At 60.3% G+C, this 52,227-nt stretch carries 45 protein-coding genes and 12 pseudogenes; 28 read left to right on the plus strand and 29 right to left on the minus strand.

Annotation, left to right across the window (positions count from 1 at the left end):
- Positions 1-325 precede the first annotated feature (325 nt).
- A complete protein-coding gene (locus NKJ84_RS25205) occupies positions 326-1,156 on the plus strand; it encodes a universal stress protein (protein WP_023680201.1) in 831 nt (276 codons plus the stop codon).
- A gap of 241 nt (positions 1,157-1,397) precedes the next feature.
- On the opposite strand, the pseudogene NKJ84_RS25210 reads toward NKJ84_RS25205, so the two are convergent.
- A pseudogene (locus NKJ84_RS25210) lies at positions 1,398-1,924 on the minus strand (DedA family protein).
- A gap of 230 nt (positions 1,925-2,154) precedes the next feature.
- Between NKJ84_RS25210 and NKJ84_RS25215 the strand changes: the two are divergent.
- On the plus strand, positions 2,155-2,775 hold the full coding sequence (locus NKJ84_RS25215) for a transglutaminase-like cysteine peptidase (RefSeq protein WP_031213004.1): 621 nt from the start codon (positions 2,155-2,157) through the stop codon (positions 2,773-2,775).
- 679 nt (positions 2,776-3,454) lie between these two features.
- Here the strand turns inward: NKJ84_RS25215 and NKJ84_RS25220 are convergent.
- Positions 3,455-4,837 carry a multicopper oxidase family protein gene (locus NKJ84_RS25220; protein ID WP_352508707.1) on the minus strand — a complete coding sequence of 461 codons (1,383 nt, stop codon included), beginning with the start codon at positions 4,835-4,837 and terminating at the stop codon, positions 3,455-3,457.
- A 509-nt stretch (positions 4,838-5,346) separates the two neighbouring features.
- Here NKJ84_RS25220 and NKJ84_RS25225 point away from each other — a divergent pair.
- Positions 5,347-5,949 (plus strand): inorganic diphosphatase, encoded by a 603-nt coding sequence (locus NKJ84_RS25225; RefSeq protein WP_352508708.1) that lies wholly within the window; start codon positions 5,347-5,349, stop codon positions 5,947-5,949.
- Positions 5,950-6,683: 734 nt separating this feature from the next.
- On the opposite strand, the gene NKJ84_RS25230 is transcribed toward NKJ84_RS25225, so the two are convergent.
- Positions 6,684-7,250: a hypothetical protein gene (locus NKJ84_RS25230; protein ID WP_352508709.1), complete on the minus strand. Its 567-nt coding sequence runs from the start codon at positions 7,248-7,250 to the stop codon at positions 6,684-6,686.
- A 226-nt stretch (positions 7,251-7,476) separates the two neighbouring features.
- Here NKJ84_RS25230 and tatB point away from each other — a divergent pair, with 226 nt between their 5' ends.
- From tatB to NKJ84_RS25265, 7 genes and pseudogenes are all read left to right on the plus strand, one after another.
- Positions 7,477-7,845 (plus strand): Sec-independent protein translocase protein TatB, encoded by a 369-nt coding sequence (gene tatB, locus NKJ84_RS25235; protein ID WP_023680209.1) that lies wholly within the window; start codon positions 7,477-7,479, stop codon positions 7,843-7,845.
- On the plus strand, positions 7,820-8,752 hold the full coding sequence (locus NKJ84_RS25240) for a CDP-diacylglycerol diphosphatase (RefSeq protein WP_198023650.1): 933 nt from the start codon (positions 7,820-7,822) through the stop codon (positions 8,750-8,752). The genes tatB and NKJ84_RS25240 overlap by 26 nt, the downstream gene beginning before the upstream one ends.
- A gap of 429 nt (positions 8,753-9,181) precedes the next feature.
- Positions 9,182-10,925: pseudogene (locus tag NKJ84_RS25245) on the plus strand (alkaline phosphatase).
- A gap of 160 nt (positions 10,926-11,085) precedes the next feature.
- Positions 11,086-11,508 (plus strand): hypothetical protein, encoded by a 423-nt coding sequence (locus NKJ84_RS25250; protein WP_352508732.1) that lies wholly within the window; start codon positions 11,086-11,088, stop codon positions 11,506-11,508.
- 6 nt (positions 11,509-11,514) lie between these two features.
- Positions 11,515-12,222 (plus strand): ABC transporter ATP-binding protein, encoded by a 708-nt coding sequence (locus tag NKJ84_RS25255; protein ID WP_023680214.1) that lies wholly within the window; start codon positions 11,515-11,517, stop codon positions 12,220-12,222.
- A gap of 88 nt (positions 12,223-12,310) precedes the next feature.
- Positions 12,311-13,552, plus strand: coding sequence for an ABC transporter permease (locus NKJ84_RS25260; RefSeq protein ID WP_352508710.1), 1,242 nt, complete (start codon positions 12,311-12,313; stop codon positions 13,550-13,552).
- A 187-nt stretch (positions 13,553-13,739) separates the two neighbouring features.
- Positions 13,740-14,566: pseudogene (locus NKJ84_RS25265) on the plus strand (undecaprenyl-diphosphate phosphatase).
- A gap of 2 nt (positions 14,567-14,568) precedes the next feature.
- Here the strand turns inward: NKJ84_RS25265 and NKJ84_RS25270 are convergent.
- From NKJ84_RS25270 to NKJ84_RS25280, 3 genes are read right to left on the minus strand one after another with little or no spacing between them, the layout of a single operon-like run.
- Positions 14,569-14,742: a transglutaminase-like cysteine peptidase gene (locus NKJ84_RS25270; protein ID WP_352451998.1), complete on the minus strand. Its 174-nt coding sequence runs from the start codon at positions 14,740-14,742 to the stop codon at positions 14,569-14,571.
- Complete coding sequence (locus tag NKJ84_RS25275; RefSeq protein WP_352495720.1) at positions 14,714-14,902, minus strand: transglutaminase-like cysteine peptidase; 189 nt, start codon at positions 14,900-14,902, stop codon at positions 14,714-14,716. The genes NKJ84_RS25270 and NKJ84_RS25275 overlap by 29 nt, the downstream gene beginning before the upstream one ends.
- Positions 14,865-15,116 carry a transglutaminase-like cysteine peptidase gene (locus NKJ84_RS25280; protein ID WP_352508733.1) on the minus strand — a complete coding sequence of 84 codons (252 nt, stop codon included), beginning with the start codon at positions 15,114-15,116 and terminating at the stop codon, positions 14,865-14,867. Before NKJ84_RS25280 ends, NKJ84_RS25275 begins: the two co-directional genes overlap by 38 nt.
- A 72-nt stretch (positions 15,117-15,188) precedes the next feature.
- Between NKJ84_RS25280 and NKJ84_RS25285 the strand changes: the two are divergent.
- The 8 genes and pseudogenes from NKJ84_RS25285 (at position 15,189) to NKJ84_RS25320 (ending at position 22,311) form a co-directional block, all read left to right on the plus strand.
- A pseudogene (locus NKJ84_RS25285) lies at positions 15,189-15,526 on the plus strand (transglutaminase-like cysteine peptidase).
- Between the two features lie 198 nt (positions 15,527-15,724).
- Positions 15,725-16,675: a DUF1402 family protein gene (locus NKJ84_RS25290; protein WP_031213457.1), complete on the plus strand. Its 951-nt coding sequence runs from the start codon at positions 15,725-15,727 to the stop codon at positions 16,673-16,675.
- A 340-nt stretch (positions 16,676-17,015) separates the two neighbouring features.
- Positions 17,016-18,140, plus strand: a complete 1,125-nt coding sequence (locus NKJ84_RS25295; protein ID WP_352508711.1) for a DUF2333 family protein — start codon at positions 17,016-17,018, stop codon at positions 18,138-18,140.
- A gap of 134 nt (positions 18,141-18,274) precedes the next feature.
- On the plus strand, positions 18,275-18,433 hold the full coding sequence (locus tag NKJ84_RS25300; protein ID WP_023680935.1) for a hypothetical protein: 159 nt from the start codon (positions 18,275-18,277) through the stop codon (positions 18,431-18,433).
- Between the two features lie 172 nt (positions 18,434-18,605).
- A pseudogene (locus NKJ84_RS25305) lies at positions 18,606-19,744 on the plus strand (Tn3 family transposase).
- The gene (locus NKJ84_RS25310) at positions 19,708-19,854 is read left to right on the plus strand and encodes a hypothetical protein (RefSeq protein ID WP_280952151.1); all 147 of its coding nucleotides are present in this window, start codon (positions 19,708-19,710) and stop codon (positions 19,852-19,854) included. The pseudogene NKJ84_RS25305 and the gene NKJ84_RS25310 overlap by 37 nt, the downstream one beginning before the upstream one ends.
- A 58-nt stretch (positions 19,855-19,912) precedes the next feature.
- Positions 19,913-20,203, plus strand: a pseudogene (locus NKJ84_RS25315) (ABC transporter permease subunit); the annotation flags it as partial.
- Between the two features lie 281 nt (positions 20,204-20,484).
- The gene (locus tag NKJ84_RS25320) at positions 20,485-22,311 is read left to right on the plus strand and encodes a heavy metal translocating P-type ATPase (protein ID WP_352508712.1); all 1,827 of its coding nucleotides are present in this window, start codon (positions 20,485-20,487) and stop codon (positions 22,309-22,311) included.
- Between the two features lie 165 nt (positions 22,312-22,476).
- Here NKJ84_RS25320 and NKJ84_RS25325 read toward each other — a convergent pair whose 3' ends face one another.
- Together NKJ84_RS25325 and NKJ84_RS25330 are read right to left on the minus strand one after the other, a co-directional pair.
- On the minus strand, positions 22,477-23,079 hold the full coding sequence (locus NKJ84_RS25325) for a sulfotransferase family protein (RefSeq protein WP_084641948.1): 603 nt from the start codon (positions 23,077-23,079) through the stop codon (positions 22,477-22,479).
- Positions 23,080-23,256: 177 nt separating this feature from the next.
- Positions 23,257-23,403 carry a hypothetical protein gene (locus NKJ84_RS25330; protein WP_352453916.1) on the minus strand — a complete coding sequence of 49 codons (147 nt, stop codon included), beginning with the start codon at positions 23,401-23,403 and terminating at the stop codon, positions 23,257-23,259.
- 35 nt (positions 23,404-23,438) lie between these two features.
- Here NKJ84_RS25330 and NKJ84_RS25335 point away from each other — a divergent pair.
- A pseudogene (locus NKJ84_RS25335) lies at positions 23,439-23,690 on the plus strand (GNAT family N-acetyltransferase); the annotation flags it as partial.
- Between the two features lie 11 nt (positions 23,691-23,701).
- On the opposite strand, the gene NKJ84_RS25340 reads toward NKJ84_RS25335, so the two are convergent.
- The 8 genes and pseudogenes from NKJ84_RS25340 to NKJ84_RS25375 form a co-directional block, all read right to left on the minus strand.
- The gene (locus NKJ84_RS25340; protein WP_352508713.1) at positions 23,702-24,742 is read right to left on the minus strand and encodes a sulfate/molybdate ABC transporter ATP-binding protein; all 1,041 of its coding nucleotides are present in this window, start codon (positions 24,740-24,742) and stop codon (positions 23,702-23,704) included.
- Between the two features lie 131 nt (positions 24,743-24,873).
- Positions 24,874-25,065, minus strand: coding sequence for a hypothetical protein (locus NKJ84_RS25345; RefSeq protein ID WP_352508714.1), 192 nt, complete (start codon positions 25,063-25,065; stop codon positions 24,874-24,876).
- A 14-nt stretch (positions 25,066-25,079) separates the two neighbouring features.
- Positions 25,080-25,826: pseudogene (gene cysT / locus NKJ84_RS25350) on the minus strand (sulfate ABC transporter permease subunit CysT); the annotation flags it as partial.
- Positions 25,823-26,850, minus strand: a pseudogene (locus NKJ84_RS25355) (sulfate ABC transporter substrate-binding protein). The pseudogenes NKJ84_RS25355 and cysT, both read right to left, overlap by 4 nt.
- Positions 26,851-27,035: 185 nt before the next feature.
- Positions 27,036-27,463 (minus strand): annotated as a pseudogene (locus tag NKJ84_RS25360) (UbiA family prenyltransferase); the annotation flags it as partial.
- A gap of 350 nt (positions 27,464-27,813) precedes the next feature.
- Positions 27,814-28,080: a hypothetical protein gene (locus NKJ84_RS25365; RefSeq protein ID WP_023680946.1), complete on the minus strand. Its 267-nt coding sequence runs from the start codon at positions 28,078-28,080 to the stop codon at positions 27,814-27,816.
- Between the two features lie 1,279 nt (positions 28,081-29,359).
- A pseudogene (locus tag NKJ84_RS25370) lies at positions 29,360-30,073 on the minus strand (IS6 family transposase).
- A gap of 362 nt (positions 30,074-30,435) precedes the next feature.
- Positions 30,436-31,332, minus strand: a complete 897-nt coding sequence (locus tag NKJ84_RS25375; protein WP_352508715.1) for a LysR family transcriptional regulator — start codon at positions 31,330-31,332, stop codon at positions 30,436-30,438.
- Positions 31,333-31,483: 151 nt separating this feature from the next.
- Here NKJ84_RS25375 and NKJ84_RS25380 point away from each other — a divergent pair.
- The 6 genes and pseudogenes from NKJ84_RS25380 to NKJ84_RS25405 all read left to right on the plus strand — a co-directional run bounded on the left by NKJ84_RS25380 (position 31,484) and on the right by NKJ84_RS25405 (position 38,748).
- Positions 31,484-32,625: pseudogene (locus tag NKJ84_RS25380) on the plus strand (trans-sulfuration enzyme family protein).
- A gap of 29 nt (positions 32,626-32,654) precedes the next feature.
- On the plus strand, positions 32,655-33,689 hold the full coding sequence (locus NKJ84_RS25385; protein WP_352508716.1) for a transporter substrate-binding domain-containing protein: 1,035 nt from the start codon (positions 32,655-32,657) through the stop codon (positions 33,687-33,689).
- Positions 33,690-33,759: 70 nt separating this feature from the next.
- Positions 33,760-34,875 carry an ABC transporter permease subunit gene (locus NKJ84_RS25390; RefSeq protein WP_352508717.1) on the plus strand — a complete coding sequence of 372 codons (1,116 nt, stop codon included), beginning with the start codon at positions 33,760-33,762 and terminating at the stop codon, positions 34,873-34,875.
- 3 nt (positions 34,876-34,878) lie between these two features.
- Complete coding sequence (locus NKJ84_RS25395; RefSeq protein ID WP_352508718.1) at positions 34,879-35,970, plus strand: amino acid ABC transporter permease; 1,092 nt, start codon at positions 34,879-34,881, stop codon at positions 35,968-35,970.
- Positions 35,971-36,014: 44 nt separating this feature from the next.
- On the plus strand, positions 36,015-36,764 hold the full coding sequence (locus NKJ84_RS25400) for an amino acid ABC transporter ATP-binding protein (protein WP_352508719.1): 750 nt from the start codon (positions 36,015-36,017) through the stop codon (positions 36,762-36,764).
- Positions 36,765-37,302: 538 nt separating this feature from the next.
- Positions 37,303-38,748, plus strand: a complete 1,446-nt coding sequence (locus NKJ84_RS25405; RefSeq protein ID WP_352508720.1) for a hypothetical protein — start codon at positions 37,303-37,305, stop codon at positions 38,746-38,748.
- A 151-nt stretch (positions 38,749-38,899) separates the two neighbouring features.
- On the opposite strand, the gene NKJ84_RS25410 is transcribed toward NKJ84_RS25405, so the two are convergent.
- The 8 genes from NKJ84_RS25410 to NKJ84_RS25445 all read right to left on the minus strand — a co-directional run bounded on the left by NKJ84_RS25410 (position 38,900) and on the right by NKJ84_RS25445 (position 46,333).
- Positions 38,900-39,094 carry a TetR-like C-terminal domain-containing protein gene (locus NKJ84_RS25410; protein ID WP_352508721.1) on the minus strand — a complete coding sequence of 65 codons (195 nt, stop codon included), beginning with the start codon at positions 39,092-39,094 and terminating at the stop codon, positions 38,900-38,902.
- A gap of 76 nt (positions 39,095-39,170) precedes the next feature.
- Positions 39,171-39,416, minus strand: a complete 246-nt coding sequence (locus NKJ84_RS25415) for a TetR/AcrR family transcriptional regulator (RefSeq protein WP_352508722.1) — start codon at positions 39,414-39,416, stop codon at positions 39,171-39,173.
- Between the two features lie 257 nt (positions 39,417-39,673).
- The gene (locus NKJ84_RS25420) at positions 39,674-40,660 is read right to left on the minus strand and encodes an ABC transporter ATP-binding protein (RefSeq protein ID WP_352508723.1); all 987 of its coding nucleotides are present in this window, start codon (positions 40,658-40,660) and stop codon (positions 39,674-39,676) included.
- Complete coding sequence (locus NKJ84_RS25425; RefSeq protein ID WP_352508724.1) at positions 40,660-41,658, minus strand: ABC transporter ATP-binding protein; 999 nt, start codon at positions 41,656-41,658, stop codon at positions 40,660-40,662. The genes NKJ84_RS25420 and NKJ84_RS25425 overlap by 1 nt, the downstream gene beginning before the upstream one ends.
- Positions 41,655-42,548: an ABC transporter permease gene (locus NKJ84_RS25430; protein ID WP_352508725.1), complete on the minus strand. Its 894-nt coding sequence runs from the start codon at positions 42,546-42,548 to the stop codon at positions 41,655-41,657. Before NKJ84_RS25430 ends, NKJ84_RS25425 begins: the two co-directional genes overlap by 4 nt.
- 2 nt (positions 42,549-42,550) lie before the next feature.
- Positions 42,551-43,486 (minus strand): ABC transporter permease, encoded by a 936-nt coding sequence (locus NKJ84_RS25435; protein ID WP_023680718.1) that lies wholly within the window; start codon positions 43,484-43,486, stop codon positions 42,551-42,553.
- Positions 43,487-43,495: 9 nt separating this feature from the next.
- Positions 43,496-45,094 (minus strand): ABC transporter substrate-binding protein, encoded by a 1,599-nt coding sequence (locus NKJ84_RS25440; protein ID WP_245274882.1) that lies wholly within the window; start codon positions 45,092-45,094, stop codon positions 43,496-43,498.
- 24 nt (positions 45,095-45,118) lie between these two features.
- On the minus strand, positions 45,119-46,333 hold the full coding sequence (locus tag NKJ84_RS25445; protein ID WP_023680716.1) for a trans-sulfuration enzyme family protein: 1,215 nt from the start codon (positions 46,331-46,333) through the stop codon (positions 45,119-45,121).
- 100 nt (positions 46,334-46,433) lie between these two features.
- On the opposite strand from NKJ84_RS25445, the gene NKJ84_RS25450 reads away from it, so the two are divergent.
- On the plus strand, positions 46,434-47,336 hold the full coding sequence (locus tag NKJ84_RS25450; RefSeq protein WP_352508726.1) for a LysR substrate-binding domain-containing protein: 903 nt from the start codon (positions 46,434-46,436) through the stop codon (positions 47,334-47,336).
- 57 nt (positions 47,337-47,393) lie between these two features.
- Here NKJ84_RS25450 and NKJ84_RS25455 read toward each other — a convergent pair whose 3' ends face one another.
- The 3 genes from NKJ84_RS25455 to NKJ84_RS25465 are packed head-to-tail and all read right to left on the minus strand — an operon-like array spanning position 47,394 to position 49,240.
- Positions 47,394-48,527, minus strand: coding sequence for a recombinase family protein (locus tag NKJ84_RS25455; protein WP_352508727.1), 1,134 nt, complete (start codon positions 48,525-48,527; stop codon positions 47,394-47,396).
- Complete coding sequence (locus NKJ84_RS25460) at positions 48,476-48,988, minus strand: recombinase family protein (protein WP_352508728.1); 513 nt, start codon at positions 48,986-48,988, stop codon at positions 48,476-48,478. The genes NKJ84_RS25455 and NKJ84_RS25460 overlap by 52 nt, the downstream gene beginning before the upstream one ends.
- A 24-nt stretch (positions 48,989-49,012) precedes the next feature.
- Positions 49,013-49,240, minus strand: a complete 228-nt coding sequence (locus tag NKJ84_RS25465) for a hypothetical protein (protein WP_352508729.1) — start codon at positions 49,238-49,240, stop codon at positions 49,013-49,015.
- Between the two features lie 140 nt (positions 49,241-49,380).
- Here NKJ84_RS25465 and NKJ84_RS25470 point away from each other — a divergent pair, with 140 nt between their 5' ends.
- Together NKJ84_RS25470 and NKJ84_RS25475 are read left to right on the plus strand one after the other, a co-directional pair.
- Positions 49,381-49,809, plus strand: coding sequence for a putative toxin-antitoxin system toxin component, PIN family (locus NKJ84_RS25470; protein WP_352508730.1), 429 nt, complete (start codon positions 49,381-49,383; stop codon positions 49,807-49,809).
- Positions 49,806-50,057, plus strand: coding sequence for a hypothetical protein (locus NKJ84_RS25475; RefSeq protein WP_023722511.1), 252 nt, complete (start codon positions 49,806-49,808; stop codon positions 50,055-50,057). Before NKJ84_RS25470 ends, NKJ84_RS25475 begins: the two co-directional genes overlap by 4 nt.
- Positions 50,058-50,249: 192 nt before the next feature.
- Here the strand turns inward: NKJ84_RS25475 and NKJ84_RS33305 are convergent, their stop codons facing one another.
- Together NKJ84_RS33305 and NKJ84_RS25480 are read right to left on the minus strand one after the other, a co-directional pair.
- Positions 50,250-50,495, minus strand: coding sequence for a Y4oE-related protein (locus tag NKJ84_RS33305; protein ID WP_502899825.1), 246 nt, complete (start codon positions 50,493-50,495; stop codon positions 50,250-50,252).
- 131 nt (positions 50,496-50,626) lie between these two features.
- Entirely contained in the window at positions 50,627-51,343 is a 717-nt protein-coding gene (locus NKJ84_RS25480) for a pentapeptide repeat-containing protein (protein WP_352508731.1), read from the minus strand.
- Positions 51,344-52,227: the final 884 nt, after the last annotated feature.

The raw sequence follows: 52,227 nt of genomic DNA on the forward strand, positions 1-52,227 counted from the left end.
CCGTCAGGCAAGCCATCCTCACCGCGCTCGCGCAGCCGCCCCCAATCCGTTGTCCCCACTGCCGCAGAACCCTCTCCGCTAAAAATCTGCCAAAGTAGTGCTAATCTTTGTTGACATTTCTCGTCATCGATGCCTGCCATTATAGCCACGACCGTTCAGGACGGAATCGATGCGGCGCAAGATCGCCTTGGAATATCGAGGTAGGCGATAGCGAACCTCGGTCGTCTGAGTTTTTTGGCGGGCTGAAGTAGGAGGCTTGAGGTGTGTAACACGCGTTGGGCCATTGGTCGCTCGACAGCGACCGAAATCATGGAGCTGAGGTTTAATGAATAAGATTGCCTTACTTCCTCTGGTGACGTATCCGGAAGCGAATTCCACCAAAATCGCCTTAAACGCAATCGCGGTGGTCAAGCACATTGGCGCGGCGCTTCACGCATTAACGATCAATGTCGATATCCCGGGTATTTCCAACCCGGTGTCGAGATACTTGATCAACCTTCCCGAAATGATCCGGGAGACAGAAGCGACCAGCCGCAAGCACGGGCTCGATTTGCTGGAGGCATTGAAAGCTGAAGCGGCACGTGTCGGATCGTCCCTGACAACCGAGGAGATTGCTGTTCAGCCGGCATCTGTCAGCGATGTTGCAGCAGTGAAGTCACGCTATTTCGATTTTGCTTTGATTGGGTTGGAGCCAAATAACCAGACTGCGCGCATGACCGTTGACGCGGTTCTGTTTGGTTCGGGCCGACCGACCATAATTCTGCCGGAAAGCGCAAATGTTGGTGCAATCGATCATGTTATCATCGCTTGGGATGGGAGTCGCGTTGCGGCCCGGGCCGTTGCCGACGCGTATGAGTTTCTGCAATGTGCGGCAAAGATAACCGTACTGACGGTGACAATCGAAAAGCCGCTGCGCGATATTGGCGAAAGCCTTGCTTTAAGCCTGAGAATGCGTGGCCTTCCCGCTGAGGGAGTCTCAATCGATGCGGAAGATCGCCCCATTGGCGTTACGCTTCAGGAGCGCGCTGTCGGCATGGGCGCCGATCTGCTTGTCATGGGTGCGTACGGCCATTCCCGGATGAGAGATTTTGTCGTGGGTGGCGCAACCAAGGGCGTTCTGGGCGATCTGCGCCTGCCTGTCCTTTTGTCGCACTAGAAATCTGCAAATCTGGCCTCGAGTAGCGGCGGCGAGCTGGCTCCTATGGTTGCGCCAGCGGCGTCAAAGGAACCAGCTACGAGTTCAAGACGAAACCGTGCCTAATTCTCTTGAGTTGCGGATTGTTTCGCCTTCGAAATTCGAACTCGAACTGAACTGGGGAGCATACCCGTTCGCGCCGCCTACGATTGATTCCTGCCCTTGCCAGAGGCAGACAATGACGGTCCGCCTTTGGTGCCCATCAAATCCACGCCTGCAGCCATTTGAGGCCGAAGGCGCCGGGAGCCAGAATACCTGTGGCCCAGACGAAGGCTGAGGTGATGTTGGCAATCTGAAACGTCAAGGCGGGCATCTTACAGATGCCCGCCGCCAATGGCACGGATGCGCGCAAAGGACCGAAGAAGCGCCCAAAGAACACCCCGGCCACCCCCCATCGCTCGAAGAACAGGTGACCGCGCGGAATGAGGTTTGGATAACGTGACAGGGGCCAATGGTGCGAAACCCCGTTTCCCAACCGCGTGCCGATCCAGAAGGACAGCCAGTCCCCCAATGCCGCCCCAATGGCGGCGGCAAGCCACAGGGGCAGAATGCGATACCGCTTTCGCCGATGAGAAAACCGACACCGATCAGGATCACGGTTGCAGGCAACAACAGAGAGATGAACGCCAGCGATTCCCCAAAGGCCAGCACGAGCACCAGCGGAACACCCCATGCTTCATGCATCCGGATAAACGCGATCGTCGCTTGCGTGACCTCATCGAGGCTCATTCATCACTTTCCAATTCGCACCAAGCGTGACCGACGGTTGACATCTCACCATATCGGTCCCTCTGGCAAAGACCTGCCGCCCAGGAAACGGAAATCGTGCAGACGTGTAGCGGCCGAGCAACGCACACGGCGCGAGTAACCATTCAGAAGGATCTTCCTCCCGCTCTGATTGACAGAACCCACGGGATCGACCTTAACTCATTCTTAACAAAGGTGGTTGGGCGGGTCGGATGAGTTCCTCACGAGTGCGGTTGTGCGTTCGGTTGGGCGGCGGTGCGGTCGTTGCAATCATTGCGATAATGTCCACGTGGTCGGCGGCGACGGCTTCACAGTCGATGCCGATCGGTGGCTTTACCTCGCAGCCGATCGGTCACTACGATTTCTGCAAATCCCATCGGGCCGAATGTGAGATCCGCTCACGCGACAATGGTCCGGAGCACATGACCGGAAAACTCTGGCGGCAGATTACGAGCGTTAACCTGACGGTCAACAACAACGTCAAGCCGATGAGCGATCTCGACCAGTACGGACAGGACGAATTCTGGGCTTATCCGGACAGTGGTTTCGGCGATTGCGAAGACTATGCGCTGGAAAAGCGTCGCCGTCTGATAAACAGCGGCATTCCTGTGTCGGATCTGCTGATGACGGTTGTTCGCAAGCCCGACGGCGAGGGTCATGCAGTGCTGACTGTTCGTACCGACACGGGCGACTTCATCCTCGACAACCTCACCGACACGGTGCGCCGCTGGGACCAGACCGGCTACCGCTTCCTGAAGAGGCAAGCCGGCACCGACACGGGGCGCTGGGTCTCCCTCGATGGCGACAACCCGCTGGTCAGCGCAATCAAGTGACGGTAGTGTAACAGTTCACCCCAAAGTTGACGCCTTGCCGAAAGAGATCTCTGTGGCTGATGCGCAGCCTGCTCTTCGTCTTAGGTCGGAGTGTTCGTCGTTGTTAAGGCTTTGTGTCCGGCTTCGCCTGATTGCTGCTCGCCCCCTTCGACGAGCACGCTCAATGGCGCTGTCGCCTCCGGGCAGCCGCTCTGAATTTTTTTCCATGACGAAATGTTGAGAACCATGTCGCATTGCGCGAGTTCCGGTCCAGACGGCAATCGCAGACAGGCGAATTCACCGTGATGGAACGTCCGGCCGTTGGCGAGGCACTGACATTCTGCCCGCGCGGGCGTTGCAACAAGCGCCACGAAAACCAGGATGCAAGAGGCATGGAACGTCCTCATGCGAAATCATAGCACGATCCGGAGCGGGCGCCAATCGCCCAGCATGAGCTACAGCGCCGTGATGATGACGAACGCAATCGCGACCGCGGTGGCATGGGAACCGGCGTTGGCGAGCGAGCCCGGGAGGCCACTCAGCAGAGGCTCGATCAGATGCACAGATAAGCACCCGTCGCCGGCCGCTCCGGCGCCCGTGAGCAGTAGCGCCATTAGTGCGGCGAGAACTCGGACGCTCCGCCTCGCCCAATTTCGACCCTCTCACGGCCTCGGCAACGCAACCCTGGATGAGGACCGCGTCATTCCACACGCAAATAACCGGTCAGGCCGCTCTTCTGATGTTCAATGACGTGGCAATGGAATGCCCAATTACCCGGATTGTCAGCGACCAACGCCACTTCCATCACTTCTTGCGATTTAAGAAGGGCCGTATCTGTTACAAGCGACGCAATTTTGCGCTTGTCGGAGCGTAGCAGACGGAAAGACATGCCGTGCAAATGGATCGGATGATCGTTCGGCGTTTCGTTGCGAAGGCGCAGAACATAGCTTTTGCCTCGTTTTAGAGCCGCGAGCGGATCAACTGGCCCCGGCGCGTCCCCTCGCCAGGCGACGCGGTTGATCGACCAGAAGGTGTAGCCGAGCGTGCCGCAAACACCCGGCGCCGGCGCATCACCATTGGGCGACCAGCCAAAGACGAAGTCCATTGTCTCGGGATCGGCAAGATCCGGCTCCGGTACGCGATTCGGCCGCAGCGGCTTGAGTTCGCCAAGCGTCCGCCCCGCGCTGGCGCCGATAGGCCGGAATCGGACGAGAACGCGAGGTCCCTTGGCTGTTCTGAGATTCAGGCTGACGATCTCGTCTTCGCCATCAGGCACGCGGAGGGCGACATCGGCGCGCTGGCCGGGCGCGATGACAATGCCCCGAGGCGCAACAGGCTGCGGCAGCGGGTTGGCATCAAGAGCGATCACTTTGGCCGTTCCGCCATCGAGGTCATAAGTGCCGATACGGGTGACATCCGTGACTGCCAAACGCAGGCGCACAAGGCTGCCCGCCGGCAGATCGTAAATCGGGGTGACTTCCCAATTTACCGTCGAGACCGTACCCAGCGTGCCGCCGCGCGCAGCGTTGCGTGCCTTGACCAATTCGATGAACTGGCCGTCTTCGCCGAGACGGAAGTCGCGTATATTGAGCGGCAAATCCTGGTCGAAACCGGCATCTTCGTCATCTTCGACAACAAGCATGCCTGTCAGACCGCGGGCCATCTGATCGAGCGTGTTGCAATGCGGATGATACCAATAGGTGCCGGCATCCGGCGGTATCAGAGTGTAACGGAAGCTTTCGCCCGCCGCGATGGGACGCTGGGTGAGATAAGGCACGCCGTCCATGGCATTGGCGATGCGCAATCCATGCCAGTGCACACTCGTCGCTTCGTCGAGATCATTGACCACGTCTATGGAAAACGGCCTACCTCGCAATAAACGCAGAGTGGGCGGCGGCCCGCCCGCACCGAAACTCATCATCCCTTTGGTGACGGTGCCGGGCAAAATCGACCGACTGATCGCTGAAACCGGCAAGGTCAGATCGGCTGCTACGGCCCTGCCGGCAATCAGCCCGCCTGCAGCGCCGACAGCTACTGCTGCCGTGCCGCCCAGCAAGAATCCCCTGCGCGACATTCCCGACATGAAGCAGCCCTTTCAGTGGAGTATAGCGGACGTGGTGTTGTTGTCTCTTCGTTCACGAATTTCGAACCCTGGCAATGATTCAAGGTCAAGGTGGCGTAGTCTCCGAAGGACTTCAACTGAAGTTGGAGTTTCACTTGCTTTTTGATGATTGCCACACAACGTCGCACTGAGCCGCGAGGCGTCTACGTGGCAGCTCTCGCCGAACGGCGTGTTGTGGGTGTAGCGTGCCCGATTGGCAGGAGTTACGACGCAAGCTATCCCCTTGCCGGAAATGGGCTCGCCTGAAATAGCACATTTGAAGCGGCCACCGTCTCTTAAACGCCCATAAACGCAAACGCCCATAGACGCTCATCACTCGTCAGCGCTCTATCTCGGCCCATTTCTGCTCGCCGCAGGATCGGTGCAAATACGGTCGTCCAATTTCAATAACGGAACCCTGTAATGCTGCCATCACATACGTGGCTAGGCGGATGCAGGGCGCCCTGCCCGTCCAACCTCTGGAGACAACCATGCGCGCTTTGCCGACTGTCATGGCGCTTGCGGCCCTGCTGGGCACGCAGCCCGCTTTCGCCGAATTCGTCACAGCTTTCGATTTTCCGCAGCCGAAAGACACCAGCGAATTTTACACGGTTATCGAGATTCCGGCGGGAAGCTTCACCAAATATGAGATCGATGCCGAGACAGGCCATGTCGTCGTCGATCGATATCAGTCCATGCCGGTCGTCTATCCGGCCAACTATGGTTCCGTTACCAGTTCGTTGGGCGGCGACGGCGACCCGTTGGATGCGCTTGTCTTCACCCGGGAACCCGTTGTGCCCGGTGCTCTGATCAAAGTCCGCGCCATCGGCGTGCTCAACATGGTCGACGGCGGCGAAGCGGATGACAAGATCATCGCTGTGCCGGCTACGGATATCGATCCGCAATATGACGGGGTCAAGACCATCGATGATCTTCCGGCCATCGAACGACAGCGCATCGAGGCATTCTTTCGAGTTTACAAGCAGCTACCTGAAGGCCGCAAGGCCGTTGAGCTGAACGGCTTTGGTGGCGCCAACGTCGCCATCGACATGGTTGGCAAAGCCATTGAAAGCTACCGGAACAAGAAGGACTGACAGGAAAGCAGAATCTCAACAGGAAGCTCATCCATAGGGCTGGTTCCTAGCGGTGTTGGAACACCGCTAGGGTATGCGTTGGGCTCGCGTCGCACTGTTGGATGCGCGCGAACTGCGCTTCGCTTTAGCTCCGGGCGTTTGCTGTTGATAAAGCCAAATCGTTGGCTTTATCTCCGCCTTCGCCTGGTTTCTGCTCGTCCCCTTTGACAGGCAAGCCAAACGGCGCCGTCGCCTCGGGGCATCCATCCTGAATTTTTTTCAATTTTTTTCCATGACGAAATGTTGAGAACCATGTCGCACTGCGCGAGTTCAGGACCTGACGGCAATTGCAGACAAGCGATTTCGCCGTGATGGAAAATGTGGCCGTTGGCGAGGCACTGGCATTCGGCCCGCGCGGGCGTTGCAGCGAGCGCCGCGAAAACCAGAATGTAAGAGGCCGTGATCGTCCTCATGCGCAAGATCATAGCACGATCCGGAACTGTCGCTAGTGTGAACGCTTCACAAGTAACTCGGCGGAGAACTCGTACCGCGGGCGCTCACGATCCTCAATCGTCGTTCGCGTCGGTTTTTGCCCTGTTGTCCGTATTTTGTGGCCCGAATCAAAGGCACGGCCAAGCGACCAAAATGACCAGCAAATCCATCGGCATGCCGCGCCCAACGACACCTGCCAAACTGCCGGCATGCATGACGAGCAGCGTTGTTCGAACCAACGGCCGCGATGATGCGCGACACGTTCAGGTTGAGGGAATGCGCGGGTCCTGAACGAGATAGAACCGCGCAGTCGGCGTGAAATCAGTCACCAGGAATGAGAACGAAACCGTGCTCAGCGGATCGACCTCGCCTTTCCGGAACAGAAGATGGTCATAAGGTTCGAATTCACGACTGAATTCGGCGAAACTATCGGACCGAATTGCATCCGTTTCGCGGCGCGCCTGGTCGAACGAAAGCCCGTCGCTGGAATCGCTTGGCTGGTTGAGAATCTCCTGCAACTCGAACTCGAATTCGACCCAGGCGTGACCGCTGTTGTTGAGGGCAACGATCCTTAGGGAAATGAACCCGGTGGCATAGTTGCCGGAGGCACCGAATGGCTGAACCGGCCGGATGGCGCGTATGGTGAGGGTTACCGGGCTTGCCGACTCGAGTTCCTCGGTGATCACGACGGGATCGGCCCTTGTTCCGGCTCCCGAAGCGGCAATGATCCGGAATCCGCCGAGTTCGTCGGAAAAGGAGTAGGCGCCTGCTTCAAATATTCTGGGCCTTGTGCCATCGGCTCCAGCGAGGAGTCCGCTTGCTGCGAGCACGGTTGCGAATATCCCTACCAGACGTGCGCCTGATATTCGGGTTGACGAGTGGTGCCACATGGCTCGAAGTATGAACGACATTCCCGCGGCCGCATACTGGAATGGCTCAGGCGAGAGGGTATGATGGTTGGATTTGGCGCCGTAGGTCGAGGCATTCAACCGGATCGGTCGCCGCAAACCGCGGAGAGGTTGTCGCTGCCGGCGATATGCGCGAGAGGACGTACCGATGTTCGGACTTGGCATGACCCACCTGTTGGTTATCTTCGTGGTGGCGCTGGTTGTTTTCGGCCCGGAGGAGCTTCCAAAAGTCATGCGATCGGCGGGGGCAATGATGAAGACATTCAATCGGATTGCGGGCGATTTTCGAAAGCAGTTTGACGACGCCGTACGTCAAGCCGAGAAGGAACTCGACCTGCAGGAAACCCGCTCGATGCTTCAGAATGCGATGGAGGACGTGCCGCGAAGCGCTGACAAGGCCATAGTAGGGAAGGACAGCAATCTCGATCCGGCCGCTGAGCGGGGCGCAGAATCTGAACTGACGTCGGTCACGGCCAAGGATGCGAGGTTTAATGCCGAAACGTCATCAAACCAGTGATCGGGCAGAAGAGCAGTCGCCCATCGGAACCATCGCGAGGCTCCCAGCCGCTCCACCTTCACCGTTTCGGTTTCGCCGACTGCGCGCCGGGACTCAAAACCTCATCTCGGGCATTCCCCTCGCTATAAAATCCCTTCACAGGTTACCATTGTTCCAGCACTGCCGTGCTGCAGCCGTGGTCTGTTTGACAATCGTGTTGCTGACTGCGGCGGTCACCGACGTCGGCTCCGCTTCAGCGCATCGCAACGCGCTCTGGCAGGTTGTGCAGACCTGCGCTCTTGCCGCAGCGCATCTTGGCAGCGCTTTCCCCTGCGAGGAAGTGATCCTGCCCAGGCAGGGCGTGCCTGGATCAGCTCTCATTAAATCACCCCGATACCGGACCGAGTTTCTGTTGACGCCACTTACGGCTGTTGCCGGCCTTGAAACCCCGTCTGTCCGTTGGCAGGGCAGTTCCCAACTCTGGAATCGGGCATGGAAAGCACGAAGCAAGGTCTCGGCGAGCCTCGGACGTCACCTTCCACGAACGGCCATCGCCATGGCTGTGAATTCCAGGACTGAGCGATCCCAGGATCAGTTCCACATCCATATCGATTGCGTTGCGGTGTCGGTGGAAAAGAAACTTGTCCTGAAGGGGCCGAAGGTGGAAGGTCCGTGGCAGCTTCTCCCTTTGGCTCTGATGGGGAAACGCTATTGGATCAAGGCAGTCGACAAGCCGGATTTGGAAACGACCAACGTAGTCGGCATCATCGCTTCCGGCCTGCCGCAGGCCCGGGGCGCCATGCATCACGTAAATGTCGTCGTCGTTGGCGCCGAACTCGCCGGCGCAAGACCGGGATTTTACATCCTGACCAATTGGGAAAGCTCAGCGGCCGAGCGCCTTTTGGATCACGACTGCACCTCGCGTTGAGCGCCCACGAGGCAACTGGCGAAGCAATAGCCGCACCCGGACATTCGACGGAAGTCTCAAAGCAGTCTTCGCGGAATGGTATCCGGGCATGGCAAACGACAATCCAAGACCCGATCAGCGCAGCAAAGCTGCGTGACCGCCCCGCAGTTCCTCATGCTCTCCTATCTGCAGGCCCGCACCGGCTAACGTCGGCTCTTCGACGATCCGATGAAGGGACAGCCCGAGACGAGCTGCGCACCATGCGCCTCGAAACGCGCAAGATGGGTCGCGGTTGTCATCGCTCGGACGCAATAATGACCGCTTGTTCGTGGTCTGTGACGTCGACACGTGGCAAATTCGTCGTTTTTGGTCGGCGCGCGTTTCCTGCCATGTCACATCGCTGACACGGACATCGCCGAACATTGTCCGTGAACCCACCCGGAGCCTGCCATGCACCGTCTTATCGCTGCACTCGCAATAACAACAAGCTTGAACACCGTTGCGGGGGCAGCGACGGTCTACCCGCTTGATCGGGCCACGATCCTGGCGCAGTCGCCTTTCGACGTGAAGGTCGAGTTCGACAAGGTCGTTAGCGCCGACCAAGTCACGGTTACGATCAACGGCCAGCCGGCGGAAACCGTGTTGGGCAAGAAATTCGAATTCCTCGAGAAGGAAGAAGATTTCGACGCTTCGGCGCTGTTGATCCGCGCAGCCAGCATTTCGCAGCCTGGTACCTACAAGCTGGAGGCGAAGGCCAGCGACGAAATGAAGTCGGTGAGCTGGCAGGTTTTCGGCACCCCGGCAACGCCCAAGGCCAAGAACGTCATCTTCTTCCTCGGCGACGGGCTTTCGGTCGCGCATCGCACCGGCGCCCGCATCATGTCGAAGGGCATGACGGAAGGCAAAGCCAACGGGCGCCTCAACATGGACGACCCTCGATCACATGGCCTTCATAGGCACGTCCGCGACCAATGCGATCTCAACCGATAGCGCCAACACGATGTCGGCTTACATGACGGGCCACAAGACGGCTGTCAACGCGCTCGGCGTCTATGCGGATCGCACCAAGGCCAGCCTTGACGACCCCAGGGTCGAGACGATCGCAGAGGCGCTGCGGCGCACCGGCAACAAGTCGATCGGCGTTGTCTCAACCGCCGAGGTGGAAGACGCCACCCCTGCGGCGGTCGTCGCCCATACCCGCCTGCGTGCCGACAAGGCTGACATTGTCGGCATGTTCTTCGTCGTCAAGCCCGAAATCGTCCTTGGCGGCGGCTCCGCCTACTTCCTGCCGCAGAGCACGCCGGGCTCGAAGCGCAAGGACGACAAGGACTACATCGCAATGTTCAGGGATGCCGGTTACACATTGGCGACCGACAAGACCGAACTCGTGGCCGCCAAGGGAACCAACACCGGCAAGATCCTCGGCCTTTTCCACACCGGCAACATGGACACGACACTCGACCGTGAATTCCTCAAGAAGGGCAGCGTCGAGAAGTTCCCGAACCAGCCCGGCCTTGTCGAGATGACGCAGACCGCACTCGATCAGCTTTCCAAGGACGAGGACGGCTTCTTCCTCATGGTCGAAGCGGCGTCCGTCGACAAGATGTCGCATCCGATGGACTGGGAGCGGTCGCTGTTCGAGACCATCGAGTTCGACAAAGCCGTCGGCATCGGGATGGAGTTCGCCAAGACGCATCCGGACACGCTGATCGTCGCCACGGGCGATCACACGCACGGCGTGTCGATCATCGGTACCATCGACGACCAGAAACCGGGCGAGGAGATGCGCGACAAGGTCGGCGTCTATGCCGATGCGGGCTTCCCGAACTACACCGACGAGAACGGCGACGGTTATCCCGACAAGGTGGACGTCACGCGGCGACTGGCTATATTCGCCAGCAACTTTCCCGACTATTACGAAACCTTCCGTCCGAAGCTGGATGGTCCGTTCGAGCCGGCCGTGCAGAACGGGGCGAAGCAGTACATCGCCAACGAGAAGTACAAGGACGTTCCGGGAGCGGTCCTGCGCGTCGGCAATCTGCCGAAGACGGCCGGCACGGCCGTCCACGCCGTTGACGATGTCGTGCTCCAGGCGACCGGCCCTGGCGCCGAGGAATTCAAGGGCTATATGGAAGAGAGCGACGTCTATCGCGTGCTTGCCGATACCCTGGCTCTTGCGCCGGCAACGAACTGATGCACTTTAGCCGATCTGGCTTGATGAACCAAGTCGCGCCATGGCTCCTGACGCTACGGCGCCTGGAGCAGAACGCCGGAAGCAAGTTTCGCTTATGAAACAGCGCCCGATCACCCGCCGCAAATTGGTGCTGCTTGGCTCGGCCGTCGCACTGGTCAAGATGACTGGCGCGAGTTCCGCTTCCACGGCAACGGCAACGGCAACGGCAACGGCAACGGCAACCCTTGGCTTCGATGAGCTCTATGGAAAGATCAGCGTTCTCGGGCTCAGCTTTTCGGACAAGGTGAAAGGGCTCGCGGAAGCGGAAGTCTCCATGCAAGGCTTCATGGCGCCGCCGCTCAAGGCCGAGGCGAATTTCTTCGTGCTCACGGAAATCCCGATGGCGCTTTGCCCGTTCTGTTCCTCCGACGCCGACTGGCCGGACAACATCGTGGTCATCTACCTCGACGAGGCGCAGACCTTCGAGCAGGCCAATGCCCCGATCGAGGTGAGCGGGCGGCTGGAGGTCGGTTCATGGACCGACCCGGAAACCGGCTTCGTCAGCCTGCTTCGAATCGTCGATGCGCATTTCCGCACGGCCTAACCGCAAATGCTCCGTTTGACGATCCGTGACCTTGAGATGTCGTTTCAGGGTCTTGGCAGGCCTGCGCTGGCTCTGTCCGCGCTGGAAATCGCGCCAACCGAAAAGGTTGCCGTTACCGGTCCGTCCGGGTGCGGGAAGACGACCTTCCTGAACGTCGTCACCGGGCTCGATCGCGTTCGGAAGGGTTCGGTTCGATGGGGCGAGACCGATCTTTCCGGTCTTTCGGAAGCTGGTCGCGACCGTTGGCGCGCTATGCATGTCGGCCTTGTCATGCAGGAGATCCACCTGTTCCCCGGCCTCTCGGCGCTCGATAACGTGCTGTTGCCGAGCCGACTGTCGCGGCTCCGTTCGAATACCGACTTCAGAGCGGACGGCATGCAGTTGCTCGAGCTGGTCGATATAGATCGTCCCGATCAGCCGGTCGAAACCATGTCTCGTGGACAGATGCAGCGGATCGCGGTGGCTCGGGCATTGGTCGGGCGGCCGGCAATCATCGTGGCCGACGAACCGACAGCCAGTCTCGATGCCGATTCTGGGGCCTCTGTCGCGGACCTGTTGCTGCGACTCTCCAACCAGGCGGGTGCGACGCTGATCGTGGCGAGCCACCAAAAACGCCTCATCGAAGGCCTCGATCGCGTGATCCATCTGGAGTCTGGCGCCGTCGTCAGCGACACCGGCAAGCCCGCGGCCACGCATGATGAGGCGTTTCTTTGACGTCCGCGCACGATCGGTCGCGAATCCGATCAGCCGAGGTAACCATACTGCCGGTTCTGCGGCCGCCCTCACGCGAAGGAAATGACCCTTGTTGCGGTTTATCGCTGCGGACTTGAAGCGACACTGGATCGGCGTGGCTGCGGTGGCGCTGCTCATCGCGCTCGCGACCGCGCTCGGCGTCGCTGTCACGCTCGGCGAGCGGGCGCTTCGGTTGGGTAGCGCACGTGCGGCGGGCGCCTTCGATCTGGTAGTCGGCGCGCCCGGCAGCGAGACCCAATTGCTGCTGTCCGCCGTGTTCCTACAGGCAGCGCCCTTGACGCTCATGCCGGGCAATGTACTGGCGGGGCTGATCAGGGACGAACGTGTGGCCTGGGCGGCCCCCGTCGGGTTCGGTGATTTCGTCGAGGATTTCCCGATCGTCGGCACGACGCAAGCGCTGGTCGACGGACTGGGCGGCGTCTCCGAAGGACGCACGTTCGAGAAGCTCGGCGAAGCGCTTGTCGGAGCGTCCGTGGCGAAGAACATGGGAAGCCGCTTTCACCCGGCGCACGGCCAGGTCCGCCAGGCGACCGCAATGCACAATGATGTCACCTACGCGGTCGTGGGACGGCTGAGGCCGACCGGTACCGCCTGGGACCGAGCCGTCATCGTTCCGATCGAAGCGGTCTGGCACATTCATGAACGCGATCGGGCGGGAACAGGATCGCCGCTCCTGCAGGCTGCCGCCCAAGGGGCCGCAGAGACAAGCGAGTTCGACCAGCCGATCCATCCGGAGGCCGTCCTCGATCCATCCACACCCGGCCTGCCAGCCATCGTGGTGAAACCGCGTACGGTCGCTGACGCCTATAAGCTGCGACAGGCGCACCGCAACGATCGGACCGTCGCGATCTTCCCGGGCGAGGTGCTGACGAGGCTGTACGGGACGCTCGGCGATGCGCGACGCGTGCTTTCCTTGGTGGCCGGCGGAGCGCAGGCGCTTGTCGCCGCCGCGATCCTGCTTGTCGTGGTCCTTCACGTCATGCAGCGGCGCCGGCAGATTGGTGCCTTGCGCGCGTTCGGGACGCCGCGCGCGGTGGTGTTTGAAATCGTCTGGCTGGAGACGTTCGCAATCATCGCAGCAGGGGTGCTTCTCGGCTTCGGGCTGGGCTACACGGCCGCCAGGACGGGTGCGCACCTCTTGAGCGGAGCCAGCGGCTTTACATTGCCGGTCGAGTTCCGCAGCGAGGACTGGCAGTCCGCCCTTGTGTTATTGGCTGTCACGGGTCTGATCGCTCTGGTGCCGGCGATGCTTGCATACCGGCAATCGCCGGCGCAGGCACTCAGAAACTGAACCGATTTGTGCTCATCAAAAATTCTCACCGCAGCCCGAATTAGGAAACTGCTCGTCCTTGCAAACGGTTTCGTCAAAGCCAACAAAACCTATGCCCAACGCTCTATCGCGATTGACACCCAAGACAGTCGTCGGTTCAGGTTGCCGGAAGATCGTGACGGACGCAAAGGAAGCGCAATTGGCTGAAATCGGGTGGAGCGAGGCGGCGATCCTAGGAGTGGTTCAAGGACTGACGGAATTTCTTCCGATCTCCTCAAGCGCGCATTTGCGGATCGTTGGTGAATTCCTGCCACCGGCCGGCGATCCCGGCGCCGCATTTACCGCCATTACGCAGATCGGGACCGAGATCGCGGCCCTGATCTATTTCCGCCATGACATTATCTGCATCATCGCCACATGGCTGCGTTCCCTGGCCGGCCGCCGTGAACGGCTGGACCCGGATGCCCGCATGGGATGGCTGGTGATCATAGGAACCCTGCCGATCGGCATCCTAGGACTATTGCTGAAGAACCTGATCGAAGGTCCGGCCCGCAACCTCTATCTCACGGCAACCATGTTTGATCGTCTTCGCTGGTTCTCGCGGCCGCCGACCGGCTGGGCGCCAAGCGCAAGGCTTTGCGCGATCTGGGCTGGCGGGACGGCTTTCTGTTCGGCGCCGCCCAGGCGATGGCCCTCATCCCGGGCGTTTCGCGATCGGGAGGCACTATAAGCGCCGGACTGCTGATGGCTTACACGCGAGAGGCCGCCGCCAGGTATTCGTTCCTGCTGGCGATACCTGCCGTGCTCGCCTCAGGCTTCTTCCAGCTCTATGCGAGTTGGGGGGCAGACAGTCCGGTCGGCGCCGGTCCGACCGCGCTGGCCACCCTGCTGTCCTTCGCGGTCGGCTATGTCGCGATCGTGGGTTTTCTGAAGCTAGTCTCGACGCGCAGCTACATACCCTTCGTCTATTATCGGATCGGGCTCGGCGCCTCGATATTTCTGCTTCTTGGCGCCGGTCTCCTGTCAGCGTCCTGAGATTATTTCGTGCCGCTGACGAGAATGTTCTGTTGGGATTCGATCGCTTCCCAATGGCCGGAGTTGGATCGCGACTGGCGCTTCAGGTAGGTATATCCGGTGTCCGACCACAGCAGGACCTTCGGCTCCAGATTGTCGAGAATGAAGTCACCGGCGGTCGTGTTGACGCTCAGCATCGCGTGCCCCTCGCCGCTCGACTGCCTGACCACCGTTATCCAAAAGGTTTTGCGGGGGCACGCCCTGTCTCATCAGTTCGCGACGTTTTTCCAGCACGATGTCGTCGCAGTCGCCAAATCCCTTATAGGGATACTCCCATTTCTCCTCGACACCGGGTATCTATGTCCGTCATGGCCATGATCGTCGTGTTGGCCCTGTTGTTGATTTCGATCAGCGTCTCACACGAGGAGCGGGTCAGTTCGACGGGCTTCGGGTCGCGCGTGACGATCGAGCAATCATCGCGATAGTTCCGACAGTATTCGTAATGACCGATCGCTGCGTTGTCCGTCCGTTTGTTCGCATGAATGTGAGCTGCCCTGCATTCGCCGACCATGACCGATGACTTTTGCGATCGCTGGTAGGCGTCAACGTATCCGTAAACCACCGCGTCAAGCCGGTGAGCGACATGGAACACAATGGAGTTCCAGAATATTGGTCCTATCCTGACGATAATCTGGGTGATTGCGAGGATTATGCACTGGAAAATCGGCGAACGCTGACGCGAAAGGCCTTCGCGTCTCCAGTCTGCTCTTGACGGCAGTGCGCAAGTCCGATGGCGAAGGGCACGCTGTATTGGCGGTTCGAACCGACAAGGGCGATTTCATTCTCGATAATCTGACCAATAGGGTTCGTCCCTGGTACGAGACGAACCATAACTACCTGAAGCGCCAAGCGGAATACAACACGAGACGGTGGGTTTCCATCTTAAGCGAAGACAATCTTCTCGTCGGCGCGCTTAGGTAACGCGATGCCGAACATTTTTTCCAGCGTCCTTGCATCCGAACATCCGAACACCTTGCCGGCTCGCAAAACCTCCGCCTCTCTGTTATAGGCTCGAAAGCACACTGCCATGACCATATGACGGCACACTCTGCATCCCTTCACGGAGCCGGAGGCTGCCAACGGAGCCTCATGCCAACAGCCAAGCTGCAGCCCTTTTTCATGACGGTGACGATCGTTGCAACTTGTGTCGGAACGGCCCCAGCCGTGGCGCAGACTGTCACAGTCGTCCCGACGGGCAATCGTCTTGCCGAGCAACCGGTGATCCCAAGAGCGTCCGCGCTTCGTTCCAAGGCATTCAACACGACGTACGAGGAGAAGTATCGGGCCATAACCGCCTTGATACGGGACGACCGCAAACTCGTCGGCAAGATCAGGAAGGCGGCGCTCGCCTATGGCATCGATCCGATCCACATCGTCGCGGCTCTCGTCGGAGAGCACACCTACAATATCAGCGTGGTCGACTCGGTTCAGACCTATTACGTCAAGGCGCTCGCCTATGCCGATCTGAAGTTCTCCTTCAGCTACAGGGGCACTCCGGTCCAGTCATTCGTCCAGCGGCCCGAATTCGCATCCTGCTCTTCTCTCGAAAGCAGCGCGCTGATTTGGAGCTGCCGTGACCAGGTCTGGGAAGAGACATTCCGGGGTCGCAAGGTCGATGGCGTCGACTACGAACCCATCACGTTCCAGCGGGCCTTCTTCCAACCCTTCTATGCGGGGCAGACCTTCGGCCTGGGACAGATAAGCCCGCTTGCAGCCCTGCAGGTCACAGACATGGTCAGCCGGGTCAGCAAGCTTCCCCGATTGTTGCCCGATCGCCCGCAGGCGATCTATCGCGACGTCATGGATCCTGATCGCAGTCTTGTTTACATCGCCGCGATCATCCGGGATTCGATCGATGCCTATCGGGAACAGGGGTTCGATATATCCGGTAATCCCGGAATCACCGCCACGCTCTACAATGTTGGCCAGCCGCGCAGACGTGCACGTGAGTTGAGGCAAGCCGTGACCGACAAGACCGGCCGCACCCTGCCCGTCGAGAACTATTACGGCTGGCTCATCAACGACAGGCTCGAAGAACTCAAGGCGCTTCTCACCGATGGCACGAAATGATCGTGGTTGGTGGCCGGACACTCGCGAACCTGCGTCGGATGGCAGGACAGATTTATGCCGGAAAAGCTGGCTGTCATGAGACCAATTCCGCTTGCATTTGGCGAACATCTATCGACATCAGATGGAAGCAAACAGTGCACTCAAGCGAACTCATAAAGCGCGCCGGAATTGCCGGTCGCGTGCAAGATGGCCAAGCGAGGTATCGTGTGTCGATAACCATGCGGCTCCAAACTGAGAATGGCTTACCCAGCGCGACGCTCTGAAAACCACATATTTGAAAGACAAGGTGGCGTTTGGCATGCGCCTCTACGGCTTGACTGACTGAGGGGGTGACATCGCCATGCTTGATCCGATCGTGAATTTCTTCATCCGGATTTTCCAGTGGATCGGCCGCGGCATCGGCTTAGCCATCGGCGTCATCCTGTGGCCGTTCGTGTGGGCCGGGCGTTGGTATACGCAGCGCGGCTGGATCCTGAAGGCAGTGGTCGGCCTGGCGCTGCTGATGCTGATCGGCCTCTACGCCAATTTCTTCTACGCCACCCAGTGGTGGAACAATTTCAACCCGAACTATCCCGACACCTATATATTCGAGAAGCGCAACCTGTCGGCCGGCGAGCAGGTCGCCGCCGGTGCCGGCACCGACGCCGCCAGGACCTGTGGCAATTCGGCGATCGCCCAGTTGGCGGCCGACCTGACCGACTTCAACGTCAACCAGAATGCCTGGGTGTCGTCGATGATCCTCTACAAGCTCGGCCTGTTCGGCATCGACTGGGACCACACGCCGTGGATGGACAACAAGGCCTCGTTCCAGCGCGGCATCAACCAGGCGGTGCGGCGCACGGCGACCGAGCTTGCCGACAATCTCGGCCGCGTGCGCACCACTTCGCAGATCGACGCCGATCTTCAGGACGCGCGCGGCAATCTGCAGTTCGATGAAGAGACCTGGTACTTCGGCTTGAACCCGTTCGGCCCGAAGACTCCGACGCCGAGCTATTATCGTGACGCCGTGCGCAAGCTGCGCGCCTTCAACGCCCGGCTGGAAACCTGCCAGACGGTGTTCGATGCCCGCGCTGACAATCTCAAGCAGTATATCGACCGCATCTCGTCCGACATCGGTTCGACCTCGGCGATCCTCAAGGAGCGCGCTGAGCACTACAACAATGGCTGGTTCGATTTCCGCGCCGACGATCGCTTCTGGTTCGCCTATGGCCAGCTCTATGCCTATTACGGGCTGATGAAAGGCGCCGAGGCCGATTTCGAGGACGTGATCAACGAAAAGCACCTGCAGAGCCTGTGGGACACGATGGACTCGCAGTTCGTCTCGGCGCTGCGCATCCAGCCCTTCATCATCGCCAATGGCCGCGAGGATGGCTGGCTGTTGCCGAATCACCTAACGACAATTGGCTTCTACATGTTGCGCGTGCGCTCGAACCTGGTCGAGATCAGCAACGTTCTTGCGCAGTAACTCGGTGGATGAAGCGCTCGAGGGCATCGAGGCATTGGGACCGGTAACTTCTCTGGGGTGAGCGCGGCCACGATTGTTAGCGCCGACTGGGCCATCACCGTTACTTTGTTTAAGGCGGCGGCGATGGCGGTGGAATGGACGATCACGATCGAGAGCAGGAACGAATTCGGCGATGTCGAAACGAGGTCCGGATCGACAAAAGCGATGAGCGTCCGCGTGGCGGAGACCTTGACCTGTCGATCGAGGATGGCAAGAAGATCATGACCGCCCTGCAAACAGTGGTCGCGACCTAGGAGGCGAAAACCTACACCCTGTTTCGACGGGTCTGTCCGGATTGCCACAATTTTCGGCCAGTCAAGGACTATACGACGCGTCGAATTCAAACGGTGTTCGGCACAGTGGAGGTTCGCAATCCCCGCTGGGTGTTGTGCCGGGATTGCCATCCAGGGATGGACGCCGCATCCAATGATCGAGGTTCCCGACCTGTTGAGGGAAGTGCATGAATGGACCGGCTTTGCGGATAGCTTCACGCATGTTCGCACCGGCGACGTCCCAAGGAATGTCTCGGCCATGCTGGCCGGCGTACTGGCGGATGCGACCAACCTTGGTCCGAAACGGATGGCCAGCGCGTCCAAAGGCATCAGCGCTCACCAGATCAGTTGGATGAGAACCTTCCATGCACGGTCGGAGACCTACCGCGCGGCGCAGGCCTGCGTGACGGACGCACACACCCGCCATCCGCATTCTCGCCTTTGGGGCAATGGCACGACGTCATCATCTGACGGCCAATTCTTCCGCGCGAGCGACCGAGCCGCAAAGCGCGGCGACATCAATCTGCATTACGGCAGCGAACCCGGCTCAAAGTTCTACAGCCACCTTTCCGATCAGTACGGCTACTTCAGCATTCTGCCCATCAGTCCGACCGAAAGTGAGGCTGCTTATGTGCTCGATGGGCTATTCGATCAGGACACGGTCCTCGACATCCAGGAACACTTTACCGATAGGGGCGGCGCGAGTGATCACATCTTCGGTCTGTTCGCCCTCATAGGCAAACGCTTCGCGCCGCGACTGTGCAACCTCAAGGACCGGAAATTCCACACGTTCGAGAAAGGCGATGCATACCCGGCGCTGTCGAACCACATCGGCGCGCCGATCAACACCACCCTGATCCTCGAGCACTGGGATGATCTCCTCCATCTGGCGGCGTCGATCACCACGCGATCCTTAGTGCCGTCCACGATCCTGAAGAAACTATCCGCATCTCCGAAGGAAAGCCAACTCGCACGAGCGCTACGGGACTCGGCCGGGTCGAGCGATCGCTGTTCATGATCGAATGGTACTCAAGTTCGGCGCTACGCCGGCGTTGCCAGGCCGGCCTCAACAAGGGTGAGGCTGCGCATAACCTGAAGCGCGCCGTTTTCTTCCACGAGCGTGGTGAAATCCGTGACCGGTCGTTCGAAAGCCAGGCGTTCCGCGCCTCCGGCCTCAACCTCGTCGTCAGTGCGATCGTAGGAATACGGTCTATATCGAACGGGCCGTTACCTACTTACGCAAAACGCATCGCGAGATTCCGGATCATCTGCTCAAGCACGTATCGCGGCTGAGTTGGGAGCACATCAACCTGACCGGCATCTACACCTGGGATGCAGAACATCAGATGCCTGAAGGATTCCGTTCGCTCAGACTTCCGGCTCGGTTACGCCACGCCGCATGACGTTCATGCTCCGTTCGACGTTAGCGTGTCGCTGGGAACGGTTCTTGTTCCGACCCTCTACTCGCTGGGTTACACAAGCAGCCAACTGTTCCGACGGGTCCTATTTCCCCAGGTGGCCCTCACGGCAATTCCCGAGCTGACCACCTCGATGATGGTCATCATGAAGGCGCTTTCACTCGGATTCGCCATCGAGGTCGTCGATATCTTCGCGCAGTCCCAACTGACCGCCGCGCTGAACTTCTACTACCTCGAAGCCTTTGTGATTGCCGTCGTGATCTACATGGTGATCGCCTATGTCGTCATACAGATCGCCGACAGGCTGGAGCAATCCCTCCGGGTGTGGACGTGAGGCATGCATGTGGGACAGGATCGCCAAGCTTCGGGATTACTCTCGTCACGGTAGGGGCCGCCGACCGTCGCGCGCGCTGGGCGCGCTATTTCTCATCGCCGTTGGCCTCTATGTCGGATACCATGGCTGGACAGGACTATCCGCCGCGGGGGCCTGATGCGCTCATGCTTCAACCCAAGACCGCAATCCGAGATAGCGAGCCAATCATGAAATCCGAGACAGCAGCCACGGAAAGCGTTGAGCCGGCGCCTAAGACGGTTCCATCGGGTTGGCGAGTGTTGATGACGCGCGAACGCTGGACCGAAGTCGCGCGCATCCTTTTTACCGGCTTGATGGCGTTGCTGTATTGGCAGCAGCTCATTCCAATACAAGCCTTGTGGGTGGCGGTTGCCATCGGCTTGTATCCGCTCGTCAAGACCGGCGTCGTTGATCTCGTAAAAGAGCGCAAGATCGGTACCGAAATATTCGTCACCATTGCCACGGTGGTGGCGCTGATCGGAGGCGAGACCGTCGCCGGCGCGGTCCTCATGGTGATCATTTTGATCGCGGAGTTCATCGCCGATGTGAATATGGAACGAGCGCGAGCCTCGATCAAAGACCTGATCGGCTCAGTGCCGCAGGTGGCGCTTGTGCGGGACGCAGGTGGCGAACGCATGGTCCCGATCGAGAATTTGCGCGCGGGCGACGTTGTCTTGGTGCGGGCCGGCGAGAAGATCCCGGTCGATGGCACCGTCGTCGGTGGAGCGGCTTCGGTCAACGAAGCATCGATCACAGGAGAGAGCATTCCGAAGGACAAGAGCGATGGCGCCGATGTCTTTGCCGGAACCATCGTCGAATCCGGCGCCCTCGACATCGAGACCGAGAAGGTTGGTGCCGACACCACCTTTGCCCGCATCATCAGTCTGGTCGAGAATGCCGAAGCGGAACAGGCACCCGTCCAGAAACTGGCGGATAAGGTCGCGTCATGGCTGATCCCGGTCGTGCTGATCTTCCTCGTTGCGGTTTATCTTTATACCCGCGACGTTCGGATGATCGTCACTCTGCTGATTTTCACATCACCTGCCGAACTCGGATTGGCGACTCCTCTGGTGATTATCGCAGCCATTGCGCGAGCCGCACGCAGTGGAATTCTGGTCAAGGGGGGCGTCTATCTGGAGTCTTTGGCCAAGGTCGACGTCCTGGTGTTCGACAAGACAGGCACCCTGACGGCGAACAAGCCCGAGGTTGTCGGTGTGGAGATGCAGGACGGCACGCTTTCGGAAGCTGATCTGATCAGCCTTGCCGCCGCCGCCGATCGGCGCTCCGCTCACCCCTTGGCGAAAGCGGTCGTCAACTATGCCGCCCGGATGAAAATCGATGTCCCGGAACCGGAGCAGTACGAGCAGTTGCAGGCGCGCGGTGTGAAGGCGACGGTCTCCGGACGCACCGTGCTGGTCGGGAATGCATTGTTGTTGCGCGAGGCCGGCGTGCCGCTTTCCGATGCGATCGAAAAGGGCGGACAGACGCCGGTTCACGTCGCGGTCGATGGGAAATTCGCTGGCGTGATTTTTATTGCCGACACATTGCGACCAGGTGCGCGCGAAGCGCTGGCAAAGCTCCGTGCAACCGGGGTCAAGCGCATGGTGATGGTGACGGGTGACAATGAGGCCACAGCGCGGACCATCGCCAACGAGCTCGGCGTGGATGAAGTGCGTGCCAATCTGATGCCGCAGGACAAGGTCGCCGCCATCGCCGAATTGCAAAAGCAGGGCCATCGCGTGGCGATGGTCGGCGACGGGATCAACGACGCGCCGGCGCTGGCACGTGCCGATGTCGGCATTGCGATGGGGGGCGGCGGCACGCAGGCAGCGCTGGAAGCCGCCGACATCGCATTGATGAAGGATGACCTGGCAAGAATTGTCAGCGCCCGCGCGATTGCGCGACGCGCTTACCGGACAATTCAGGAGAATATCTTCGTCGGCGTTGGTGTTGTGCATGTTTTGGGCATTACCGCAGCGCTGATGGGCTGGATCGGTCCTATCCAGGCAGCGATTTTGCACTTGGGGCCAGATGTCCTGGTGTTCCTGAATTCGGCAAAACTGCTGCGCGTTCGAATCCAAGATGTTTAAGCGCATCTCTTTGAAGCCTAAGGCTTCGAACCGAACTAGCCAAAGCGGTCATTCGATTCGTCCGATCGGATGACTGCTACTGGCGCATGTGGTCGGTTGGCGCGTTCATAGATCAGATTGCCTGATGAGGCTCGGGAAGGTCCGGCCGGGGTGGAAAACCGCCGTTCAGCGCCCTATGCGAGCACGAAATTCGGCAGTCGAATTGGTGCGTGGAAACGGTTCGGAAGGCAACTGTACATCGAGAAAGGCACAAAGCGGCTCCCATCCTTCGGAGACTTGATACGTGAGAAGGCGTTCAGGCGGCAGCGTTGATTTCACGGAAGCGTTATGTGCTTCATAGACAGCGATTGCGTGATCACGGTTATCAAATCGACCGCCAAAGACAGTGTTTCCAACCACCGCCACACCAAAGGACTGTGGATCATTGGTAGCAGCATCCATCGTGAGCCCTATTGTTTGCGCCATGCTGTCATACCAGGCTTCCGGGTCACGAACTGTCAGGATAACCTTTGCATTAGGGTAGTGGTCACTCACTTGGCGCCAAAAATGCGCCGTTGGCCAATCGACCGCGGAAAGATAGCCGGCATATGCCGCATCCCAGGTCGGGAGTTGTCCTTGGCCGGCGGCGCGCCACAGCGCCTTCTGCTCGGGATTGGCGTGGACATCTGCCATGTGATGACACGGCCCGAACCCAAGATGCTCCAACGCGAGCTTCAGCGAATATGTGCCAGTGCGACCCATGCCTGCACCAATGACATCTAGAGCCATGAGCACCCCAAGGAGATTTCAATCGGTCAAAATACCGCTGTTTTCTTTAATCCGCTATATCTTTGAAGGTCAGCTCCGAATCGCGTCAAGCCGTAGCGCGCGAAGGTCAGTATTGGAGAAGCGCCGGGAATGGTGGCTCCTGGCGCCGCTGTGGCGAAGACGCGTGGATCGACACCACTATCCGCTGACGCAGCGCTTGCTCCGGTCGATGACGTGGATGCCCATCAAAGGATGGGAGACAACCGACAGCGAGTTTCCGCCGGGAACGTGATCGCGGTCCACCAAAGCCATCTTGAACGGCAAGGCCGTGCAGACCTGCTCCATCAGGCTGCTCGACGTATACCGCGCGACATTCGAGCAGCGTGGACACAAGCTGGCAAGGCAAGGGGTTAGGCGCCGCGCTGTTGCAAGACACCGTTCTGCGCACGCGTTACGCCGCGACAATCCTCGGGATTCGCGGCCTTCTTGTTCATGCCATATCGGACGAAGCGAAAGCCTTCTACGAGCACTACGGCTTTGCGGCTTCCCCGAAAAATCCGATGACCCTTGCGCTCTCGCTAAGGCGCGTTGAAAGAGCGGGCCGAAACGTCTTGTTGTGCACAAGTTGGTAATCGCCTCGTAATCAACCAGCCGGAAAAAGCTTCCAGCGCCGCGGCCTAAAAGCCACGCGACTTTTCTGTGCCGCCGGATGGTCGACGGGCAATTCGATCTCGACCCGCCGACGTTCGCCGCCGATTTCGAGTTCCACGCGCCTGGTGCCGGCAACGCGGCGGCTGGCGGCGACCGTGCCGGCGATGCAGCCGTTGCATTCGTCCACAAGTTCGACATCGTGCGGGCGAAAGAACAATGTCGCTTCGCCTTGCGGTGCGTGCGGCGCGGAGAGCCCGATCGGGCGGTCGGCGATCCAGACCTGGCCGTCCTCGACCTTGACCGGAAGCGAGCTCGATTCGCCGATAAAGCCATAAACGAAGGGCGAGTTCGGGGTATCGTAGATCTCGTCGGCGGTGCCGACCTGCTCGATGCGGCCCTGGCTCATCACCACGACGCGATCGGCAAGCTCCAGCGCCTCTTCCTGGTCATGGGTGACAAAGACCGTGGTATGGCCGGTGGCGTCGTGGATGTCGCGCAGCCAGCGGCGCAGTTCGCGGCGCACCTGGGCATCGAGCGCGCCGAACGGCTCGTCGAGCAAAAGCACGGCTGGCTCGATCGCCATGGCGCGGGCCAGCGCCACGCGCTGGCGCTGGCCGCCCGAAAGCTGCGCCGGATAGCGTTTTTCCAGACCGGAAAGCTGGACGAGGTTGAGAAGTTCCAAGGCGCGGCGGCGGATTTCCTTCGCCGACGGGCGTGACGGCCCGTGCCTGACCTTGAGGCCGAAGCCGATGTTGTCGGCGACCGTCATATGGCGAAACAGCGCGTAGTGCTGGAAGACGAAGCCGACATTGCGCTCCTGGATCGACTTTTGGGAGGCATCCTCTTCGCCGAAGAAGATTTTTCCGCGGGTCGGCCGCTCCAACCCAGCGATCAGCCTGAGCAGCGTCGTCTTGCCGGAGCCGGATGGCCCCAGCAACGCGATCAGTTCTCCCGACCTGATGTCGAGAGAAACGTCGTGGAGGGCCGGAAACCGGTCAAACTCCTTGCGCACGTTGGCAACGCGAACTTCCATGCAAATCCCTTTTGTAGTTGATGCATGCCGTTATCCCAAAACCGGTTCCCACTTTTGGGCGACATCAAATCTTTGTTTCATGCATGTCGTTGTCCAAAAACCGCTACACACTTTTGGGCGACATGCATTTGTCAGTGTCCGCGCGTCGCGGCGATCTCGGCGCCGTAGCGCATCTCGAGAAGTGTTTTCAAGACCAGCGTGACGAGCGCCAGGCCGGCAAGCAGCGAAGCGACGGCAAAGGCGGCGGCGGCATTGTACTCGTTATAGAGGATTTCGACATGCAGCGGCATGGTGTTGGTCAGCCCGCGTATGTGGCCCGACACGACCGAGATGGCGCGATGACGATCAGAAGCGGCGCGATCTCGGATTTGTAGGGGAGGTTGCCGGCGATGAAGATAACGGAACCGTACTCGCCGACGCCGCGCGCGAAAGCCAGCGCGAAACCGGTGACGATGGCCGGCGCCAGTCCGGGAAGCAGAACGCGGCTGATGATCTGGAAGCGATTGGCGCCGAGCGTTGCGGCCACTTCCTCCACCTCCTTGTCGATCTCCTCCATGATCGGCTGCACGGTACGAACGACGAAAGGCAGGCCGATAAAGATCAACGCGATGACGATGCCAAGCGGCGTGTAGGCGACCTTGATGCCGAGCGGCATCAGCAGGCTTCCGATCCAGCCGTTCGGTACGTAAAGCGTGGTCAGCGCGATGCCGGCCACCGCTGTCGGCAGCGCGAAGGGCAGGTCGACCATGGCATCGGCGATGCGGCGGCCGGGAAAGTTGTAGCGCACCAGCACCCAGGCGACGATCGTGCCGAAGACGACGTTGACAGCGGCGGCAATGAAGGCGGTGCCGAAGCTGATTTCAAGCGCGTTGATGGTGCGGCGATCGGTGACGATCGCCCAGAAGTCGGTCCAGCCGAGCGCCGCCGAGCGCCAGATCAGCCCGGACAGCGGAATGAGGAGGGTGAGGAAGGCAAGCGAGAAGCCGAGCGTCAATCCGAAACCCGGAATGACGCTCGGCTGTCTGAACCGCCACCCCGCCTTGGCGGGCGTGCTGTGGTCATGTCGTCCTGATCTAAATGCTATTGGGCCGGCTTATAGATCTGGTCAAATATACCACCGTCGCCGAAATGGTAAGGCTCGCCTTCATCCATCCGCCGAAAATTGGATCGTCGATGCTGATCCGCTTGATTTCCAGCAGTTTGGCGAGATCCTCCGCAGGCACCAGGTCGGGCTTCGCCGGACGGTAGTGGTTCTTGGCGATGATCGTCTGGCCTTCCTTGGAATAGAGATAGCCCAGATAGGCTTCGGCAACTTTCCGTGTGCCCTTGGCATCGACATTGGCGTCGACAACGGCGACCGGCGGCTCGGCCAGGATCGAGGTCGGCGGGATGACGATTTCGAACTGATCGGCGCCGAACTCGTCCAGCGCCAGATAGGCCTCGTTTTCCCAGGCGATCAGCACGTCGCCCAGGCCTTTTTGCGCGAAGGTCACGGTCGAGCCACGCGCGCCGGTGTCAAGCACCGGAACATGGGAATAGAGGTTGCCGACGAATTCCTTGGTCTTGGCTTCATCGCCGCCATCATTGGTGTTGGCCCAGGCCCAGGCCGCGAGGTAGGCCCACCGGCCACCACCGGAGGTCTTGGGATTGGACGTGATCACCTGGACGCTGTCCTTTGTGAGATCGCCAAAATCGTGAATGCCCTTGGGGTTGCCCTTGCGGACGAGGAGGACAATGGTCGAGGTATAAGGCGCCGAATTGTTCTCGAACTTCGTCCGCCAGTCGGGATTGATCTTCTTCGTTTTCGAGACGATCGCGTCGATGTCGCCTTGCAGCCCCAGCGTCACCACGTCGGCGTCGAGGCCGTCGATTACCGCGCGAGCCTGAGCGCCCGATCCGCCATGCGACTGCTGGACGGTGACGGTCTCGCCGGTCTCGGACTTCCAATGGGCGGTGAAAGCCTCGTCGAATTGCTTGTAGAGCTCACGCGTCGGGTCATAGGACACGTTGAGAATGGTGGTATCGGCAAACGCGAAACCGAGCGTGCCGAACTGGACAGATGTGGCGACCAGTGCGCCGAGCAGTTTCATGAAATGAGGTTTGGTCATTTCCGCCTCCGTTGAACTCGCGTCAAATCTACCGAATTGAATTTAGATGCATTCAATGTTGCCTTTTTTGGCCTAGTGAAGCAATTTTTCGCCTATTTCACCCTAAATGAGGAATGTTTTTCCTCACATAGCGTGACTCGGGATCCTGGGCTCCCGGACGCGATAACTAGAAACCGCCAGCCCTTCGGCAATACGCAAGTGGCGATCAGGCGCGTGTAGGGCGTCAGGAAGAGCAGGAGCGACGCCGCAAGCGCAAGCGGAATTGCCAGAAAGGCGATTGCTGGGACCATGCCGATCTGGCCGCTTGCCAGAGGGCGAAAGCGGGTCCGCTCAACGTGGCCGTCGAACCTGCGATCGGCAATGTCATTGATCGTGGACCCGGCGCTTCTCATCAGAAACGCGCCAAGGGTGAATAGCGCCAATTGCTGAACGGCGGGGATACCATGTGCCGCTTGGATCAATGCGGCCCAACAGGGAACAACGTCAGCCATATGCCCACTGGCCGATCCAGCCGCGCGAGCCGCGTGTAGGGCCGCCATGCACGCGGCAGCCGGCGATCCACCCAGTCACCTCTATGAATATCACTCAGGTCCGGTCGGCTCAAAGTCGCCATTAAGTAATCTTAATCCCGCGCAGAGAAAGGCATTTTCCTGTTCGGTTGAAGCTGCCAAATTCGCAGCGTTGCGTATGCGCGCAATGGCAGCCTCGGGGTGGCAAGCGGAAGTCCAGCGTGAACGCGCGGAACAGTTGCTTTGCGGACCTGAGCCGGCATTAGGTTGCGCAAGCTGTAGCGGCTGATCTTGGCACGACCGAGACCAACGGCGGCGCTCACGCGCAGGACCGGCTCTTGAAGCCAGTGCCCAGCGGGCTCTACGCCAATAATGGGCGCTTTCCAGAATGACCGGAACCGCACGGCAATCGCTGAGCAAACCCTTCTAACCTTGGCCAGCGGAGCAATCACCTTTACGATTCGACCAGGATCACCAAGGACTCTGGCACCACTCCATCGAAGGCCATCGCATCCGCGGCTTCCTTGCTCTGCATAGCTTTCATCATGGCGTCCATGTCCGGAACGTCCATAAGAACGGCCACCCGGGTCGGATTTTGTGGATCTACAAATGTTCGTATGTTGGTCACGCCGAGCGGACCAAAAAGCTCTTTGCGCTTCGGCGAGTCGAGCCAGTGCTTCGCTCCTTTTGTGATGTTATGGTGGCCAATGACTGTCGGCATTGCATCCTCCCTATCGTGACGGCGAAGTCCGGCATCGCCAAGAGTGCCAAGATCCATCCCCGTCGAACCACGGAGCGCCGTTTTGGTTGGACTGTCAATTATTTCGTTAAGGACGCGGAAGAACGATTCGGAGAGGGCGTTTCTTCCGGACGGTTCGACCTCAATGAACCAGGATCGCGGTCACGCGGCTGTGGCTATTGACATGTGACATGCGCAAACAGCCGGACAACAACTGCAAGGGCCCGCGTGGCAGATATCGGGATCCAGCGCGGGGGTCGGAAAGGGCAGTTGCGGGAGTAGGGCTGCCATTCATGACCCGGCGGGCCAAGGTCGTCTTCGGGTCGACTCCGGCCGTAGAGCGAAGGTCCGCTGTTGAGAGCGGCGGTGAGGGTCCGGTAATGGCGCTACTTACTCGTTCAGGTGGCCGCTACAGTTGATTGCTAGAGTTAGTCTAGCGTGTCCAAGCGCCATGAAGCGAGCTTACAGCCAAAAGGAAAGTCGGCGGCCCATTTTTCAATGAGCGTTGCCCGAACCCGCCGACCTGCGGATTGCCATTGGCCCCGCGATTCGCAGCTTTGCCGGAACGGAGGCGTGCCGTCTAGCAATGTAAGCGTGTACCATTTCAGCTGCGGAAGTTTTCAAGATCTCTGCCTTAAATCTTTCGGCCATGGCTCGCGCAATCTGTGCTGCCTATAAAGTCGCGCAGCACGAGGTGATCTAGGTTGCAGGGTTGGCGCGGCAAGCGTTCCTCGGCTAGGAATCAGGCGCCAGCGCTGAACAACGCAGCCGGGACGAGTTTCCGGATTCGTTACCGCCATCGGCGATTTGCTCACGGGCTTCGCAAGTCCACGGTGCACTCGCGAGACTCCTAATTGCGCTCCGCCGCGCCGAATGATTACGGAGTACTAGCCTGCCCAATCCCAGCGCGCCCAGAGTTCTGGCTCGCGTGTGAACCATTAGGCCGGCGGGACGTTGCTCTGCGGATCCAACACCTGACGGCACGACCGTGGAGGAATCCAAGCATCATTCTACGCCTCAGAAACAAGACACGCCCGGTGCCTTGGCGAACTTTCCTTATGACCGAATGACCGTCGAGCGATTTCGGGGGCGTTTCCGCGAGCGAGGTGGAACGACGAGCGCAGGAGCTGGTTTGTGCCGGGAAAGACGGCGCCGCTACCTCTTTGGCGACCTCTATTCGACCCGCGGGAGCATCATCAACCCCAAGAGGTGATGTCACATAAACGGAGATGGGCTGTCGTTGTGACTTTTGGGAATGATTTCAGGCGATCACGCCGGCAGCAGCTTTCCATTGCGCCATGGCATTCAAGCGGTGAAGATGGATCTGAAAGGCGGAGCGTTTTGAACGGGGCGGGACGAAGAGATTGCGGACTGCAGAGAACGTCGAGACGAAACGCTGGAGGCTCCCCGGTGATCGAAAAGCTTGCATCATCCGCTCTCGTTTTCGCAGTGGCACATGCGAATTCTCCGCTCTGTTGTTCAAGCCCTTGTGCGACCGGTGCTCGATGTCCGTCATGACTAGACGCCGCGCTGCTCCATAGGAGCCGAGCTTGTCGGTGATCATGCGCTTCGGCACCTGGCCCTGCTTCTTCAACAGCCGTGTCAGCACGCGCTTGGCGGCCTTAGTGTTGCGCCGGGTCTAGCCGATCTCGTCGAGCACATAGCCGTCCTGGTTGACGGCCCGCCATAACCAATGCTTCTTGCCGGCGATCATGATGGCGACTTCGTCGAGGTGCCAGATATCATTTCGACTGGGCTGCTTGCGGCGCAGGCGCCGGGCGTAGTCCAGCCCGAACTTCTTTCCCCACCGACGGATCGTCTCGTAGGAAACGACAATGCCGCGCTCCAGCAGCATTTCTTCGACACGACGCAGGCTCAGCGGAAATCGATAATACAGCCACACCGCGTGGGCGATGATCTCGGGTGGGAACCGATGCCGTTTGTAGCTGATCTGCGAAGTGTTCGTCCCCAGCATCTATCGCAGCGATCCCTGACACGCGGTTACCGTGACAACGCCCCTGGGAGCGCCTGGACCAAATCGGGTCCCCAGTTCTAATATGTGGCGGGTGGTACGACGGGATCGCTCTACCGTCATCTCAGGAATGCATGGTGGGAAGACTCCCGAGGGCGACCTTGCGCATGTTCGAAGGTGGCCATCTATTTCTCTGGCAGGATAGCTCCGCGTTCGCCGAGATCGTCCGGTTTCTTGCAAACGAGGAAGCCGGCTAAAGGGCGAACACGAATTTGCGCCGTGCGAGGCTGCGTGAGGCCATGGACGTCCGCGCCTTACTGAGGCAAGACCGGTCGCGTCTATGTTTAGGCGGCGAGCCACATTGCCTATGCCTCGCTCGATAGCATATTGCGGGCGGCATAGAGTTCGGCAATGAAGTCGGTGATCAAGGTCGAATTGATGCCGTCCGGCGGGCGCAGGAGTAGCGCGCGGAAATTGACGGCCGGCTCGAATGGCCTGGCCAAAATGCCGCCGATCATGCGGTCCGCAATGACGGAGGGATTGACCAAGCCAATCCCCATGCCCTTCGCTGCAAGGATAGCGATGGTCAGGCCGTAGGGCGTTTCGATCAGGATGCGCGGCCGTACCCCATGCGCGGCCAGGATCTTGTCCATCGCGAGCCGAGCCGTATCTTCCGGCGACAATGCCAGGAAAGCCTCGTCGGCGAGATCGGCCGGCGTGATCATCTGCTTCCGCGCCAGCCGGTGGTTCTTCGGCATGACGCAAACGGCGCGCGGCGTGGTGAAGATGCTGTGCAGCACGCCGCTGGTGTCGACCTCGTCGGCCGCGAGCCCGATATCGAAACTGCCAGACGCCACCAGGTCGCGCACGATGTTGGAGGTGCGGACCTGATAGCTGATGCGCACCTGCGGATGCCGGCGCGAGAACGCTACTATGGCGCGCGGCACCAGCCCATGCCCGAGCGCCGACAGGCTAGCGACACGGATGGTACCGGTGCCGACCTCCTTGATCTGTGCCGCGCGCAGCTTGAGCCGGTCGAGCCCGACCAGGTTGGCTTTCACCTCGGCATGAAACAACTCCCCTTCGCGTGTCGGCACCAGCCTGCCACGAATGCGGTCGAAAAGCCTGAAGCCGAGTTCGGCTTCTAGCTTGGCTAGCGAACGGCTGATGGCCGGCTGCGAGGTATCCAGCAGCGCGGCCGCCGCGCCGGCGCCGCGTGTGATCATGATCGCGTTGAAGACATCGATGTCGCGCAGGTTCATAGTCCATCCATATCAAAAGCGAATTAACTTTATCGCTGCGGTCATGGATGGCAATGGGTGAGCCGGCTAAGCTGCCCCCATGAACCGACGCGACGACACTTCACATGTCCACCCTCCCAAGCGCTCCGAGGAACCGTTCCAGGCGGTGGCGATGCCGGTCGAGCGAGCCTCGACCGTTGTCTTTGACGATCTGGAGTCGTTCGAGCGTCGCGTCGAGCGTCTGTACGACGGGTTCAGCTACGGACTTTACGGCACACCGACCAGCCGGCAGCTCGAGGATCATATCGCCGTGCTGGAAAGCGGATTGCGGGCCCTCGTCGTCCCGTCGGGCATGGCGGCCATGACGCTGGCGACCATGGCTGTCTGCCGTGGCGGCGAAAGGGTTCTGATCCCGGAGACGCTCTATGGCCCGGCGCGCACATGGCCGAGCGTTTTCTCGGCCCCCTCGGGATCGAGGCGGTTTCCTACGATCCACGGCTGGACGCGAGCATCGCGGCCGTGATCGACGGCAGAACGCGGCTGGTCTGGGTAGAATCGCCTGGCTCGGCCACCTTCGAAGTCCAGGATGTGCCCGCCATCACAGCCGCGGCCCACAAGGCCGGCGCGCTCGTCGCGGCCGACAACACCTGGGCATCGCATCTGCTGTTCAAGCCGCTCGCCCATGGCGTCGACATCTCCATGCAGGCGCTTTCCAAGCACGCCGGCGGCCATGGCGATCTCCTGATGGGTTCAGTCGCAGTGCATGACCACGCCCTGTTCCGGCGCCTGAAGGATACAGCGCGCTTTCTGGGCTATGGCGTCTCGCCGGAAGATTGCGCGCTGTGCGAGCGTGGCCTGATGACCATGCCGGTGCGCATGCGTCATGCCGACGCCACCGCGCGGAAGATCATTGCCTGGCTATCGGAACGCCCGGAAGTCGCACAGATCTTGCATCCCGCGGAGCCTGGTCATCCTGGCCACGCGATCTGGAAGCGTGACTTTGCCGGATCGGCGGGCGTGTTCTCCTTCGTGCTGCGGCCGGAACTGGCGCCACTGCAATCCGATGTCCTGCGCAGCCTGCGGCTGTTCAGGCTCGGCGCAAGCTGGGGCGGCGTGCATTCGCTGATTGCCGTCAGCGATCCGCGCAAAGGGCGCGCCAGCCTCGATTGGCTGAAGCCCGGCCCGGTCTGGCGCCTGTCGATCGGCCTTGAGGCGCTCGAAGATCTTCTGGCCGACCTTTCCCAGGCCTTCGAACTCTTTGCTAAAGCCCGGCGCAACGGAACCGCAGCAGCCGACGCCAAGGCCGCCGAATGATTAGAACCTCAACGAGAAGGGGAATGACTATGAAACATCAAGTTCTGAAATGGCTCACGGGTCTGGCGATAGGATTGGCCAGCCTGACTTCGGGCGCCGTGGACGCCAGCGCGCAGGCGGTTATCAACAAGATCAAGGAACGCGGCTATGTCAGCTGCGGCGCCAGCCAGGGCGTGCCCGGTCTCTCCCGGCCCGACGAGAAGGGGTATTATCGCGGCTTCGATTCCGATATTTGCCGCACTTTCGCGGTCGCCATCCTCAGCGACAAGGAGAAGATCCGTTACGTGCCGCTTAACGCAGGCCAGCGTTTTCCTGCGCTGCAGACCGGAGAGATCGACGTTCTGTCGCGCACATCCACCATCACCTACAGTCGCGATACGGTTGTCCGCTTCGTCTGGATCAATCTCTACGACACGGACGGCATGCTCGTGCGCAAGGCCGACAATATTACCGAGCCCAAACTGCTGGACGGAAAGACCGTTTGCCTGCAAGGCGGTGGCAGCCTGACCGAGAAAGCGATCGAGGAAACCGAGGAAGAGTTCGGGATCGCGATGGAGAAAGTCTATTACGACTCGACCATTCAGGCGCGCGACGCCTTCTTCGGCGGCCGCTGCGATTCATACGTCACCGACGGCACTGCGGCAGCCGGACAGCGTGCTTCGGTGGCCAAGAACCCCGACGACTACGACATCATCAAGGTCGGCAAAGCCGCCGAACCCAATGGCGTCGCGGTCGCCCGCGGCGACGATCAACTCTTCGACGTCGTGCGCTGGACATTGAATGCCCTGTTCTGGGCCGAGGCCAACGGCATCACCTCGCAGAACATCGATGAAAAGCTTGTGTCGGGCAGTCCGGAAGTGAAACGGGTGCTCGGCGAGGAACCCGGCTTCGGCAAGCCGCTCGGATTGGACGATAAGTGGGCCTACAACGTCATCAAGCAAATGGGCAACTACGCCGAGATCTGGGACCGCAATCTCGGCAAGGACAGCCCGCTAAAGGTCGAACGCGGTCTGAACGCGTTGTGGAAGGACGGGGGCCTCAACTATCCTTTCCCCTGGGATTGAGCCGCATGATGGAGGGGGACGGGCCCGGCGCTCCCCTTCCCTGCCAACGCCGCGAACCCTCGAGGTCAACATGCTGAGCGATGCCAAGACCAGATCGATCATCATCCAGTGTGCCCTGGCCGCCGCGGTTGCCGCTTTCGCTGCCCTGCTCGTCAGCACGACTTTCGCCAATCTCAGGGCACGCGGCATCCCGATCGGCTTCGATTTCCTGATGATGCCGTCAAGGATCGTCATCTCGGAAGCAATCCTCACTTACAAGTCGCGGGACCCCTATTACTGGGCGATCGCGACCGGGCTCGCCAATACGGTCTTCGTCTCCGCGGTCATCATCGTCTTTTCATCCGCGCTCGGCCTCGTCGTCGGCATCACCCGGCTGAGCAGCAATCCCCTGGCGGCGGGCACCTGCCGCGTATGGGTGGAGGTTGCACGCAACTCACCGCCGATCGTGCTTCTGATCTTTCTCTATTCGCTGTGGTGGAAGGTGCTGCCGCCGGTCGGCGAAGCGCTCAATCCGCTGCCAGGCGTTTACGCCTCAATGCGCGGCTTTGTGGCGCCGGCCGTCAGCATGGACGTGGCCACCGCGGGATTGCTCGTCATTGCTCTCGCCCTGGCACTGGCGGCCGCTGGCTGGGCGGCGGCGAGAAGAGGATGGCTCTCACCGCTGACCGCGCCGGCGATCCTTACGGTTGGCATTGCCGGGCTCTGGCTTGCCGATGCGAAGTTCTCCGTCGACTGGCCGACCTTCACTGGGTCGAACTTCAAAGGCGGCAAGGACCTGACGCCCGAACTCAGCACCATCCTCATCGGGCTGACCATCTACACCACCGGCTTCGTCGCCGAGATCGTGCGTGGCGGCGTGCTTTCGGTCGGCCGCGGTCAGTGGGATGCAGGTCATTCGCTCGGCCTGCCACGCGGCAAAATATTGCGTCTGATCATCATCCCGCAGATGCTGCGGGTGATCGTCCCGCCGCTCAACAGCCAATACATCAACGTCGTCAAGAATTCGACGCTGGCGATCGCGGTCGGCTATCCGGACTTCCTTGCGGTGATGAACACCATCATCAGCAAGTCCAGCCATTCGATCGAGGGCGTCTTCATCATCCTCGGCGTCTATCTCGCCCTCAACCTGAGCCTGTCGAGCGCGGCCAATTGGTACAACCGTCGCATCGCCATCGTGGAGCGCTGAACCATGAAGGCCGTGTCTCTTTCCCTTCCGGCCGAGCCAATGCCAGGACAGATCCGCTTCGGCGCCTTGCGGCGGTCCGCCAAGCTCCTGTTCGGCACGCCGCTCAATGCCGCCCTGACGCTGTTGTTCGGCGTTCTGCTCGTCGCCACGGTACCGCCTATGCTGCGCTGGCTGGTAATCGACGCCGTGCTGTTCGATCCCAATCCAAGCGCCTGCCGGGTGGCCACCGGAGCCTGCTGGAGCTTCATCTACGCCAAGTCCGGGCAGTTGCTGTTCGGCATATATCCGCTCGACGAACGCTGGCGCCCCGCCATCGTCTGCCTGCTCATCCTGGCGCTGCTTGCCTGGTCGGTGCGGCCCGCCAGCTGGGCGCCGCGGCTGGCAGCGCTCTGGATGGCGGCGCTCGTGTTGATCTTCTGGCTGATGGCCGGCGGTTTCGGCCTAGCCGAGGTTCCGACCTCGTCCTGGGGCGGCCTGCCGGTGACGCTCATCCTCACCGTCGTCGCCATCGGCGTCGCCTTCCCTGTCGGCATCCTCCTGGCGCTGGCCAGGCGCTCGACCATGCCCGCGATACGCATCGGCGCCGTGGTCCTGATAGAATCGGTGCGCGGACTGCCGCTCTTGTCCATCCTGTTCGTGGCATCGATCATGATGCCGCTGTTCCTGCCCGAAGCCTTGTTGCCCGACAAGTTCGTGCGTGCGCTGGTCGCCCTCACCATCTTCGCCGCGGCCTATCTCGCCGAGGTGATCCGCGGCGGCCTGCAGGCCATCCCGAATGGCCAATACGAGGCCGCGGCGGCGCTCGGCCTGCCCTTCTGGCGCACGCAATATCTCGTCATCCTGCCGCAGGCGATCCAGGTGGCGATCCCGGCGCTGGCCAACACCATCATCGTCATGATCAAGAACACCAGCCTGGTCCTGGTGGTCGGCCTGTTCGACCTGATCAGCTCCGGTAAGGCGACGCTGGCAGACCCGGACTGGCCGTCGCCGGCGGCCGAGACCTTCCTGTTCATCGGCGCGATCTTCTTCGCGCTCTCCTTCTCATTCGCCCGCTTCGCCGACTTCCTGGAGCGGCGCGGCCCGACCGCTCACTAGGAAATGCCTTGATGTTATCGTCCGCCCCAACGCGCGTTCCGTCCATGCCCGATCGCAGCGCTCCGCCCGCTATCCAAATGACCGGCATGAATAAGTGGTACGGGAACTTCCATGTGCTGAAGAATATCAACCTGACCGTCCATCGCGGCGAGAAGATGGTGATCTGCGGTCCGTCCGGCTCGGGCAAGTCGACGATGATCCGCTGCATCAACCGGCTGGAGGAGCATCAGCAGGGGCAGATCGTCGTCGAAGGCGTCGAACTCAGCAACGATTTGAAGCAGATCGACGTAATCCGCAGTGACATCGGCATGGTGTTCCAGCACTTCAACCTGTTCCCGCATTTGACCATTCTGGAAAACCTGACACTGGCGCCGATCTGGGTGCGCAGGATGCGGCGCGGGCAAGCCGAGCAGACCGCCATGCACTATCTGGAGCGGGTGAAGATCCCGGACCAGGCGCATAAATATCCCGGCCAGTTGTCCGGCGGCCAGCAGCAGCGCGTCGCCATCGCCCGTGCGCTCTGTATGAGCCCGAAGATCATGCTCTTTGACGAACCGACCTCCGCCCTCGATCCTGAAATGGTCAAGGAAGTGCTCGACACCATGGTCGCGCTGGCCGACGATGGCATGACGATGCTGTGCGTCACGCACGAGATGGGATTTGCCCGCCAGGTCGCCGACCGCGTCGTCTTCATGGACCAGGGCGAGATCGTCGAGATGAACACGCCCTCCAAATTCTTCTCGCATCCGCGTCACCAGCGCAGCAAACTGTTTCTGGCCCAGATCCTGAACTAGCGAACCTCTCCCGCCAGCCCATGCGCCGGCCGGATGGGCAGACGCAAATCAGAAATCCATCCGGGGCCTGGTCAGCGCGCAGCGACCTGCCAGACCGCGACGCCGGCCCAGGATCAGGCCGGCGACGCCTTCGATGCTGCGCGAGATAATGTCGAACAAGCGCGGCCGACTCTCGAAGGAATACACCAGGCGTTCGCGAAACAGGATCGACAGCGCCGCGGGTTCCGGCCATTGGTAGATGTTCGGCCCACAACTTCTGCACGTCGACGATCCTGGCGGTGGGCGCTCCGGTCCTGTTTCGACGATAATGCGCCGCCGGCCGGCGCAGGCACAGCTGCCACGTATTGCAGCAGACGGCAGAGGACGAGAACGTCGTCCACAACGCAACTCTCGACTCGAAGTCGTAGCTGCATCATATGGCCTGTTCACCAAGCGGGCTTTGGGGGCTAGCACGAAGTCGGGCACCCACTTTGGCACCTCCACTTGCGCGAGCAGTAGTCCGCTTTCCTTCGCAAATGCCATGTGGCAAGACGGATGGATGGCGGCGGACAGCGAACATAAAAGCATCTCTGCGAGAGCGTTGGGCATCGCATTATCAGCTGCTGCCCTCGTGCCGCATTTCACAACCCCAGCCTTTGCCCATGCTTCCGAGCGCGGCTATGTCATGCTCCTGCCGACCGGATATTATGTCGTGGGCGGGGCGGTGGCCGTAGCCGCGAGTTTTCTGGTTCTGGCTGTCCTGCCGCCCAGGCTGCTCGAACGCATTTCGGCATCCCGCCTGCCAATTGGTCAATTCGGCGACGCCGCGCGCATTTGGATCAGCACGCTCGCCTTCGCGGTTCTCGCCATACTCGTGGCGGCGGGAATTCTCGGCAGCCGAGATCCGCTGTCGAATCCACTTCCGCTAACGGTGTGGACGCTGGTCTGGGTCGGACTGACATTGCTTCAGGGCGTATTCGGCAATGTTTGGTCGTGGACAAACCCGTGGTACGGGCCGTGGCGCATTTTCTCCAGCGTCTTCCCGGCATTCCGCGATCGCACAATGCCACAAGGACTGGCTTACTGGCCGGCGTTGATTTTGTTTGCAAGCTTCGCCTGGTTCGAGCTGATCTATCGGGCGCCCGAAGATCCGGCGCGGCTTGCGTTCGCTCTCATGGCCTACTGGCTCTCGACCTTCGTCTGCATGATCATCTTCGGCTACGAAGGCTGGAGCCGGCGCGGCGAGTTTCTGTCCGCGTTCTTCCGCATGGTGTCACGCTTCGCCATCGTCGAAACGACGCCGGACCACCCAAGCGGGGGGCGCGCCCTCTCACTCTGCTGGCCTGGAGCGAAATTGTGGAGCGCGCAAGCCTTACCGGCGAGCGGTATGCTCTTTCTGTTGCTGACGTTGAGCTCGGTGTCCTTCGACGGTCTGTCGAAGACCTTCTCTTGGCTGGGCGCGAATGGTGTCAATCCGGTCGAATTTCCGGGGCGCTCGGCATTAGTCGGAATCAACAGCGCCGGTCTTGTGCTGATGTTTATCGCACTTGTCGCCGTGTTCTTCGCCGCAGTGTTTGTCGGTGAGCGGTTGGCCGGGAGCATCTCTTTCGGAAAAGCGGTCGGGCTCCTTGTCTGGTCGATCGTCCCGATCGCGCTCGCCTATCATTTTTCCCACTATCTGACGGCCCTCCTGGTGAACGGCCAGAATGCGATCGTCGCTATTTCGGATCCGTTTGATCGGGGATGGAACCTATTCGGCACGGCGCACATGAATGTCGGGGCGGGAGTGATCATGGGCTCCGATGCAGCGTGGATCATCTGGAACTTTCAGGCGGCGGCGATCATCGGCGGCCATATACTTGCCGTTCTGGTCGCGCACGGGCTGGCGTTCCGTTTGCATCCGGCGCGCAGCCGCGCGGCGCTCAGCCAATTTCCGCTGACCGTTTTTATGGTCGGATATACGGTTTTCGGGCTGTGGCTGCTGTCCACGCCGACGGCCGTCTGACGGCCGCAAGCCACGTATCGGAGGCGTTGGTCGACAGACCTCACGGCGGTGTATCGCGACCTCAAGGACATGCGTCGAACAAAGCCGGTGGTTGGTGAATTGGCAACGCCGGCAGTGCAACTGACTGCTTCACAGTTCTTCGGCCTGATATCTAAGCCGACGGGACGCCCTCGGTGGCCAGACGCCGGAAGATCTGGTCGACTTGTTGCGGCGGCAATTTGGCGCCGCCGTCGAGCCACCAGATCAGCACCGACAGAAAGGCACCCACGACGAACTGGACGATCAGTTCGTTCGGCACGACATCGGGAAGCTTCCTGTCCTTGTTTGCGGCAAGCTCCGCGCGCACGAGATCGCATAGATCTCGCGGATGCTGCCGAGCACAAAAGTCCCACCGCGGCCCCCGGCCAGAGCTCGGTAGAGATCTATATGTTCACGCGCGTGCTCGAACATACCGAGCACGAACCCAAGCTGCGATCTTTCAGCTCGCCTGGCGCTGCAAGCGCATGCCGCTGGCGTTCGACCAGCATGGCGCGCAGATGATCGTCCAGGCCGCTGCGCTTGAGGTCGTCCTTGCTGGTGAAGTGCGCGTAAAAGGTCGATCGGCCGATGTTTGCCTCATTGCAGATGTCCTCGACGGTAATTGCTTCATATCCCTTTCTCAGGATCAAAGTGATCAGCGCATGGTGAAGAGTCGACCGGGTCCGGGCGACACGGCGGTCTATCGTCTTAAGCCAACGCTACAAGAAGCGGACTAATAACCGGCAAGAGGATCCTCCCGGCCCGCCTGAGTAACCAGGGCTGCCGACAGAGCGCTTTCCCACTCACTGCCGGCCCGGTACCGGAAGGAAGGAGCGCAAATCTCTGCTTCGCCACCAGAATGCGCAACGCATCAGGTCCCGCACGGTCAGCTAGATCTGACGTTTAATCATGCGGCCGAGACCCGTTTCGCGAATAGGTCGCCGGCGAACCTGCACGCCGCCTTGTGCATTGAGCTTACTTCTTGCGACACAGGCTCAGCCTCCGCACAAGCTTCCACGGAAAGGGGACACCGCGTCCTGAAGAAACAGCCGGAGGGCGGATTCGTCGGACTTGGGATTTCGCCCGTGATCAACGGAGGGTTGCGCCGACGCTCGGTGGCAGGATCAGCCTCCGGAATAGACGCGAGAAGGAGCTGGGTGTAGGGATGGCTCGGATTCCGGTAAACCTCTTCCGAGCTGCCGCTTTCTACCACCTTGCCGAGGTACATCACGTAGACCCGGGTCGCCGCCTGCCGGACAAGCGCGAGGTCATGCGCGATAAAGAGGCAGGACACGCCTAGCTTCTCTCTGAGGTCGAGGAATAGGTTCATGACCTGCGCGCGTATAGACAAGTCTAGCGCGCTGACCGGTTCGTCGCAGATTAAAACCCGCGGCTCTACGGCCAGCGAGCGCGCGATCGCGATGCGTTGCCTCTGGCCGCCTGAGAGTTCACGGGTGAATCTGTCCCGGGCCGTCGTCGCCAGACCCACCTGGTTGAGGAGTTCGGCGATCCTTCCCTCGCGTTCCGTTTGCGAACGCAAACCTGCAATGATGAGGGCTTCGTTTATGGCTTCGCCCACAGTTTGGCGATCATTCAGCGATGCATAGGGGTCCTGGAACACGTACTGAACGGCGCGACGCGCTTCCCGCAGACGGCGCCCGCTCAGGGAGCCGAGGTCGACGCCATCGAAAACGACGCGTCCGGACTGGGGTTTTTCCAAGCCCACGATCGAACGGCCAAGCGTGGACTTGCCGCAGCCGGACTCCCCCACCAAGCCGACAATCTCGCCGGGATTGAGGTGGATCGAGACGTCATTTACCGCTTTGATCGTTTGGCCACGTTTGGCGCTTGGAAAGCTGGTGACCAGATGCTCGACTTCGAGTACCGCGCTCATTATGCGCACTCCTTCGCCCGAATATTCAGAACGGGACAGGCGGCTGACACACCCGGAACTGCCGTCGGCAAGAACGGCGGACGTCGCTCGCCGCAGGCATCCACAGCGTATCCGCAGCGGGGCATGAAGGCGCACCCTGTGATCGGCGCGCCAAGGATGGGCGGAACCCCCGGCAATCCACGGAAACGCGATCCGATTGCGTCCTGTTTCCTCGGAATTGCGTCGATGAGGCCCATCGTATAGGGATGCTGCGGCTGGGAGAGTACACGCTCGGTCGGTCCGGTTTCGACGTGGCGCCCCGCGTACATCACCATTACGCGGTCGGCCGCGCCCGCCACGACACCCATGTCATGCGTGATCAAGATCATGGCCATGTCCATTCTGGACTGGATTTCCTTCAGCAGTCGGAGGATTTGCGCCTGGACCGTCACGTCGAGCGCGGTGGTCGGCTCGTCGGCTACGAGAAGTGTCGGCTCGGCGGCAATGGCGATTGCGATCATGACACGCTGTCGGAGACCGCCCGAAAGCTCATGGGGATACTGCTTGAGGCGTATTTCGGGGTCGGACATCCCGACCATCTTGATAAGTTCAAGCGCCCGGGTTTCCGCAGCTCTTGCGGTCATGCCGAGGTGAAGCTCGGCTACTTCTGCTATCTGCCGTCCGACCCGGCGGGCGGGATTGAGCGCGCTCATCGGGTCCTGGAAAATGAAGCCAATGGATTTTCCGCGCAGGCTGCGAAGCGTTTCATTGTCCGATCCGACGAGCTGGCGGCTGTCGAACAAAATGGAGCCCGATATATCCGCCTGGACGCCCACGGGCATCAGGCCGAGAGGCGCAAAGCAGGTGACCGTTTTGCCGCTACCGCTTTCTCCCACAATCGCGAGGGTCTCTCGACGGCTCAGTTCATAGGCTACTCCGTCGACTGGGCGGACCACGGTATGCGCCGTCAGCAGGTCTATGGTCAGATCTTTGACGCGGAGTATCGGTTCAGAACTCATGGCCGTGCCTCCTTGGCCCAGAATGCGGTTACCCGGCGACGGGCCGCGAGCATCCGGGAGGTCAGCGGCTTCGGAACTCTGTTGAGGGCGACCGCTTCACCGAGGATGTTGAATCCGATGACAGCTAAAGTCAGGGTCAGCCCCGGCAGGATGACCTGGCGCGGATCGGACTCGAGATATGGAAGCGCGTCGACCAACATCTGTCCCCATTCAGGCGTCGGCGGCTGGATCCCCAGCCCGAGGAAGCTCAACGTTGCGATTGCGAGCGCGACTGCTCCGGCGTCGGCCGTGGCATATACGAGCACCGCCCCGATCGTCGTGGGAAGAAGATGGACAAAGTAAATGCGAACGGGACTTGCGCCCAATACTCTTAGGGCCTCCATGTGGGGCTTGTTCATGGTGTTGACAGCCACGGCCCGGCTAATGCGGGCGCTACCCGGCCACCAGGCGAGCGCGAGCGCGAGGATCATGTTCCAGTAGCTGACTCCGGCAATGCCGATCACCGCAAGTGAGACGATGAGGCTGGGGATTGCCTGGCCGACGTCAACGATGCGCATCAGCAGTTCGTCCGTCCAGCCCCGCCGGTATCCGGCAATCGTGCCGATGGCGATGCCGATGGCGTGCGCGCACACAAGGACGAGACAGACTCCGACCAGCGACGTCCGAGCCGCCACAATCAACCTGCTCAATGTATCGCGCCCGAGATGGTCGACTCCGAACGGATGGGCGAGCGTCGGGCCCTGGCCAGCGATCAGCAGGTCTTGCGCATTGGGATCATGTGGCGCGATGTAGGGTGCGAGCAGTCCCAACAGAACGAACGCGCCAATAGTAAATACCGCCGAGCGCGGGAAGGCGCCAATGGCCTTCAGGAGTGGTCTGACTGCCTGCATGTTCAGCTCCTTTGAAGTCTAAGGCGCGGATCGGTCAGCGTAATGCAGATGTCGACCACGACGTTCAGGATGATGAAGAACGTGATGAAGACCAGAAGGCAGGCCTGCACGACCATGAAGTCGCGGAATCTCACCCCGGTCAGGAAGAGGTCGCCGATGCCCTGCCAAGCGAACAGAGGTTCGACAACGACCGCGCCCACGACCATCGTCCCGATCTGCGTTCCCAAGGCGTTCAAGTACGTCGGCGCGATGTTCGGGATCGCGTCGCGAACCAGAATACTCGTCCTTGACAGTCCTTTGCTCATGGCCGTTAGGACATAAGGTTTGGCCATCGCCTCCTCGAAGCCAACTCGGACGACGCGGCTCAGAACTGCTGCGGGAAGAAATCCCAGAGTGAGCCATGGAAGCACCCAACTGACGGGTCCGGCAAACCCGAAGGTCGGAAAGACGTGCCACGTGACCGAAAAGGCGTAGACCAGCAGTGCTCCGACGAAGAAGGACGGAGTCGAAGCGCCCAGAAGAGCGCTCCCTCGGGTGACCACGTCTGGCGCCCTATGTGCCCAGAGCGCGCCTACGAAGCCGACGAACAGGCTCAGCAAGAAAGCCACGACCGCTCCGCCCGCAACGAGGGTGGCGGTCACGGCAAGGCGGCTCTTGAGGGACGCGCCGACCGCCTCGCCCGTCTTGTAGGAAATGCCGAAGTCGCCGTGGATCGCTCCGTTCAGCCAGAAGCCGTAGCGTTCGAGAAGCGGCTTGTTGAGCCCCAATTCCTCCTCGACCTTGGCAATATCGGCTTTGGTGGCCGTCGGCGTCCGCAGCTCGGCGATGAGTATCGCCACGTTGCCCGGAGCGGATACCACGAGCGCGAAGCATAGAACGGACGCCAGAAACAGCAACAAGACTGCGTTGCGGGCCCTTTTAGCGATGAAGGCGAACACGGCCGTATCCTACTCCGCCAGTGTGATATTCTCGTAGGGCATGTCGTACTCGGTCGCGGGGCTCTGGAAGCCCTTCACCCGAGCGGCATGCGCCCATATGCCCGGAACGAAGAGCAGCGGCGCGATGGCGTCGTTGTCGTGCAGCCAGTCATAGACCTTCTGTAGAGCTGCTTCCATCTCGCCTTCGGGCGCGGACATCGCGGCGAGCACCAACGGATCGAGGTGCTCGGGGTCGATGAAGAGCTTGCCGTCCACGCCGTTGTCATAGGTGGATAGGAACAGGCCCACCACAGTCCCGAAAGGTTCGTATGGCGCGCCGAACGTCTGGAAGAAAGCGAGATCGAACTTGCGCTCCGGAATGTCGCTGTGCCGCGACGCATGATCCACCGAGCGGATCGTGAGCGTGACGCCAATCTCCTGGAGCTCGGACTGGATCACTTCCGCGACGGATCGGGACCCCGGTACTTGCTCCTCGCTAACGACCAGTTCAATGGCAAGGTCCTTGCCGTCCTTCTGCCTGACAGGCCCCCCGACCCAGCCTGCCTCCTCGAGCAGCGACTTTGCGGTCTCGGTATCCCGCCTAGGCACATCGAAGCGCTTCCCCGAATACGGAACGGTTTCGGAGAACAGGTTGCCAGTGGAGGTCGCCAGACCGCGGTAAAGCACTTGCGAGATCGCAGCCCGGTCGATGCCGAGGTTGATCGCCTTGCGGACTTTCGGGTCCCTCAGCGCTTCGACGCGGGAAGTGTTGAAGGCCATAATCATTGTGGTGGTGCCGGGATCGATGACGACATCGATGCCCGCTCCCTTCAGCGTCTCTGCTTCCGTTGCGGTCAAAGGCGACACAAACGCTCCGCCGATCAGATCCACGTCGCCCGCGCGCAACGCTGCCATGCGGCCGCGCGAGTCCGGAAGGACTTTTACCTCAAGATATTTGAAAGAGGGCTTGTCACCCCAGTAGGCGTCGAAGCGCTCGAAGGCACTGCCCTCATTCCCGGCAGTCGCTTGATGCCACGGTCCCGTGCCGACGGGCGCCTTATAGCTACCGTCCCCAGAGACCGACTTGGGGCTGAGGAGCCTGACTGGCCGGACGTAAGCGAACTCCTGGAGCAGGCCGAGGACCGGTTCCTTGAACCGGACGTTGACGTGATCGTCGTCGACGATGTCCGTTCCGGCGTAAAGCCGGGACGAATTCATCCAGTTGTTCGCTTCGAGTCCGATCCACCTCTTCAGGTTCCATTCCACCGCCGCGGCGTCGAACGGAGTGCCGTCGTGGAAAGTCACGCCCTTGCGCAAGGTGAGCTTAAGCAGCCTGCCCCCGTCTTCGACCGACCATTCGGTCGCCAGCCCTGGCTCGATCTTACCGTCATGGCCGTATTTAACCAGCGGCTCGAAAACGAGGTCCTGAACGCCCCACAGGCCGGTGTATTTGTGAGGATTGATATCGCCGGCGGGCTTGGCGATCGCGATCCGAAGCGTGTCCTTAACCTCTGATGCCGCAACGATTGACGGCAGGATGGAGGATAGCGCCGAAACTCCCAGCAGTTTTGAGACGCCCGCCAGGAAGGAGCGCCTGTCTATTCGCATGAATTCATTGTTGTTGTTCATTGTCATTCCCCTTTTTGTGTTCACTCACAGCATTGATTGCCGGATGTTTTCTTTGCCGAACCGCTCGTCGTCGATCCGTGCTTGGATTTGGGCCAACATTTTCTCGAGATCGGCCATGAGATCGTCGTGCGATTCCAACCCCACGCTGAACCGCAGAAGGAGGTCCTGCCCACTCCAGGTCGTCGCGGAGCGGTTGCTCTTCACGGGCATGGGGGCAACGAGGCTGCGTGTCCCACCCCACGAGGCGCCGATGGCGAACGTCTCTAGCGTATTGAGCGCCTCCGGCACGTGCGGCAGTGCTTCGGGAACCAATTCCACGCTGAACACTCCGCTCGCGCCGAGGAAGTCGCGCTTCCAGAATTCGTGCCCGGGAGAAGACGGCAGGGCGGGGTAGAGCACACGCTCGACGGCTGGGTGGCCGCGGAACCAGTTGATCATCGCCGTCGCGCCGTCGTGCGCGTGTTTCATTCGCACGCCAAGAGTCTCCATGCCCCGCAACACCAAAGAGGCGTCGTCGGGGGAAACACCGATCCCGGCCCGCCCCATAGTCGCCTTGAGCGCGTTGAAAAGCTGCTCGGAAGCCACCGTGATCGATCCCATCAGCACGTCGGAATGGCCCGAGATATATTTGGTGAGCGCTTCGGTCACGATGTCGGCCCCATGTACGAGGGGCTTGAAGTTAAGAGGGGTCGCCCAGGTGTTGTCGAATCCGACGAGCGCGCCGTGCCGATGCGCGATCTCGGCAATCCGCGGCAGATCCTGGACTTCCATGGTCGTCGAACCGGGGGACTCGCACCACACCAGTTTCGTGTTCCCGTCGATCCGACGTTCGAGCCCCTCGGGCGAAGTGGGATCGTAGTACTCCGCTCGGACGCCAAACTTTGCCAGATCGGTGTTCACAAAATCACGGACCGGGGGATAGGCCGTGTCCGCCACCAGTACCTTGTCTCCGGCATTGAGGACGGCGAGCATTGCGATTGCGTTTGCGGCCTGGCCCGATGGCGCGAGAAGCGTCCGGTGACCCTGCTCGAGCTGAGTGATCTTTTGCTCCAGTGTACGCGTCGTCGGGGTGCCGTAGAGGCCGTAGGAATAGCCGTCAGGCCCTCGCTGGCCGCGAGTGGCGTAGGCTGCGGCATCCGCGAATACGATCGTCGAAGCCCGATGGACGGCTGCACCCAGAGCCTCGAAGCCGTCTGTTTTGACTTTGGGGGTCACAACGCATTGGGTGAGATCGTTCATGCTTGCTCCTCATGTGTTGGAGACAGTTACAGCATGACAAAACCTATTCCGTCCAATATCAAGATCGGGATGTGCTATTCTCTCAGGTTATAGGTGCGCCATGAATCTTCGCCAGATCGAGGTCTTCCACGCCGTGATGACGATTGGAACCGCCTCACGCGCCGCGGAGATACTACGCATCTCACAACCTGCGGTGAGCAAGGCCGTCCAAGAACTGGAGCGCGACATCGGTTTCGCGCTCTTCCACCGCATCAAAGGACGGATGTCGCCGACGGCAGAAGGCAACCTGTTTTTCAGGGAAGTGGAGACCTCATTCTCCGGCCTCATCCATTTGAAAGGGGCCGCGGCGCGGATTCGCGACTTCGGTTCGGGGGAAATCCGGATCGCAAGTCTCTCCGCATTAAGTACGAATGTAATGCCAAAGGCATTAAAGGCATTTCAACACCGTCACCCTGACGTTGCGATCACCTTTCAGGCAAGGCTATCCTCGGAAGTCAAAGAACTCGTCGCCTCCGGCCAGTTCGACGTCGGCCTGGCGGCGGACGAGATCGATCTTGCGGGCGTCGAAGCCCACCCATTCCGGAACTACCGGGTCGCGATCGCCATGCCCAAGGGCCATCCGCTAGAGGGGAGGGAAGTGATCCGTCCCGCCGATCTCCATGGGCAGGCCTTCATCGCGTTGGCTCCGGAGGACACTACGAGACGGGAAGCAGAGGCCATCTTCGCTGATCACGGCATCAAGCCCAAAGTGGTTCTAGAAACCCCCTATTCCACCACCATCTGCTCGATGGTCAATGCGGGGCTTGGATGCGGAATGGTCAATCCTTTAACTGCCCTTCCCTATCTCAACGGAAACCTCAGCCTCCGTCCATTTCTCCCGGGAATCTCCTTCCGAACCCTTCTGTTGTTGCCACCCAACCGACGTCCATCGAGAGTAGTTAGCGACTTTGTCGAGCAGCTGATGCGTATCGCATTGGAAATTGATGGGGCTGTCCAAACTTGACTTCACTTTCGTGAACGTCGGCTTCTGGGCCCCATGCCGTCACCCGCCAGGCCGCAATTAGGATAGCGCGCCTCGCTCAGCCGCAGCAGCGAAATTGGAACTGGGAGTTCGATGAGTGTGGGGAAGGCGGTAGCGCTCTCCCGCTACCATCACTGCAGCGCTAGGCGCTGTTCCTGGTTTACGATTTGGCAGGTTGAGAAGCTCCGCCAGCGCACCGCGAACTTTCAGCTCAACCTGTCCCCTACCCTCCGTCGGAATGATCTCGATCCCCGTGACCAGTGAGCGGATGATCCTCGCCGCCTCGTGCCGCTCACACTCGTCGGATTGCAACGCGTCCTGGAGCTCGGATACTTGCCGACGGTAAATCGTTACCGCAGCCGGATGAAACTCCACAATGCTTTCCGCGGCCGCCATCGCCTGAAGCTCTCGGGCTAGATTCTCCTTTTCGCGCTCGAGGTCCAGTAGCTTCGATTTCATGCTTGTCGTCGCGACACCGTCAGCGATAGCATCGACGATGTTAGCGATCTGCCTGTCGATGCCGGCATGCCGCCTTTCGACTTCCCTTTGCCGTTCGCGGTTCATGGCGTTCAGTCGCTTATGCTCAGCATGATATTCAGCAAGGAAGCCCGCAATGGCATCTGGCGCCAGCAAGCGCCGCTGGATGCCAGCAAGCACACGCTTCTCAAGCTCGCCAACACGGATCGTCCTGTTATTGGTACAAGTGCCTTTCTCACGGTGCGCGGTACAAGCAAGCTGGTCTCTGTTCTTCACCGTATAGGAAGCGCTACAGCAGCCGCACCGCACAAGCCCCGAGAACATGTACGTCGGCCGTCGGCGGTGATGGAGTTTCATGCCTCCATAAAGCTTCTTGCGGGCTTGCACCGCATCCCACAGCTCATCGTCGATGATACGCAGATGCGGCACTTCAACGACCTGCCAGGTTTCCGGCAGATTCGGCCGCGAGATGCGCCTCCCAGTCTCGGGATCCTTGCGCATTTGGAGACGATTGAAGACGAGCAGCCCGATATAGGCTTCGTTGTAGAGAAAGCCGCTTCTCCGCTTGAGATTGCCATTGATGGTCGAGGCGCCCCAGGCACCCCCAAAGGGTGATGGGATACCTTCCCTGTTGAGGCCTGCAGCTATCGTACGCGCCGATTGACCAGCCGCGAACGCCCGAAAAATCCGACGCACGACCTCGGCTTGAGGCCGCCGGCGTTGTAGCCGTTCAATATGCGGCCGCTTTGGCCCCGTCTGATCTTGGCAGCAAGATCGCGCAGGAACAACGCGTTCATCGTTCCTTTCAGGCCCACGTGCAGTTCGTCTACGGCGCCCTCAGAGAGAGTGACGATCTTGACACCGGCAAAGCGCAGCCGCTTGAAGAGGCCGGCTACGTGTTCCTGGTCGCGTGACAAGCGATCGAGTGCCTCGGTTAGAACGATCTCAAATTGCCCGCTTTGAGCATCGGCGAGAAGCCGCTGGATGTCTGGTCGACGGATGATGCTTGAGCCGGATATGGCAGCATCGGCATAGGTCCCAACGACAGTCCACCTCTCCCTGGCCGCGAGCTCTCGGCAAAGCCGCAGCTGATCCTCGATAGAGGCTTCACGCTGGTTGTCGGATGAGTAACGAGCATACAGCGCGACACGGGTCATGAACCGCTCCTCTTCCTCTCGTTGCTATTGTCCGCCGCCGTCCCCATCCTCCCCTTCTGACGGTGTTTTCTCAAGAGGATGAACATTGTTGTCGTTGGCCGCCTGCAATTCCTCGAAATGCTCCCGAGCAACCCGCCGGCCCAACAAACGGGCGATCGACAGGACGGCTCGTTCAGTCATGTCTCGTGCCGACATGTCAGCACTGTAATCATGGCTTGCGCTGTCGTTCCCAGGTTTGGCCTCGTCCACCATGGCATGCCCGCTATTCTGTGTAGATCAAGGGCATTGAGCGACGTGATGATCAGCAAGACAACTTCAGTTGCCGAGCTGTCGCCAAATTACCAAAAGCTCGGTCCTCTTGCAATATCGCACGCGATATCCAATATGTCTGTATGAGACTGCTTCTCGATACGGCGACCATGGTGGCGGCGATCCGAAGTGACGCTGGCGCCTCGCGCCAACTGTTGGTGGCAGCTTTGGAACGCCGGCTGACGCTCATCGCTTCGGTGACGTTGATGATCGAGTACCAGGCGGTCATGACAAGGCCCGAGCACCTTGAAGCTTCCGGCCTGTCCGCTGAGGATGTGAACGCGTTGCTAGATGCCGTGGCGGCCGTCGCCGAGCCGGTTCGCCTTCTCTTCCTCTGGCGACCCGCCGTGCGCGACCCAGACGACGACATGGTGCTGGAAGCTGCGGTAAACGGACGGGCGGATGCTATAGTGACGTTCAACCTACGCGATTTCGGCAAAGTGGCCGAGCGCTTCGGTATCTTGGTCCTGTCGCCGGGCGAGGCGCTGAGACGATTGGAGAGAAAGACATGAGGAGAAGCAATTTCGCACTGCGGCTTCAGCTCTCGCTTCTGGATGAGGCGCGCAAGGTGGCGGAGAGCGAAGGCGTGCCGCTCAACCAATTCATTAACGTGGCAGTCGCTGAAAAGCTTTCGGCGCTGCGCACGGAAAGTTACTTTCAGGAACGCGCCGCCCGTGCCGACCTTCCCAAGGCGCTGCATATCCTGAAACGGGCCGGCAAAGGGAAGGCGCCGATCAAGGGCGACGAATTGCCGGAGTAATGTACCCCGAGGGGCAGAGCGGTACCGCTCGTACCGGAGTTTGCCTGCGTCCAAAGCGGCCGCCGGGCCGAAGACTGCCGGTCAAGGCTGGCGCAGCACGCGCCACAGCGATGCGGCTCTGGCATTGACGGGCTGACTTCGGTCCGGCGTTCCCTCGACAAGCAGGCAGTTCCCTCGTCGAACATGATTTCCCTATCGGGAAAAGCCTGGACGAACTCTCTCCGACGCTGCTTCCGCCACGGCATTGGGCGAACCCACTTGAAGATGGGCGAATACCCGAAACCAGAATCGATACTCCTGTGTCCGCCCGTCGCAACGCGCCGACACGGCGCCCCAGGCGATTGCGGTTGCGGCTGTCTTTCCCCACAGGGCTGTCGCTGCCTCTGCAGCTTCAGGCCACGGTCCATTTGTGCACGGCGGCATCGCGGTTGAAGGCATCCAGCAGATCGGGATCGCTCACCGCCGGATGGTGAGATGCCGCAAGAGTGCTCTGTGCTGGCAATTCCTGGCGGTTGGAGGGTGACGTGAGGCAGACGCTTCGCGCAAGTTGAGGGGTCGCTTGCCGACAACTATTCCTGCTGGAATTGACAGGGCCAATCTTCAGGCCTCGTCAAGCCAGAAGGCAACTCGGTCCGGGCGTCTCCGCAAGCCATGTTGAGCTGCCACTGGGACAGACCCGCCGAATTGGAAAGGTCGACGCCCTCGATACGGGTCAGAAAGAAAAAGGCGCGGTCAAAGTCTATCGGCGCGGTAAACCTCGCTCCTCGGAAGTCCGCCCGTGCGAGATTGGCAAACGAGAAGCGGCTGCCGCTGATATCGGCGTCATGGAACTGCGCACGCCCCAGTTCTGCCTTTGTGAAATCAACATTGGTCAGATTGGCGTCCTGGAAATTCGAGCGCTGCATTTCCGCGCTCGCAAACACAGCGCCCTGCGCGTCCATACGGCTGAAGTCGGTCCTGTAGCCCTCGATTCTGTCGAACCGGGCGCCTTTGGCGGTCGAGTCGGCCAGGGAAGCACGCACAAGAGTTGCCTTCTCAAGATTTGCCGCACGGAGATTGGTGTTCCTGAGGTCGGTCGAAGTGAAATCAACACCGAACAGGTTCGCCCCGCTCAGGTCCTGTCCATCTAGGATGAGAAGCTTCTTGTCACACTCTTGCCAATTGACGCCAGGCGTCGCGGCTGCGTCGCAATTTTGAGCGGCAGCGGCGTTCTGCCAAGCAAACACAGTGCAAACCGCTAGAACCAAGCCGGATGCGCCGTAACCTCTGGTTCGCCTCAAAGTCATTGTTGCTGCACCTCTGCCACTCGCCGACACTCACCCTTACCACATCTGCTGACACACGAGCCACGGTGACCACCGCCGTCACAGTTAGCGCGTTTCTCATATCAAGCTTCGATGTTGATCAACCGATCACCCCGCGCGTAGGGCGCGATTTGCGAGCGCCTCCCCATATCATCGGCGGTCCAGCAGAGATTCATTTGTCACCGGCCAGGCGCATCATTCCGTAGGTATGCTTGACTAAGCCGAGGAGAGCGGTCGTTCAGGCTGGCGAAGTCGCGTGCCAAGATTGGCCTCCGCTCTGGACGTTTGTCTCGCTAATTGGGAGCCTGCTCGAGTGCAGACCGCCACCGCCGGCGTCCGCTGCCGACAAGCGTGAATCCGCTTGGTTCCGCACCGGTCGGTACTTCCCGACGGCGAGGTTGACCCGGCACGGGGTGCTAGTCGCGTATCCTGATTCCGCTGTCGCATAAATCCCACGACTTCGCTTAGCGAGGCCGAAGTTGATCTCTGCCATCTACCAGGTTGAAGCATCAACCCGCATATTTGTGTCGTAAGCTGACGTGCCGCGAATACCCCGTTTTCGGTAGGCGGGCTTTATGGCGGGCGCCCAACCTATTCTTGTATTTTTATTGATGTAAACAATGACTTATGGCGGTGAGGGAGGATTCGAACTCCGCGCTTGGAAGAGCGTCCTTCTCGTCTTCACCGTGCAGGCCGGCTACTCTGGGCGGCAGAGTGCCCTTCCGCGCTTCGTTTCCGATATCAGCGCCGGCAACTGACCAAGGCATAGCGGGCTCGTAACGATAAGGACGGTTCTCGCTATTTGAGGACCGCAACGGGTTGGCGAGTCTAGTCTGAGCGATCAAGCCCGCGCTCTGGACGAGCTC

The organism is Mesorhizobium sp. M0048, from assembly GCF_040323405.1.
Lineage (GTDB): Bacteria > Pseudomonadota > Alphaproteobacteria > Rhizobiales > Rhizobiaceae > Mesorhizobium.

Excerpts from the sequence above, each read along its gene's own strand:
- NKJ84_RS25325 (WP_084641948.1), bottom strand. The coding sequence starts at position 23,079 with ATGGCTCTAGATGTCATTGGTGCAGGCATGGGTCGCACTGGCACATAT.
- NKJ84_RS25460 (WP_352508728.1), bottom strand. The coding sequence starts at position 48,988 with ATGACCCGTGTCGCGCTGTATGCTCGTTACTCATCCGACAACCAGCGT.
- NKJ84_RS25400 (WP_352508719.1), top strand. The coding sequence starts at position 36,015 with ATGCCCGATCGCAGCGCTCCGCCCGCTATCCAAATGACCGGCATGAAT.
- NKJ84_RS25320 (WP_352508712.1), top strand. The coding sequence starts at position 20,485 with ATGACGCGCGAACGCTGGACCGAAGTCGCGCGCATCCTTTTTACCGGC.
- NKJ84_RS25420 (WP_352508723.1), bottom strand. The coding sequence starts at position 40,660 with ATGAGCGCGGTACTCGAAGTCGAGCATCTGGTCACCAGCTTTCCAAGC.
- NKJ84_RS25450 (WP_352508726.1), top strand. The coding sequence starts at position 46,434 with ATGAATCTTCGCCAGATCGAGGTCTTCCACGCCGTGATGACGATTGGA.
- NKJ84_RS25465 (WP_352508729.1), bottom strand. The coding sequence starts at position 49,240 with ATGGTGGACGAGGCCAAACCTGGGAACGACAGCGCAAGCCATGATTAC.
- NKJ84_RS25250 (WP_352508732.1), top strand. The coding sequence starts at position 11,086 with ATGACTGGCGCGAGTTCCGCTTCCACGGCAACGGCAACGGCAACGGCA.
- NKJ84_RS25425 (WP_352508724.1), bottom strand. The coding sequence starts at position 41,658 with ATGAGTTCTGAACCGATACTCCGCGTCAAAGATCTGACCATAGACCTG.
- NKJ84_RS25405 (WP_352508720.1), top strand. The coding sequence starts at position 37,303 with ATGGCGGCGGACAGCGAACATAAAAGCATCTCTGCGAGAGCGTTGGGC.
- NKJ84_RS25290 (WP_031213457.1), top strand. The coding sequence starts at position 15,725 with ATGACGGTGACGATCGTTGCAACTTGTGTCGGAACGGCCCCAGCCGTG.
- NKJ84_RS25270 (WP_352451998.1), bottom strand. The coding sequence starts at position 14,742 with ATGCTGAGCGTCAACACGACCGCCGGTGACTTCATTCTCGACAATCTG.
- NKJ84_RS25225 (WP_352508708.1), top strand. The coding sequence starts at position 5,347 with ATGCGCGCTTTGCCGACTGTCATGGCGCTTGCGGCCCTGCTGGGCACG.
- NKJ84_RS25330 (WP_352453916.1), bottom strand. The coding sequence starts at position 23,403 with ATGGAGCAGGTCTGCACGGCCTTGCCGTTCAAGATGGCTTTGGTGGAC.
- NKJ84_RS33305 (WP_502899825.1), bottom strand. The coding sequence starts at position 50,495 with ATGCCTTCAACCGCGATGCCGCCGTGCACAAATGGACCGTGGCCTGAA.
- NKJ84_RS25375 (WP_352508715.1), bottom strand. The coding sequence starts at position 31,332 with ATGAACCTGCGCGACATCGATGTCTTCAACGCGATCATGATCACACGC.
- NKJ84_RS25300 (WP_023680935.1), top strand. The coding sequence starts at position 18,275 with ATGGACGATCACGATCGAGAGCAGGAACGAATTCGGCGATGTCGAAAC.
- NKJ84_RS25215 (WP_031213004.1), top strand. The coding sequence starts at position 2,155 with ATGAGTTCCTCACGAGTGCGGTTGTGCGTTCGGTTGGGCGGCGGTGCG.
- NKJ84_RS25395 (WP_352508718.1), top strand. The coding sequence starts at position 34,879 with ATGAAGGCCGTGTCTCTTTCCCTTCCGGCCGAGCCAATGCCAGGACAG.
- NKJ84_RS25385 (WP_352508716.1), top strand. The coding sequence starts at position 32,655 with ATGAAACATCAAGTTCTGAAATGGCTCACGGGTCTGGCGATAGGATTG.
- NKJ84_RS25240 (WP_198023650.1), top strand. The coding sequence starts at position 7,820 with ATGCCGAAACGTCATCAAACCAGTGATCGGGCAGAAGAGCAGTCGCCC.
- NKJ84_RS25445 (WP_023680716.1), bottom strand. The coding sequence starts at position 46,333 with ATGAACGATCTCACCCAATGCGTTGTGACCCCCAAAGTCAAAACAGAC.
- NKJ84_RS25480 (WP_352508731.1), bottom strand. The coding sequence starts at position 51,343 with ATGACTTTGAGGCGAACCAGAGGTTACGGCGCATCCGGCTTGGTTCTA.
- NKJ84_RS25255 (WP_023680214.1), top strand. The coding sequence starts at position 11,515 with ATGCTCCGTTTGACGATCCGTGACCTTGAGATGTCGTTTCAGGGTCTT.
- NKJ84_RS25475 (WP_023722511.1), top strand. The coding sequence starts at position 49,806 with ATGAGGAGAAGCAATTTCGCACTGCGGCTTCAGCTCTCGCTTCTGGAT.
- NKJ84_RS25295 (WP_352508711.1), top strand. The coding sequence starts at position 17,016 with ATGCTTGATCCGATCGTGAATTTCTTCATCCGGATTTTCCAGTGGATC.
- NKJ84_RS25365 (WP_023680946.1), bottom strand. The coding sequence starts at position 28,080 with ATGCCGACAGTCATTGGCCACCATAACATCACAAAAGGAGCGAAGCAC.
- NKJ84_RS25440 (WP_245274882.1), bottom strand. The coding sequence starts at position 45,094 with ATGAACAACAACAATGAATTCATGCGAATAGACAGGCGCTCCTTCCTG.
- NKJ84_RS25205 (WP_023680201.1), top strand. The coding sequence starts at position 326 with ATGAATAAGATTGCCTTACTTCCTCTGGTGACGTATCCGGAAGCGAAT.
- NKJ84_RS25430 (WP_352508725.1), bottom strand. The coding sequence starts at position 42,548 with ATGCAGGCAGTCAGACCACTCCTGAAGGCCATTGGCGCCTTCCCGCGC.
- tatB (WP_023680209.1), top strand. The coding sequence starts at position 7,477 with ATGTTCGGACTTGGCATGACCCACCTGTTGGTTATCTTCGTGGTGGCG.
- NKJ84_RS25340 (WP_352508713.1), bottom strand. The coding sequence starts at position 24,742 with ATGGAAGTTCGCGTTGCCAACGTGCGCAAGGAGTTTGACCGGTTTCCG.
- NKJ84_RS25280 (WP_352508733.1), bottom strand. The coding sequence starts at position 15,116 with ATGGTCGGCGAATGCAGGGCAGCTCACATTCATGCGAACAAACGGACG.
- NKJ84_RS25470 (WP_352508730.1), top strand. The coding sequence starts at position 49,381 with ATGAGACTGCTTCTCGATACGGCGACCATGGTGGCGGCGATCCGAAGT.
- NKJ84_RS25390 (WP_352508717.1), top strand. The coding sequence starts at position 33,760 with ATGCTGAGCGATGCCAAGACCAGATCGATCATCATCCAGTGTGCCCTG.
- NKJ84_RS25220 (WP_352508707.1), bottom strand. The coding sequence starts at position 4,837 with ATGTCGGGAATGTCGCGCAGGGGATTCTTGCTGGGCGGCACGGCAGCA.